This window comes from Pseudomonas piscis (assembly GCF_009380155.1).
GTDB classification, from domain to species: Bacteria; Pseudomonadota; Gammaproteobacteria; order Pseudomonadales; family Pseudomonadaceae; genus Aquipseudomonas; species Aquipseudomonas piscis.
Map to the genome: position 1 here is coordinate 1 of NZ_WHUV01000002.1, position 55,642 is coordinate 55,642.

52 protein-coding genes and 3 pseudogenes (1 of these 55 cut by a window edge) are annotated in these 55,642 nt (G+C 63.1%); 32 read left to right on the top strand and 23 right to left on the bottom strand.

The window, feature by feature from the left end:
* Positions 1 to 330 precede the first annotated feature (330 nt).
* Positions 331 to 455 (top strand): annotated as a pseudogene (locus GDH07_RS32835) (integrase); the annotation flags it as partial.
* Between the two features lie 235 nt (positions 456 to 690).
* Positions 691 to 1,002 (top strand): annotated as a pseudogene (locus GDH07_RS32505) (DUF3363 domain-containing protein); the annotation flags it as partial.
* Here the strand turns inward: GDH07_RS32505 and GDH07_RS09880 are convergent.
* The gene (locus GDH07_RS09880) at positions 962 to 1,861 is read right to left on the bottom strand and encodes a LysR family transcriptional regulator (protein WP_152897390.1); all 900 of its coding nucleotides are present in this window, start codon (positions 1,859 to 1,861) and stop codon (positions 962 to 964) included. The pseudogene GDH07_RS32505 and the gene GDH07_RS09880 overlap by 41 nt on opposite strands.
* 173 nt (positions 1,862 to 2,034) lie before the next feature.
* On the opposite strand from GDH07_RS09880, the gene GDH07_RS09885 reads away from it, so the two are divergent.
* Positions 2,035 to 3,567, top strand: coding sequence for an MFS transporter (locus GDH07_RS09885; RefSeq protein ID WP_152897391.1), 1,533 nt, complete (start codon positions 2,035 to 2,037; stop codon positions 3,565 to 3,567).
* 5 nt (positions 3,568 to 3,572) lie between these two features.
* A pseudogene (locus GDH07_RS09890) lies at positions 3,573 to 3,692 on the top strand (LysR family transcriptional regulator); the annotation flags it as partial.
* A gap of 66 nt (positions 3,693 to 3,758) precedes the next feature.
* Here GDH07_RS09890 and GDH07_RS09895 read toward each other — a convergent pair.
* Positions 3,759 to 5,108 (bottom strand): MFS transporter, encoded by a 1,350-nt coding sequence (locus GDH07_RS09895; RefSeq protein ID WP_178124035.1) that lies wholly within the window; start codon positions 5,106 to 5,108, stop codon positions 3,759 to 3,761.
* 43 nt (positions 5,109 to 5,151) lie between these two features.
* The gene (locus GDH07_RS32270) at positions 5,152 to 5,343 is read right to left on the bottom strand and encodes a hypothetical protein (RefSeq protein WP_178124036.1); all 192 of its coding nucleotides are present in this window, start codon (positions 5,341 to 5,343) and stop codon (positions 5,152 to 5,154) included.
* Positions 5,344 to 5,833: 490 nt separating this feature from the next.
* Here GDH07_RS32270 and GDH07_RS09900 point away from each other — a divergent pair, with 490 nt between their 5' ends.
* The gene (locus GDH07_RS09900; protein WP_152897393.1) at positions 5,834 to 6,493 is read left to right on the top strand and encodes a carbonic anhydrase; all 660 of its coding nucleotides are present in this window, start codon (positions 5,834 to 5,836) and stop codon (positions 6,491 to 6,493) included.
* 135 nt (positions 6,494 to 6,628) lie between these two features.
* Here the strand turns inward: GDH07_RS09900 and GDH07_RS09905 are convergent, their stop codons facing one another.
* On the bottom strand, positions 6,629 to 7,081 hold the full coding sequence (locus GDH07_RS09905) for a hypothetical protein (RefSeq protein WP_152897394.1): 453 nt from the start codon (positions 7,079 to 7,081) through the stop codon (positions 6,629 to 6,631).
* Positions 7,082 to 7,614: 533 nt separating this feature from the next.
* On the opposite strand from GDH07_RS09905, the gene GDH07_RS09910 reads away from it, so the two are divergent.
* The 11 genes from GDH07_RS09910 to GDH07_RS09960 all read left to right on the top strand — a co-directional run bounded on the left by GDH07_RS09910 (position 7,615) and on the right by GDH07_RS09960 (position 20,293).
* Positions 7,615 to 8,187, top strand: coding sequence for a hypothetical protein (locus tag GDH07_RS09910; protein ID WP_152897395.1), 573 nt, complete (start codon positions 7,615 to 7,617; stop codon positions 8,185 to 8,187).
* A 636-nt stretch (positions 8,188 to 8,823) separates the two neighbouring features.
* Positions 8,824 to 9,636 (top strand): alpha/beta fold hydrolase, encoded by an 813-nt coding sequence (locus GDH07_RS09915; protein WP_152897396.1) that lies wholly within the window; start codon positions 8,824 to 8,826, stop codon positions 9,634 to 9,636.
* Positions 9,629 to 10,804, top strand: coding sequence for a PAS domain-containing sensor histidine kinase (locus GDH07_RS09920; protein ID WP_152897397.1), 1,176 nt, complete (start codon positions 9,629 to 9,631; stop codon positions 10,802 to 10,804). The genes GDH07_RS09915 and GDH07_RS09920 overlap by 8 nt, the downstream gene beginning before the upstream one ends.
* 620 nt (positions 10,805 to 11,424) lie before the next feature.
* Entirely contained in the window at positions 11,425 to 13,092 is a 1,668-nt protein-coding gene (locus tag GDH07_RS09925; protein WP_152897398.1) for a bifunctional 3-(3-hydroxy-phenyl)propionate/3-hydroxycinnamic acid hydroxylase, read from the top strand.
* Position 13,093: 1 nt separating this feature from the next.
* The gene (gene mhpB, locus GDH07_RS09930; protein WP_152897399.1) at positions 13,094 to 14,038 is read left to right on the top strand and encodes a 3-carboxyethylcatechol 2,3-dioxygenase; all 945 of its coding nucleotides are present in this window, start codon (positions 13,094 to 13,096) and stop codon (positions 14,036 to 14,038) included.
* A gap of 19 nt (positions 14,039 to 14,057) precedes the next feature.
* Entirely contained in the window at positions 14,058 to 14,921 is an 864-nt protein-coding gene (locus GDH07_RS09935; protein ID WP_053130886.1) for an alpha/beta fold hydrolase, read from the top strand.
* Positions 14,922 to 14,936: 15 nt separating this feature from the next.
* Positions 14,937 to 15,731, top strand: a complete 795-nt coding sequence (gene mhpD, locus GDH07_RS09940; RefSeq protein WP_152897400.1) for a 2-keto-4-pentenoate hydratase — start codon at positions 14,937 to 14,939, stop codon at positions 15,729 to 15,731.
* Positions 15,732 to 15,742: 11 nt separating this feature from the next.
* Complete coding sequence (locus GDH07_RS09945) at positions 15,743 to 16,675, top strand: acetaldehyde dehydrogenase (acetylating) (RefSeq protein WP_053130880.1); 933 nt, start codon at positions 15,743 to 15,745, stop codon at positions 16,673 to 16,675.
* Positions 16,672 to 17,682, top strand: a complete 1,011-nt coding sequence (mhpE, locus tag GDH07_RS09950) for a 4-hydroxy-2-oxovalerate aldolase (protein ID WP_152897401.1) — start codon at positions 16,672 to 16,674, stop codon at positions 17,680 to 17,682. The genes GDH07_RS09945 and mhpE overlap by 4 nt, the downstream gene beginning before the upstream one ends.
* Positions 17,683 to 17,761: 79 nt before the next feature.
* Entirely contained in the window at positions 17,762 to 18,943 is a 1,182-nt protein-coding gene (mhpT, locus tag GDH07_RS09955) for a 3-(3-hydroxy-phenyl)propionate transporter MhpT (protein ID WP_152897402.1), read from the top strand.
* A gap of 78 nt (positions 18,944 to 19,021) precedes the next feature.
* On the top strand, positions 19,022 to 20,293 hold the full coding sequence (locus GDH07_RS09960; RefSeq protein ID WP_152897403.1) for an OprD family porin: 1,272 nt from the start codon (positions 19,022 to 19,024) through the stop codon (positions 20,291 to 20,293).
* Positions 20,294 to 20,410: 117 nt separating this feature from the next.
* Here GDH07_RS09960 and GDH07_RS09965 read toward each other — a convergent pair whose 3' ends face one another.
* Complete coding sequence (locus tag GDH07_RS09965; protein WP_343038212.1) at positions 20,411 to 21,205, bottom strand: DNA-binding transcriptional regulator; 795 nt, start codon at positions 21,203 to 21,205, stop codon at positions 20,411 to 20,413.
* 251 nt (positions 21,206 to 21,456) lie between these two features.
* On the opposite strand from GDH07_RS09965, the gene GDH07_RS09970 reads away from it, so the two are divergent.
* Complete coding sequence (locus GDH07_RS09970) at positions 21,457 to 22,503, top strand: amidohydrolase family protein (protein WP_218584732.1); 1,047 nt, start codon at positions 21,457 to 21,459, stop codon at positions 22,501 to 22,503.
* Positions 22,504 to 22,569: 66 nt separating this feature from the next.
* Here GDH07_RS09970 and dmpG read toward each other — a convergent pair whose 3' ends face one another.
* The 9 genes from dmpG to GDH07_RS10015 all read right to left on the bottom strand — a co-directional run bounded on the left by dmpG (position 22,570) and on the right by GDH07_RS10015 (position 33,257).
* The gene (gene dmpG / locus GDH07_RS09975; protein ID WP_152897404.1) at positions 22,570 to 23,604 is read right to left on the bottom strand and encodes a 4-hydroxy-2-oxovalerate aldolase; all 1,035 of its coding nucleotides are present in this window, start codon (positions 23,602 to 23,604) and stop codon (positions 22,570 to 22,572) included.
* Positions 23,605 to 23,615: 11 nt separating this feature from the next.
* Positions 23,616 to 24,557, bottom strand: a complete 942-nt coding sequence (locus tag GDH07_RS09980; RefSeq protein WP_152897405.1) for an acetaldehyde dehydrogenase (acetylating) — start codon at positions 24,555 to 24,557, stop codon at positions 23,616 to 23,618.
* Between the two features lie 22 nt (positions 24,558 to 24,579).
* A complete protein-coding gene (locus GDH07_RS09985) occupies positions 24,580 to 25,371 on the bottom strand; it encodes a 2-keto-4-pentenoate hydratase (RefSeq protein ID WP_152897406.1) in 792 nt (263 codons plus the stop codon).
* Entirely contained in the window at positions 25,368 to 27,107 is a 1,740-nt protein-coding gene (gene mhpA, locus GDH07_RS09990; protein ID WP_152897407.1) for a bifunctional 3-(3-hydroxy-phenyl)propionate/3-hydroxycinnamic acid hydroxylase MhpA, read from the bottom strand. Before mhpA ends, GDH07_RS09985 begins: the two co-directional genes overlap by 4 nt.
* Complete coding sequence (locus GDH07_RS09995) at positions 27,104 to 28,099, bottom strand: VOC family protein (RefSeq protein WP_152897408.1); 996 nt, start codon at positions 28,097 to 28,099, stop codon at positions 27,104 to 27,106. The genes mhpA and GDH07_RS09995 overlap by 4 nt, the downstream gene beginning before the upstream one ends.
* A 15-nt stretch (positions 28,100 to 28,114) precedes the next feature.
* Positions 28,115 to 28,984, bottom strand: a complete 870-nt coding sequence (locus GDH07_RS10000) for an alpha/beta fold hydrolase (protein WP_053130856.1) — start codon at positions 28,982 to 28,984, stop codon at positions 28,115 to 28,117.
* 184 nt (positions 28,985 to 29,168) lie between these two features.
* Positions 29,169 to 30,533, bottom strand: coding sequence for a DUF1329 domain-containing protein (locus GDH07_RS10005; RefSeq protein ID WP_152897409.1), 1,365 nt, complete (start codon positions 30,531 to 30,533; stop codon positions 29,169 to 29,171).
* Positions 30,534 to 30,547: 14 nt separating this feature from the next.
* Positions 30,548 to 32,404 (bottom strand): DUF1302 domain-containing protein, encoded by a 1,857-nt coding sequence (locus tag GDH07_RS10010; protein ID WP_152897410.1) that lies wholly within the window; start codon positions 32,402 to 32,404, stop codon positions 30,548 to 30,550.
* 244 nt (positions 32,405 to 32,648) lie between these two features.
* Positions 32,649 to 33,257, bottom strand: a complete 609-nt coding sequence (locus GDH07_RS10015; RefSeq protein ID WP_022639186.1) for a TetR/AcrR family transcriptional regulator — start codon at positions 33,255 to 33,257, stop codon at positions 32,649 to 32,651.
* Between the two features lie 294 nt (positions 33,258 to 33,551).
* Between GDH07_RS10015 and GDH07_RS10020 the strand changes: the two genes are divergently transcribed.
* Positions 33,552 to 34,622, top strand: coding sequence for an amidohydrolase family protein (locus GDH07_RS10020; RefSeq protein WP_152897412.1), 1,071 nt, complete (start codon positions 33,552 to 33,554; stop codon positions 34,620 to 34,622).
* 100 nt (positions 34,623 to 34,722) lie between these two features.
* Positions 34,723 to 35,853 carry an amidohydrolase family protein gene (locus GDH07_RS10025; RefSeq protein WP_152897413.1) on the top strand — a complete coding sequence of 377 codons (1,131 nt, stop codon included), beginning with the start codon at positions 34,723 to 34,725 and terminating at the stop codon, positions 35,851 to 35,853.
* Between the two features lie 294 nt (positions 35,854 to 36,147).
* On the opposite strand, the gene GDH07_RS10030 is transcribed toward GDH07_RS10025, so the two are convergent.
* Both GDH07_RS10030 and GDH07_RS10035 read right to left on the bottom strand, forming a co-directional pair.
* The gene (locus tag GDH07_RS10030) at positions 36,148 to 37,026 is read right to left on the bottom strand and encodes a beta-1,6-N-acetylglucosaminyltransferase (protein ID WP_152897414.1); all 879 of its coding nucleotides are present in this window, start codon (positions 37,024 to 37,026) and stop codon (positions 36,148 to 36,150) included.
* Positions 37,027 to 37,311: 285 nt separating this feature from the next.
* Positions 37,312 to 38,322, bottom strand: coding sequence for an AraC family transcriptional regulator (locus tag GDH07_RS10035; protein WP_152897415.1), 1,011 nt, complete (start codon positions 38,320 to 38,322; stop codon positions 37,312 to 37,314).
* Positions 38,323 to 38,492: 170 nt separating this feature from the next.
* Here GDH07_RS10035 and GDH07_RS10040 point away from each other — a divergent pair, with 170 nt between their 5' ends.
* The 5 genes from GDH07_RS10040 to GDH07_RS10060 all read left to right on the top strand — a co-directional run bounded on the left by GDH07_RS10040 (position 38,493) and on the right by GDH07_RS10060 (position 43,480).
* Entirely contained in the window at positions 38,493 to 39,335 is an 843-nt protein-coding gene (locus GDH07_RS10040) for an SDR family NAD(P)-dependent oxidoreductase (protein WP_152897416.1), read from the top strand.
* Between the two features lie 137 nt (positions 39,336 to 39,472).
* Positions 39,473 to 40,417, top strand: a complete 945-nt coding sequence (locus GDH07_RS10045) for an alpha/beta hydrolase (protein ID WP_246195937.1) — start codon at positions 39,473 to 39,475, stop codon at positions 40,415 to 40,417.
* 47 nt (positions 40,418 to 40,464) lie between these two features.
* The gene (locus GDH07_RS10050; protein ID WP_152897417.1) at positions 40,465 to 41,304 is read left to right on the top strand and encodes an SDR family NAD(P)-dependent oxidoreductase; all 840 of its coding nucleotides are present in this window, start codon (positions 40,465 to 40,467) and stop codon (positions 41,302 to 41,304) included.
* A gap of 120 nt (positions 41,305 to 41,424) precedes the next feature.
* Complete coding sequence (locus tag GDH07_RS10055) at positions 41,425 to 42,291, top strand: SDR family NAD(P)-dependent oxidoreductase (RefSeq protein ID WP_152897418.1); 867 nt, start codon at positions 41,425 to 41,427, stop codon at positions 42,289 to 42,291.
* 82 nt (positions 42,292 to 42,373) lie between these two features.
* Complete coding sequence (locus GDH07_RS10060; RefSeq protein WP_152897419.1) at positions 42,374 to 43,480, top strand: YheT family hydrolase; 1,107 nt, start codon at positions 42,374 to 42,376, stop codon at positions 43,478 to 43,480.
* Positions 43,481 to 43,747: 267 nt separating this feature from the next.
* Here GDH07_RS10060 and GDH07_RS10070 read toward each other — a convergent pair whose 3' ends face one another.
* Positions 43,748 to 44,662 carry a LysR family transcriptional regulator gene (locus tag GDH07_RS10070; RefSeq protein WP_152897420.1) on the bottom strand — a complete coding sequence of 305 codons (915 nt, stop codon included), beginning with the start codon at positions 44,660 to 44,662 and terminating at the stop codon, positions 43,748 to 43,750.
* Positions 44,663 to 44,799: 137 nt separating this feature from the next.
* Between GDH07_RS10070 and GDH07_RS10075 the strand changes: the two genes are divergently transcribed.
* Both GDH07_RS10075 and GDH07_RS10080 read left to right on the top strand, forming a co-directional pair.
* On the top strand, positions 44,800 to 45,744 hold the full coding sequence (locus GDH07_RS10075; protein WP_152897421.1) for an alpha/beta hydrolase: 945 nt from the start codon (positions 44,800 to 44,802) through the stop codon (positions 45,742 to 45,744).
* Positions 45,745 to 45,974: 230 nt separating this feature from the next.
* A complete protein-coding gene (locus GDH07_RS10080; RefSeq protein WP_152897422.1) occupies positions 45,975 to 46,682 on the top strand; it encodes a haloacid dehalogenase type II in 708 nt (235 codons plus the stop codon).
* A gap of 17 nt (positions 46,683 to 46,699) precedes the next feature.
* Here GDH07_RS10080 and GDH07_RS10085 read toward each other — a convergent pair whose 3' ends face one another.
* The 3 genes from GDH07_RS10085 to GDH07_RS10095 form a co-directional block, all read right to left on the bottom strand.
* Positions 46,700 to 47,257, bottom strand: a complete 558-nt coding sequence (locus GDH07_RS10085; RefSeq protein WP_178124037.1) for a hypothetical protein — start codon at positions 47,255 to 47,257, stop codon at positions 46,700 to 46,702.
* Positions 47,258 to 47,402: 145 nt separating this feature from the next.
* Positions 47,403 to 47,612: a hypothetical protein gene (locus GDH07_RS10090; RefSeq protein ID WP_152897423.1), complete on the bottom strand. Its 210-nt coding sequence runs from the start codon at positions 47,610 to 47,612 to the stop codon at positions 47,403 to 47,405.
* Positions 47,613 to 47,688: 76 nt separating this feature from the next.
* Positions 47,689 to 47,991 (bottom strand): DUF4156 domain-containing protein, encoded by a 303-nt coding sequence (locus GDH07_RS10095; protein ID WP_178124038.1) that lies wholly within the window; start codon positions 47,989 to 47,991, stop codon positions 47,689 to 47,691.
* 164 nt (positions 47,992 to 48,155) lie between these two features.
* On the opposite strand from GDH07_RS10095, the gene GDH07_RS10100 reads away from it, so the two are divergent.
* The 5 genes from GDH07_RS10100 (at position 48,156) to GDH07_RS10120 (ending at position 52,396) form a co-directional block, all read left to right on the top strand.
* Positions 48,156 to 48,521 carry a hypothetical protein gene (locus tag GDH07_RS10100; protein WP_178124039.1) on the top strand — a complete coding sequence of 122 codons (366 nt, stop codon included), beginning with the start codon at positions 48,156 to 48,158 and terminating at the stop codon, positions 48,519 to 48,521.
* Positions 48,522 to 48,524: 3 nt separating this feature from the next.
* The gene (locus GDH07_RS10105; RefSeq protein ID WP_152897424.1) at positions 48,525 to 50,024 is read left to right on the top strand and encodes a UbiD family decarboxylase; all 1,500 of its coding nucleotides are present in this window, start codon (positions 48,525 to 48,527) and stop codon (positions 50,022 to 50,024) included.
* 243 nt (positions 50,025 to 50,267) lie between these two features.
* A complete protein-coding gene (locus tag GDH07_RS10110) occupies positions 50,268 to 50,702 on the top strand; it encodes a hypothetical protein (RefSeq protein ID WP_022639166.1) in 435 nt (144 codons plus the stop codon).
* An 87-nt stretch (positions 50,703 to 50,789) separates the two neighbouring features.
* Complete coding sequence (locus GDH07_RS10115; protein WP_152897425.1) at positions 50,790 to 51,137, top strand: ribonuclease E inhibitor RraB; 348 nt, start codon at positions 50,790 to 50,792, stop codon at positions 51,135 to 51,137.
* Positions 51,138 to 51,229: 92 nt separating this feature from the next.
* The gene (locus tag GDH07_RS10120) at positions 51,230 to 52,396 is read left to right on the top strand and encodes an FAD-dependent oxidoreductase (protein WP_343038213.1); all 1,167 of its coding nucleotides are present in this window, start codon (positions 51,230 to 51,232) and stop codon (positions 52,394 to 52,396) included.
* A gap of 42 nt (positions 52,397 to 52,438) precedes the next feature.
* On the opposite strand, the gene GDH07_RS10125 is transcribed toward GDH07_RS10120, so the two are convergent.
* On the bottom strand, positions 52,439 to 52,819 hold the full coding sequence (locus GDH07_RS10125; protein ID WP_152897426.1) for a hypothetical protein: 381 nt from the start codon (positions 52,817 to 52,819) through the stop codon (positions 52,439 to 52,441).
* Positions 52,820 to 52,990: 171 nt separating this feature from the next.
* On the opposite strand from GDH07_RS10125, the gene GDH07_RS10130 reads away from it, so the two are divergent.
* Positions 52,991 to 53,443, top strand: a complete 453-nt coding sequence (locus GDH07_RS10130; protein WP_152897427.1) for an anti-virulence regulator CigR family protein — start codon at positions 52,991 to 52,993, stop codon at positions 53,441 to 53,443.
* A 13-nt stretch (positions 53,444 to 53,456) separates the two neighbouring features.
* Here the strand turns inward: GDH07_RS10130 and GDH07_RS10135 are convergent, their stop codons facing one another.
* Entirely contained in the window at positions 53,457 to 54,326 is an 870-nt protein-coding gene (locus tag GDH07_RS10135) for a proline iminopeptidase-family hydrolase (protein WP_152897428.1), read from the bottom strand.
* A 46-nt stretch (positions 54,327 to 54,372) separates the two neighbouring features.
* Positions 54,373 to 55,642 carry the 3' portion of an APC family permease gene (locus GDH07_RS10140; protein WP_022639159.1) on the bottom strand. It continues 98 nt past the right edge of the window, so 1,270 of the gene's 1,368 nt are visible here — the last part of the coding sequence; its start codon lies beyond the right edge, outside the window — the gene reads right to left on this strand; its stop codon occupies positions 54,373 to 54,375.

Sequence of the window (55,642 nt, forward strand, 5' to 3'; positions counted from 1 at the left end):
CGTGGTTTCTCTGGTGAGTGTTAGGTCTTCGCAAACTCAACGTTAGCCAAGAACCACGATGACCAACCTCTCTCGCCAGCAGAGCGCCTTCGGTTGGTTCAGTTACACCACTTCTAGGGACACGATCGAAGGATTCGGGAAAACGTCGTCTGGTCTGGGTCATGAACACTCCTTGCGGTGGACATTATCCACCTTAAGTCAGTGTCCACTCAGCCCGGGACAGACCAAGCAGGTTTATCAATAACCTAGGCGTGTTCACCATATGCCGGTGTTCTGCGAACCCTGGCCCGGCTTCCGTCGTGGGTCCTGTGTGGCTCTTGGCAACGGATCTTCCTGTGCAAGATCACCCCGGCGGGTCGCCGGGTGTTCATGCTCCAGTACCGCACTTGCGCTGCAAGTCCGCCCTGGGTCTGTTCGGAGAACTGACCGTCGAGCAAGAACGGCGGCATGTCCAAGCCCATGAGTGCAGAAGCCTAATGGCTGCTTTCGATGGTGTGGTGCCGGGAGGGCTGCCCGTAGGTCCTGCCTTCGCCGAGCGACTCGGCAAGGTTCTGACCTTTGGCGAGCACTATGGCGGCTGGTGTCGGGCGCTCAGCCGTGTGAGCCGGCAGTGCTCGACCCGGGTGGCTGTGGCCGGATGATCGTTGGGCGCGTGGTCACCAAGGGGCTGGCCGAGCGGCATGGCCAGCGCGCAATCCTGAGCTGGCGCAGGCTGCCAAGGACATTGCCATGGAAACTGGCTTGGAGCACCGCCTGCTGGCGGGCGGCTGCCGTGTGGCCGGCATCTACCAGCGCTCTGCCATGCTGGACAGTGGACGTTACGCGATGCTCGATGACGACATGGGATTGCGCCCGATGCCGTGGGAGCCAATGATCGAGCAGCGCCTGGTGCGGTAGCTCGGCGCCACGATGCACGGCACTGGCGTGTCCTGGGAGATTGGGCGGCAATGCGGACTTTCAATCATCTTAATGACCCCACCGGGAACAGATGTGCAGCCATGAAGTCAACGAACGCCCGTACTCTGGGCAACAGTTGCCGATTGGAAGGCCACAATATCCAGAAGGTACTGGATGAACCGGCCCAGTCGTCCAACACCGTCACAAGTTCGCCACGATCGAGGGCTGGCCTGACCGCGAAGTCCGGCAGATAGGCGATACCGTGGCCCTGGATGGCCATATGCCGCAGCGTCTCCAGGTGGTTGCTCGTCATGCTTGCCGCTGGGCGTATGTCGACGTCCTCGTCGCCGCGCCGCAAACGCCATTTCTCCAGCAGGCCGGTGCTTGGAACGCGATGCAGCAGGCAAGCGTGCCGGGCGATGTCCTCGGGTTGTTCGGGCCTGTGGTGCTGCTCGAAATAACATGGTGCGCCCACGCAGACAAAGCGGCTGATACCCAGGCGTTTGCTCATCAGTCGGGAGTCGCTCAACTCTCCAGTGCGCACCACCGCATCGAATCCTTCGTCCACGACATCCACCAAGCGATCGCTGAAATCCAGGTCGAGTTCGATCTGCGGATAGCGGCTGGCAAAAGCCGACAACACCGGCCACATCAGCCCGCTGACCAGTGGCAGACTTACCCGCAATCGGCCTTGTGGGGTCGCCGTCGTGCTGGCCAGCTCATGCTCGGCCGCAGCGATCTCGGCGAGGATGCGCCGACAGCGGTCGAGGAACAGCGTGCCTTCCGCTGTGAGGCTCACGCTGCGGGTACTGCGCTGAAACAGGCGCACGCCTAGCTTCTGCTCCAGTCGGGCCACGGCCTTGCTAACCGCTGACGCGGAGATACCCAACTGCCGTCCCGCTGTTGCGAAGCTGCGCAATTCGGCTACCTGCACAAAGATCGTCATGCCGCCGTGGCTATCCATTTCACCCTCCAATTACTGACTGATCTGTCATGTTTATCATGAATGCTGCGCTATTTTTCCATTACTAGTTCCTTAATATCATCAAGTATTCAACGAGGTCGTCACGGCATTGTCGCGACAACCATGAATCCGAGGGCGCCATGCATGGCCTCGATACCTTCAAGGGATACCCGATGAGTACTACCACCGTGTCCGAGTCGGACGCGAAATTCTGCCAAGCTCCGTTGATCGTCACCGGTTGCCTGACCGCCGCCGTCATTCCATTGAGCATCGCCGGCCCCGCTGTGGTCGTCCCCTCCATCAACCAGGCACTTGGCGGCAGCGCGGTCGAGCTGACCTGGATCATCAACGCCTACATCCTGACCTACGGCAGTGCGACGCTAGCCGCTGGCAGCCTGGCCGACACCTATGGGCGCAAGCGGGTTTGGCTGTCCGGCATGCTGTTGTTCGCGGTGATAACGGCGGCCATTCCCTTCATGCCGTCCGTGTTCTGGATCGACATCCTGCGACTCATTCAGGGCCTGGGCGCGGCAGCCGCCTTTGCGGGCGCGATGGCTGCGCTGACACAAGAGTTCGATGGACACGTCCGTACGCGCGCATTCAGCCTGATCGGTACGACTTTCGGCGCTGGAGCGGCATTCGGCCCATTCATGGCTGGACTGCTGATCGACACCCTGGGGTGGCAATGGGTGTTCTTTCTGCCGGCGCTGGTCGCCTTGCTGGCATCGGCACTCATCGCACCAGTTGCCCGCGAGACACGCGACCCCGACGCCACTGGGCTGGACTGGTCCGGCGCCATCAGCTTTACCACCGGCCTGGCCGTGTTGACCTACGGCATCATTCTTGCGCCCGAGCGAGGTTGGAGCCATACCTGGGTACTGGCTTGCCTGGCGAGCGCCCTCATGTTGCTGGCCGCCTTTGTCATCATCGAACGCCGGCAGGCCAGGCCCATGCTGGACCTGTCGTTGTTCACTAATGCCCGGTTCGTCGGAGTGCAAGTGCTGGCGGTTGCGCCGGCCTATGCGTACATCGTGCTGCTGGTCATGCTGCCACCCCGATTCATCGGGGTCGAAGGATACAGCGCACTGGCGGCCGGGCAGATGATGATTGCGCTGTCCGCGCCGCTACTGGTGGTGCCCTTCATTGCCGGCGTGCTGGCGCGTTGGATCAACGTCGGTGTGCTGTCTGGCATTGGCCTGGCCATTGCGGCAGCCGGGCTGGCCTGGTTGGGCTTGACGCTATCCGGTGGTGCGCAAAGCGCGCGTTTGCTGGCGATGCTGGTGATCGGCATTGGCATCGGCCTGCCCTGGGGGTTGATGGATGGTTTGGCCGTGAGCGTTGTTCCCAAGGAACGGGCGGGCATGGCCGCGGGAATCTTCAATGCGGTACGACTGGCTGGCGACGGGATGGCCATTGCCGCCGTGGGCGCCATGATGGCCGCCAACATTCTCTCTGGGCTGGTGGCTTCAGTGCCGAATGGCGCACCAGGGACAATGGCGAATGCGGACTTGGTCGAAGCATCGAACCGGTTGGCAATGAGTGATCTACACAATGCCCTGGTGCATTTGCCGGCGGCTGGACGGTCGCTGCTGTTGCAGGTATATGAAGGCGCATTCCGTTTTCAGCTTCTTGTCCTGGCCGGTGCCGCGGCAGCGACGGCGATCCTGGTGCTCGTGCTGTTGGGAAGGGTAAGACGACATGACTGATCGCGATGGAGTTCAGGCATCTACGTTGCTTCCAGGCCGTTGCTGAAGACCCACGCTTCGCCTGCGCTGCCGAACGGCGATACATCGAGCAATCGCCGCTGTCGCGCGCCATAAAAGAACTGGAAGTGGTCGGTCTCCTGCTCAGTTCTTGCCCCATGTAACCGCGCTGCATGCCAGCAAGGCCGCTAGATTCAGAGCGAGGGTTCCTGCAGGTCCGTTACACCTTCCTGAGCGGGAGCGCGAGGTGCTTGATCGCCAGAGGCGGGTGCTTTTCCTGGCGCGGGGACTAGTTCCCGGATGTGCCGGCTAAACAGGGTGAAGGCTCCAAGTCCTAGCAAGAGGGCACCGATGACGGAGATCATTAATCCCAGAGAGCCTGTCATGTCGTTGCCCCAGAGGATCGCTGCATTGGGATGTCGGCTGACGATAGGGGTCATGAGCGACGAAACCGCCGGAGCCGATAGCAGGACGGACACCGGGGTCATCAGGTACAGCGTGACCGAACGCAACGCGATGATCTTGCCTTGTATGTCCTGTGGCGTATGGGTATGCCAGATGGTCTGGTTGGAACTGGCCAGGAGTGCTACTGAGGCCCCGACCAAGGGTGTCAGTAACCAAAGATTCTCCCTGAGGGCCGCCAGCCCAATGGCGATGAAGCTGAAGCCGAGAACGAAGGTACTGGCGATCAGCAAGTACACGGGGTGAATACGTTTCTTGAGCCGGGTCATGGAGAGCCCCGAGAGCAGCATTCCGGCTCCGACCGCCGCGGATACCAGCCCTAACTCGAGGTTGGATCGCGCAGTCAGTACATAAGGCGTCAGGGCGACCATGAAGATCGAAAGCAGAGCGTTGATCAGCATGAAGGCGAGCAAAAGGGCCACCAGGGGCCGCTTGCTCGAGAGCCAAAGCAAGCTCTGCCTGATCTCTGCGATCAATGGGATGTTTTTTGTGAGGTGAAGCGGGGGGCTGAAAGTAACGCTGAACGTGTAGCAAAACAGCAGGGTTGCGCTGGCGACAAAGGTCAGTGCGTCGCTACCGAGCAGCAGGGGGAGCCCAAGATAATCGAAGCCGACTGCCCCCAATACTGGCCCTAATATGAGTGAGCTGCCACGGAAGATTTGCTGGACCGAGTTGATCTTCAGCAAAGCGTCCTTGGGCGTGATGTCAGGGATCAGAGAGGCCGAGGCGGTGTAGCGAAATTCGTTCGCGCAAGCAAGGCACAATGCCAGGGTAATGGCCTGGAAAGTTCCGAACAGACCGTATCGATACAGAGTGAGGGATAACAGCAGGCTGATACAAGAAAGGCCGTCGGCGGCGATCAGGATCCTTTTCTTATCGTAGCGATCACTGGCCAGCCCCGCGATGGGAGCAAACAGAAGGACAGTGAGTGGAGTGATGATCCCCAGCAAGGTCAGTGCCCCGTAGGAGCCTGTGACGTGGAATATCCAGGCAGCAATCCCGAAGGTAGTCAGGCTCGACCCCATACTGTTCATGCCAAGTATGCAGACGAACAGAACGGGGGATAGAGAGATACGAAGCATTGAGGAGTCGCCTCTGGAAGGCTGTTTTTTCAGATAAGCAGCGTCAGCCGGTGGTGAATTCATTACAGGCTGGGCAGCTTCGGTAGCAGATGTAGGCCTGGCGCTCCGTGTATCCATCCAGGAACACCTTGAAGCTTTCAAAGAGCGCTTCCCGGCTGCTATTGCCGGTTGGAAAGTGCAGGGGCGTCGAGGTCGTGCAGCCCACAACCAGGGCGAGTCTCTGAACGAGTTGCATAGAGCAGTTCCATCCATGTGATCGGTATGCGTGTGGATGCCCATCAACCATTGGTCTGCTGACCCACAAGCTGGTTGTGAAACTGCGCGAAGAAAAATATTAGAGCTGGGGATATACGATTTTTTTATATGTCTAGATTGGTTCTTGTCGTGGCGTCTAATCATTTCTTGTAGCTGCCCCACAATCGGGTTGGTGCTGGGCTGGACGGTTGCACCACTTGCAGTAAGGCGGCGGATCACGTGGGGCTGATGCGCATTGCCTGTTCCCCAAACGGCCTATTGATGGCGGTAGAGGTCCGCGGCATCTCGGGGTTGGGCACGGTTTGGATGAGATAGGCCGGTGGGCATCCGCAGCGATGTTTACCACTCGATGTCCATCGCTGATCAATACAGCCAGCACGCGCGACGTCTGCAATAATGACGAGCACTGCGGCGCGATGGCCTATCGAGTGCTTTGCGCCAACATCTGGTATTTGGGTTTGGAGAACTCCATGCGTGACATTATCGACGGCTTTCTGCGCTTTCAGCGCGAGGTTTATCCGCAACGCATCGAGCTTTTCAAGCAGCTCGCGACGACACAGAACCCCAAGGCGTTGTTCGTCACCTGCTCGGACAGTCGTGTTGTGCCCGAACTCCTGACGCAGCGTGAGCCGGGCGAGCTATTCGTTATTCGCAACGCCGGCAACATCGTGCCGTCCTATGGGCCCGAGCCGGGCGGCGTTTCGGCCACTGTCGAATATGCAGTCGCAGTACTTGGGGTGCAGGACATCGTGATCTGCGGCCACTCGGACTGTGGGGCGATGGGCGCGATTTCACGCTGCACGTGCCTGGATCATCTTCCGGCGGTCGCCAACTGGCTACGCCATTCGGATGCCGCAAAAGCGATCAACGCGGCCCATGAGTTCGACACGCCCCGCGCGAAGCTCGATGGCCTGGTGCGTGAGAACGTGATCGCACAACTGGCGAACCTGCGTACGCATCCATCCGTGGCTCTGGCGCTCGAGCAGGGGCGCATGAACTTGCACGGCTGGGTCTACGACATCGAAGCGGGGGGAATCGATGCGCTTGATGGCGCGACGCGCAAGTTCGTACCACTTGCCGATTCGCCGACCACCGTTGCGATCTCTGCTCGAAATGGCAAGCAGATGTAGCGCTGGCAAACAAGTCAAGGTGGCGGCGTTGCTTCCAGCGCCTGCTTGTCTTGAGGCGATGACGCCCGCGACGTGGAGTGATCTCTATTGGGCAAGTTCCGTAGCGAGCGATGCATCTGCGATGCCGCCACGGGATCAGCCTGCTGCCTTGGCGCACTCCCTGGCAGCAGCCTGGTAAGATGCGTGCTTTTTCGAGTACTGGTCGACGTCCTTGGAAATCATTCCTTGCCAGGAAGTGTTGGCGTCGACTGCGGCGGATTGGCATTTGGCCAAGGGGGCGTACAGCGTGCCAAAGCGGCCACTTTCGTCCATCAGTTTTCTCAGGGCATTGGCCTGGTCGCGAGCTTGTTTGCTGTCCATGGTGCCGGATAGCGCCAGCTTCTGACCGCGCTCTACCGCCTCGTTCAAGCGCTTGAGGAAATCGCGCGCTTGCTCGGACTGGGTCTTCTTTGTCGCTTCCTGGGCAGCGCCGGCCTGCTTTTCACGTTCTGTGGCTTCGGTGATGACCGGCCAGTCGTCGCCCAGGTCGAGAATGCGCAACTTCTGCTCGGCATGAACCATCGGGGCGGCCAGCAGGCAAAGCGTCAATCCAACAGTCCTTTTCATTCCTTCAACTCCTGTCGTGGCAAAGCGCCGGATTCTATGAAGTCTCACCCGCCAAGTCACTCGGGCAGACTTGTTGCACGACGCCAATCGTTCCAATTGTCACCGATGGGGTACACCGGCCGACTTCCTGTCACGAGGAATTGGCCGGGCAGGCGATGGGTACCGCACGGGCCGCTCGCCGCCGATCAGTCACCGTTGGCGCCTGGGCAGGGTTCATGGCGCGACGAACTTGCTCCGGCGCATGCTCGCCGATGTCGAAATCACCGGCGAAGAAACCAAGGAACTGATCTCTTTGGCCGAATGCCGGGGCTAGGTGAAGGGAGTTGTTTCAGCTAAGTGAGAAGCAGCGGGTCGCTGGGATGCAACCACGTCCCCGGTCCAATGGACCCCAGACCGCTCCCTCAAGCCCGGCAGGCTCGGTCTTTGGTGCTTGAAGCCGCATCTTGTAGGATGCGGTCCCCCGGGCATTAAGAGCCTGGGGGTTATGGATAAACACAGGCCGTGAAGTAGGGAATATGAAAAAGATTAAAAGGTCCGCAATTATTGGGTTGTGTCTTGCTGCTATTTCTGGAATTTCAGGGTGCAATGATCCCGGATACAAGGTTACTGGAGATAATAAAAAGGTACTCGACCAGTACTCGGCAAATCGAGAGGGAGCAATCGCATACTTGCTGAAGACCACAGTCTATGTCGGCGAAGTACGAGCGATGCAGGCATTGCCGGTCGGCCCGGCTTTATCCGCACAACATAAGAAGATGCTTGAGCTAGAGGCTGAGGGAGATGCGTTGGGCGACATGTTTTCGCCGCTATCCCACTGCAGTGGAGCGGGCTCTAAAGCCGAAGCATACTGGTCAGTGGTCGCAGGCAGCATTCGAACGCAAACGCCAGAGCAAGCCTTGGCAGCTTATGTCGAGGAGGCCAAGAATTGTCAGCAGCAAATCGACACTGGTCCGAAACCAACAACCTATATAGAAACTGATATCGATAAAAAGCCTCCCGTAGATGGCTGCCTGAGAATTATTTCTCTGGGCTCCGAAGAAAAGGTTCAACAGTGGAGCTGCTTGACTGAACTGCTCTCTAGGAAATAGCGCTTCTCTGATTGCCAGCAACCATGAAAAGTGCCCAAGTTCTTTGTGTTCGGGGCACTTTCCCGCGTTGATCCTCCGGTGCAATAGGCATGTATCACCGTATTAGACGGAGCGCTGTTCGCACTTCGGATGGGGCGAAACCCTAAGTTGATACTTGCAGAGTCTGGCTCCTGCCGTTTTGACATGTTGCACTGGGTGAGGGTGGGTGTTTCCGGGTCTGGAGGCATAAGCTGGCGGACCGTGCGTGTCCCGGGAAAAACATGGGTGATGCTGGAGCGGCATACGGCGCCCAGTGCTGGAGATGTGCGCAATGCACATGCCTGTGCGCTCGGGATTTGGGAGGACCGTTCGTGCATACGGCTGGATAAACTATCGACCCAGCACAGCCTGGCAAGCTCTTGGGTTACTCGGGGGAGCTAGACAAGCCATGCAAACCAATCAGCCAGCCGCGCGCGAAGCAGCCGTTTCGCGTATGTTGGCGGACTGGCCATGCCGCGCTGCTGAAGCGCAATGGCTACAGGCACGAAAAACCTGCGTCAAATGCAAGGTCGATTGCGTCAAATTGCTACTATTCTGAATTGGCAGCTCAACCTATGGCCGCTGCCAGGCATTTTGCTGCACAACAATGGGATAGGTATGACCCTGCAAAAACGCAACAACGTCCACATTGCTGGCGGCGGCAGTGAAACCTTGATCCTTTCCCATGGGTTCGGCTGCGACCAGTCGATGTGGAAATTCCTCCTGCCCCATTTCATCAAGCGTTTTCGGGTGATCACCTACGACCTGGTGGGCGCCGGCCAATCCGATGTCGGCAGCTATGACCAGGACAAATATGCGTCGCTCTGGGGCTACGCGGCAGATCTCAACGAGCTGATCGACGAATACGCCGAGGGCCCGGTGATCCTGGCTGGCCATTCGGTGGGGGCGATGATCGGCGTCTTGGCGGATCTCCAGCACCCTGGGCGGATCGCCGCCCATGCGATGATCGGTGCCTCGCCTTGCTACATCGATTCTGCGCCTTATATCGGCGGCTTCTCGCCAGACGAGATCCATTCATTGCTCGCTACCCTGGACGACAATTACCTGGGCTGGTCCAGCACCATGGCCCCGGTGCTGATGGGCGCCCCGGGGCAACCGGCGCTTGGCGAAGAGCTGGTCAACAGTTTTCGGCGTACCGATGCGCAGATTGCCAGGCAGTTGGCACGGATCATCTTTCTTTCCGATCATCGCCAGGATATCGCCGGCCTGCAGACTCCAGCGCTCATCGTGCAATGTTGCGATGACCCGGTGGTGCCGGTCGCCGTGGGTGAATACCTGCACCGCGTGCTCCCCAACAGCCAGCTGAGCGTGATCGACAACATTGGCCACTATCCTCAGTTGAGCGCCCCCAGTGCCTGTTCCGCAGTCATGGACGCCTTCTTCGCCCAACGTGAATCCGGCCATGGATGATCCGCTGCTGTTCTGTGTCGAGCCGTTGTTCGAGGAGGCACCCTGCGGGCTGGTGGTCATGGCGGAAGATGGCACCCTGTTGCGCTGTAACCAGACCCTTTGCAATTGGTTGGGGTATGACCAGGCCAGCCTGGATGCGCGTCCCTTCGAGCAACTGCTGACGGCCGGCAGTCGGTTGTTCCAGCGTACCCACTGGATCCCGTTGATGAAGATGCAGGGCTCGGTAGCCGAGGTGAAACTGGAGCTTGTGCATCGCGATGGGCATGTCATCTCGGTGTTTCTCAATGGAGTCAGGCGTGAAACCGCCGAGGGCGTTCGCTACCAACTCGCCTTGTTCGGTACGACCGAGCGAGATCGTTATGAGCGCGCGTTGCTGGCGGCGCGACAGCGCGCCGAAGAGCTGCTGGCCCAGAAGATCAGTGCCGAGACTGCGCTGCAGCAGGCCAAGGCGGAGCTCGCGGCAGCCTATGAGAGCAGCCAGCGCCGCGCGGCATTCGCTGAACTGATGGTCGCCATCGCCAGTCATGACCTGAAGACCCCGATGACGGCCATCAAGATGGCTACGCAGTTGCTGGAACAACATGCGCACACCGATAAGGCGCATCGCTTGCTGAGCAGCATCAGCCAGTCCGCCGAGCGTGCGCAGCGCATGATCGTCGATCTGCTCGACTTCGCCTCGGTGAGGATTGGCCAGGGCATCAGCATCCGCCGCCGTCCGGTCGACGTGGTGCAAACGGTGGAGCAATGCCTGAGTGAGTTGCGAGTGGCCTTCGGCAATGCCGATATACGCTACCTTTCGCGGGGCCGTGGAGAGTTCACACTGGACCAGGATCGCTTGCAGCAGATGATCGGCAACCTGGTGGCGAACAGCGTGGCCTATGGCGACCTGGGTTTCCCGATCACCCTGACCACCGATCTGTCGGAGCAGGGCGCGATCATCACCGTGCACAACCATGGGCCGGCGATAGCCGAGGACGTACTAGCGACCTTGTTCGAGCCTATGGTGCGCGCCACCGAGCAGCAAGACTCGCTGCGTTCGGTGGGGCTGGGCTTGTTCATCGTCCGGCAGATTGTCGAGGCCCATGATGGCAGCGTCTCGGTGACGTCGAGTGCGGTTTATGGCACCAGGTTCAGCATCCATCTGCCCGCAGGCGCCGGACCGGACTGAGCGCACTGACGGGAAGCTGCACAGCCAAGTGGCCGCATTCTCAAGAACCCCGTGGATCGATGCCTACGGGGTTTTTTATGGCCCGGGATCAGGGTAAGCGCATTCTTCTGCATGCGATCCGCAGATCATGGGGCGATGAGTCGTCCCTCCAGCGGCAGGCGTCACGCAGGCTTCTGTTCTATTCCAGTTGATGGCAATTGGTAGCCAGGTCGATGGGGCGGGGCAGCGGCAAAGAGGCGATGCACATGGCCTTGCCGCGCTCCTGCCCATCCAGGATCCCTTGGCCTGTGATTTCAATAGAAGATATAAAATCTTTATAAAACAATGATGTGCATCTAGTGCACGCTAAAGTGGTTTTTCATTGTAGGGCCGCCTGCGCCATTCCTATACTCGCCGCAACAACTACAAACGCCCTGACAGGGGAATACACCATGCTTCGTGCCTGCCCGCCGTTCCTACCCATTGCCTGCGCTTTCCCACTTCCAAGCGTAGCGCCGCTGCACTAGACCCCGTACCAGCCAAACGCCCGCTCACCCCCTTGCGCCCACTTGCGCGAGGACGGTCTCGGCTTGCCGCGAAATCTTCCGGGGCGGCCGTGGGCAGTGTCGAGGATTACAACAATGAACAAGTCGCATCCAGATCATATCCAGGCCGATTACACCGCAGACGTGGTGATTATCGGTGCCGGCCCGGTAGGGCTGGCCATCGCCAATTATCTCGGCCAGGCCGGGGTGCAGGTGCTGCAGATCGAGAAGCTCGACCAGCTGATCGACTACCCGCGCGCCATCGGTATCGACGACGAGTCGCTGCGCACCGTGCAAGCCATTGGCCTGGTCGAAGAGGTGCTGCCGCATACCACGCCCTGGCATGCCATGCGCTTTCTTACCCCCAAGGGCCGCTGCTTCGCCGATATCCAGCCGGCCACCGATGAGTTTGGCTGGTCGCGGCGCAACGCGTTCATCCAGCCGCAGGTCGATGCGGTATTGCATCGGGGGTTGGCACGATTTGCCAACGTAAGAACCTTGTTCTCCCGCGATGTGGTGCAGTTCCAGCAAGACGAGCAGGGCGTCAGCCTGTGCATGAACGGCCCCGATGGCCGTTCGGAAACCGTGCGTGGCCGCTACCTGGTGGCTTGCGACGGCGGCAACAGCCTGATCCGGCGAACGCTGGAGGTTTCCTTCGACGGCAAGACCGCACCCAACCAGTGGATCGTCATCGACATCGCCAACGATCCGCTCGGCACGCCCAACGTCTACCTGTGCTGCGACCCGGTGCGTCCCTATGTGTCGGCGGCGCTGCCCCACGGCGTACGCCGTTTTGAATTCATGGTCATGCCGGGCGAGACCGAGGAGGAGCTGGGCAAGCCCGAGAGCATGCGCAAGCTCTTGGCCAAGGTGCTGCCCGACCCGGACCGGGTCGAGCTGATCCGCAAGCGCGTCTACACCCACAACGCACGCCTGGCAGGCCGCTTCCGGGTCAAGCGAGCGCTTCTGGCCGGCGATGCCGCGCACATCATGCCGGTCTGGCAGGGCCAGGGGTACAACAGCGGCATGCGCGATGCCAGCAACCTTGGCTGGAAGCTGGCGCTGGTGGCCAAGGGCCTGGCCGGCGAAGCGCTGCTCGATACCTATGAGCAGGAGCGTCGTGACCATGCCAAGGCCATGATCGACCTGTCGGTGATGGCCGGTCATGTGCTGGCGCCGCCCAAACGCTGGCAAGGTGCCCTGCGCGACGGGATTTCCTGGGCGCTGAACTACCTGCCCGCGGTGAAGCGCTATTTCCTGGAAATGCGCTTCAAGCCCATGCCGCAGTACACCAAGGGCGCGCTGGTGAACGCTAAGGACAGCAGGACGACGCCGGTCGGGCGCATGTTCATTCAACCCAAAGTCGTTACCGAGTCGGGTGAGGTACGCCTGCTGGACGACGTGATCGGCAGCCATTTCGCCTTCATCGCCTGGGGCAGCAACCCGCTGTGGGGCTTGAGCGCCGACCAGGTCGAAGCCTGGCGGGCGCTGGGGGCCTGCTTCATCCAGGTGCTGCCGGACGTTCAGCTCAAGGCGGGGCGCGAAGTGCCGGACGGGGTCATTCGCCTGGGTGACTGCACCGGTCGCCTCAAGGAGTGGTTCGGGCGCTTCCCGGTGTCGATCACGCTGCTGCGTCCGGATCGTTTCGTCGCTGCCGTGGCCATCCCGCAAACCATCGGCCAGGCCAGCGAGGCCTTGCTGCGAGCACTGGCAGTCCCGCCCCTGGCCAAGCAGCAGGCGCCCCTGGCGTCCAAGGTGGCTTGAGATGAGCGCCTACCTGCACTGTTTATCCCATACCCCGCTGGTGGGTTATGTCGACCCGGAGCAAGCGGTCCTGGCCGAAGTGGACGAGGTGATCGGCAGCGCCCGTGCGCGCATCGCCGCCTTCGACCCGGAGCTGGTGTTCCTGTTCGCCCCGGACCACTACAACGGTTTCTTCTATGACGTCATGCCAGCCTTCTGCATCGGCATGGGCGCCGCGGCCATTGGCGACTTCCAGAGCCTGGCCGGCCCGCTGGACGTCCCCCGTGACATCGCCGAGGCCTGTGCTGGCGCGGTGCTGGAAGCCGGGCTGGACGTTGCCGTGTCTTACCGCATGCAGGTCGACCACGGCTTTGCCCAGCCGCTGGAGCTGCTGCTCGGCGGCCTGGCTACAAAACCGGTGATCCCGGTGTTCATCAACAGTGTGGCGGTGCCGCTGCCAGGTTTTGCCCGTGCCCGCCTGCTTGGCGAGGCCATTGGCCGCTTCGCCCGTGGCACCGGCAAGCGTGTGCTGTTTCTCGGTTCCGGCGGGTTGTCCCATCAACCGCCGGTGCCGGAACTGGCCCACGTCAATGAGCGCATGGCTGATCGCTTGCTGGGCAGCGGTCGCGATTTGCCAGCCTGCGAACGCCAGGCGCGCCAGCAGCGAGTGATCAGCGCCGCCGAAGGGTTCGTGCGCGACCCGCACAGCCTGCATCCGCTCAATCCCGGTTGGGATAACCACTTTCTCGACCTGCTGGAGCAGCGCCGCTACGGCGAGCTCGATGGCATGGCCAATGCCGAACTGTCGGCGCTGGCGGGCAAGTCGACCCACGAGGTGAAGACCTGGGTCGCGGCCTTCGCCGCGCTCGCGGCGTTCGGCGACTACCAGGCCAGCGAGCGTTACTACCGGCCGATCCCCGAGTGGATCGCCGGCTTCGGCTCGCTCAGCGCACATTCCCTTACCTGATCAACGGAGGACTTCCAGCATGAACAGCATTTCCCTCAATGAAGCCGCCAGCAGCCGCTTCGCCCGGATTCGCGAAGGCGAGCTCGATCTGCAAGTGCATTACAACGATCTTGGCGAGGGTGCCGAGACCGTGGTCATGCTCCACGGTTCCGGGCCTGGTGCCAGTGGCTGGGCCAACTTCAGCCGCAACCTCGAGCCGCTGCTGAGCGCCGGTTACCGGGTGGTGCTGATGGACTGCCCGGGCTGGAGCAAGAGCGACCCGGTCATCAACCACGGCTCGCGTTCAGACCTGAACGCCACTGCGCTCAAGGGGCTGCTCGACGTACTCGGTCTCGAACGCGTGCATATCCTCGGCAACTCCATGGGCGGCCATAGCGCGGTGGCCTTCACCCTGAGCTACCCCGAGCGTGTCGGCAAACTGGTGCTGATGGGCGGTGGTACCGGCGGCGCCAGCCCGTTCGTACCGATGCCCACCGAAGGGATCAAGCTGCTCAACGGCCTGTACCGCGAGCCGACCATCGACAACCTGAAGGCGATGATGAATGTCTTCGTCTACGACCCGAGCGACCTCACCGAGGAGCTGTTCCAGACCCGCCTGGACAACATGCTCAGCCGGCGTGACCACCTGGAGAACTTCGTTGCCAGCCTGGCCGCCAATCCCAGGCAGTTCCCCGACTTCGGCGCGCGCCTGGGCGAAATCAAGGCCAGGACCCTGGTGATCTGGGGCCGCAACGACCGTTTCGTGCCGATGGATGTCGGCCTGCGCTTGATCGCCGGTATCGCCAACTCCGAGTTGCACGTGTTCAACAACTGCGGCCACTGGGCGCAGTGGGAACACGCCGACAGCTTCAACCGCCTGGTGCTGGACTTCCTCCAGCACTGATTTGAGGTACACCCCATGACCATCGATTCGCAAACCCTGGAACGCCTGGCGGGCGAGTTGCGCCGCGCCCAGCAGCGGGGCGAGGCCATCGCGCCGTTGCGTGATGCCATCGGCGCGGAAAACGCCGAGGCGGCCTATGCCATCCAGCGCCTGAACGTCGCTCATGCTCTTGCCCAAGGGCGGCGCCTGGTGGGCCGCAAGATCGGCCTGACCAATGCCAAGGTGCAGGCCCAGCTGGGAGTCGACCAGCCGGACTTCGGCAGCCTGTTCGCCGACATGTGCCATGGCGACGGGCAAAGCGTGCCCTACGCCAGCGTCATGCAGCCCAAGATCGAGGCGGAGATCGCCCTGGTGCTGGCCCGTGATCTACCCAGCGCGCAGACCACCTTCGCCGATGTGGTCGCGGCCACAGGCCAGGTGCTGCCGGCGCTGGAAATCGTCGGCAGCCGGATCCAGGGCTGGAATATCCGCTTCGCCGATACCGTGGCCGACAACGCCTCCAGTGGCTGCTTCGTGCTTGGCGGCCCGGTCCGCCCGTTGCAGGACCTCGACCTGCGCGGCGCGGCCATGCGCATGACCCGCAACGGCGAGCTGGTGTCCAGCGGCAGCGGCGCCGAGTGCCTGGGCCACCCGCTCAATGCCGCGGTGTGGCTGGCCTGCACCATGGCGCGCCTGGGCGAGCCGCTACGTGCCGGCGACATCATCCTCACCGGCGCCTTGGGGCCGATGGTGAATGTGGCGCCGGGCGACCATTTCGAAGCCGAGATCGACGGCCTGGGCCGTGTCGGCGTGACCTTCAGCGGCGAGTGATGGAGACCTCCATGAGCCAGAAACGCAAAGTCGCCATCATCGGTTCCGGCAATATCGGTACCGACCTGATGATCAAGATCCTGCGCAACGCCAAGCACCTGGAAATGGCGGCGCTGGTCGGTATCGACCCGGCCTCCGATGGCCTGGCCCGCGCCCAGCGGATGGGTGTGGCCACGACCCACGAAGGGGTTCAGGGATTGGTCCGCCTGCCGGTGTTCAAGGATATCGATTTCGTCTTCGATGCCACCAGCGCCGGTGCCCACGTGAAGAACGACGCCTTCCTGCGCGAGCACAAGGCCAACCTGCGCATGATCGACCTGACCCCCGCGGCCATCGGCCCGTACTGCGTACCGGTGGTCAACCTGGAGCAGCACTTGCAGGCGACCAACGTCAACATGGTCACCTGCGGCGGCCAGGCCACCATCCCGATGGTCGCAGCGGTGTCGCGGGTCGCCAAGGTGCATTACGCCGAGATCATCGCCTCCATCGCCAGCAAGTCCGCAGGCCCCGGTACCCGCGCCAACATCGACGAGTTCACCGAGACCACCAGCAAGGCCATCGAGGTGATCGGCGGCGCAGCCAAGGGCAAGGCGATCATCATCATGAACCCTGCCGAGCCGCCGCTGATGATGCGCGACACGGTGTACGTGTTGAGCGATATCGCCGACCAACAGCGAGTGGCGGCGAGTATCGAAGCGATGGCCGCGGCAGTGCAGGCCTATGTGCCGGGCTACCGGCTCAAGCAGCAGGTGCAGTTCGAGCAGGTGCGCTACCTGAAGCTGCCGGGGCAGGGGATCTTCACCGGCCTGAAGACCTCGGTGTTCCTCGAAGTCGAAGGCGCTGCCCATTACCTGCCGGCCTATGCCGGCAATCTCGACATCATGACCTCCGCCGCGCTGGCCACGGCCGAGCGCATGGCGCAAGCAATGGAGGCCTCGGCATGAACGGCAAGAAACTCTATATCTCCGACGTGACCCTGCGCGATGGCATGCATGCCATCCGCCATCAATATTCCCTGGATGACGTGCGCGCCATCGCCAGGGCACTGGACCAGGCCAAGGTCGACTCGATCGAAGTCGCCCATGGCGATGGCCTGCAGGGCTCGAGCTTCAACTACGGTTTTGGTGCCCACACCGACCTGGAGTGGATCGAAGCCGCCGCCGACGTGGTCAGCCACGCCAGGATCGCCACGTTGCTATTGCCGGGCATCGGCACCATCCATGACTTGAAGAACGCCTACCACGCCGGTGCGCGCATCGTCCGCGTGGCCACCCACTGCACCGAGGCGGACGTCTCGCGCCAGCACATCGAGTATGCCCGTGAGCTGGGGATGGACACGGTAGGCTTCTTGATGATGAGCCACATGCAGACGCCCGAAGGGTTGGCGCAACAGGCCAAGCTGATGGAGGGTTATGGCGCCACCTGCATCTACGTGGTGGATTCCGGCGGGGCAATGAACATGCACGACATCCGCGCGCGCTTTCGTGCGGTCAAGGCCGTACTCGACCCGGCGACCGCCACCGGCATCCATGCCCACCACAACCTCAGCCTGGGAGTGGCCAACTCCATTGCCGCCGTGGAGGAGGGTTGCGACCGCATCGATGCCAGCCTCGCCGGCATGGGCGCGGGGGCTGGCAACGCTCCGCTGGAGGTGTTCATTGCCGCCGCCGACAAGCTGGGCTGGAACCACGGCACGGACCTCTACGCGCTGATGGATGCCGCCGACGACCTGGTGCGTCCGCTGCAGGACCGTCCGGTGCGCGTGGACCGTGAAACCTTGGCGCTGGGTTATGCCGGGGTGTACTCGAGCTTCCTGCGCCATGCCGAGGTCGCCGCCGCCCGCTACGGCATCAAGGCGGTGGACATACTCGTCGAGCTGGGCAAGCGCAGGATGGTGGGAGGTCAGGAAGACATGATCGTGGATGTGGCGCTGGATCTGCTCAAGCGCTGATGCCGGCGTCGAGGGCCGCTGTGCGGCCCAATCGCTCCAACGGATAACGACCCAACACAACAATAAAACGGGTGAGTTCATGACTTTTGCCAATAATCCGCCGCGCGTGGCCGTCACCATCGGCCTGTGCTTTCTCGTTGCCCTGCTCGAAGGCCTCGACCTGCAGGCCGCCGGTATCGCCGCCTCGGGCATGGCCAGTGCCTTTAGCCTGGACAAGCTGCAGATGGGCTGGGTGTTCAGCGCCGGGATCCTCGGCCTTTTGCCTGGAGCGCTGGTCGGTGGCTGGCTCGCCGATCGCTGCGGACGCAAGCGCATCCTGATCGGTTCGGTGGCGCTGTTCGGCCTGTTTTCCCTGGCCACCGCCCATGCCTGGAACCTGCCCAGCCTGTTGCTGGCGCGGCTGCTCACCGGCGCCGGGCTGGGGGCGGCGTTGCCCAACCTGATTGCCCTCACTAGCGAAGCCGCCGGGCAGCGCCTGCGCGGCAGCGCGGTCAGCCTGATGTACTGCGGCGTGCCCCTGGGCGCGGCGCTGGCCGCCGGCATCGGCATCGCCGGCTATAGCGGCGACTGGCAGCGCGTATTCCACGTCGGTGGCGCCGGGCCATTGCTGATCCTGCCGCTGCTCGCGCTCTACTTGCCCGAGTCCGGCCAGTTCCGAGCCACTGCCCAGGCCGAGCAGGGGGCCAATGTGCGTCAGGAGCTGTTCGGACAGAGCGCCACCTGGCTGCTGTGGTTGAGCTACTTCTTCACGCTGATGGTGGTGTACATCCTGATCAACTGGCTGCCGAGCCTGCTGGTCGGCCAAGGCTTCAGCAACCATGACGCCAGTTGGGTGATGTTCGCCCTGCAAATGGGGGCAGCCATTGGCACCTTGATCCTTGGCCAGGTGCTTGAGCGCCTGCCGGCGGGCGCCACCACAGCCCTGGTGTATGTGGGGATCCTCGCTGCCCTGGCGGGCCTGGGCCTGGCCAGCGCATTGCCGGCGATGCTCGTCGCCGGCTTCTTCGCCGGTTTCTTCGCCACTGGCGGGCAAGGCGTGCTGTATGCCCTGGCCCCGCATTTCTACAGCGTGCGCGTGCGCGCCACCGGCGTTGGCGCGGCGGTGGCGGTCGGCCGCCTAGGCGCCATGAGCGGCCCGCTGATCGCCGGCCAGATGCTGGCCCTGGGCGCCGGTTCGGGCGGAGTGCTGATGGCCTCGGCGCCAGGGGTGGTGATCGCCGCGCTGGCGCTGTTCCGCCTGATAGGCCGGCGCCCGGAATAACCCCCGCTACCCATCCTTGCTTGCACCTTGCTGCTTCGGCGGCAGGGCTTCCTATAACTACAAGAAAGTGAAGAAGTCATGCACAAGACCTTGAAAACCTGGCTGGCCCTGACTATCGGCCTGCTTGGCGCCGACCCCTGCCACGCCACCGGCTTCGTCGATGACAGCCATGCCGAGCTTGCGCTACGCAACTACTACTTCGATCGCAATTACCTGGGCCAGACACCACAGGCGGCAGCTCGTGAATGGGCCCAGGGTTTCATCCTCAACATCAACTCGGGGTTCAGCGACGGGCCGGTGGGTTTTGGCCTGGACGCCAAGGGCATGCTCGGCGTGAAGCTCGACTCGTCGCCCGACCGCGCTGGTACCGGCCTGTTGCCCTTCGACCGAGTCACCCATGAACCGGCCGATAGCTATAGTGAGCTGGGCCTGACGGGCAAGATGCGCATCTCGCGGACCGAGCTGCAAGGTGGGTCGATCAGCACCTTCCTGCCGATTGCCTTCGCCAGCCCGACCCGGTTGTTGCCGCAAACCTTCCGTGGCGCCTACCTACGCTCCAGTGATATCGAGCGCCTGACCCTGCATGCCGGCTGGCTCGATCGCATCAACCTGCGCGACTCCACCGATTACCAAAAGATGAGCGTCGCCGCGCCCAATGGGCGTTTCAACGGCGCGGCGACCTCCGACCGCTTCCTCTTTCTTGGGGGGGACTACGCCTGGTCCGAGGCGTTGACGCTGCGTTACTACCATGCCGAGCTGGATCAACTGTACCGCAAGGATTTCCTCGGCTTCGTCGATGAGCGCAGGCTGGGTTCCGGTCGCCTGAAGAGTGATTTTCGGCTGTTCGTCACGGGCGAAGACGGCACGGCCAAGGCGGGGCAGGTCGACAACCGCAATACGGCGCTGATGCTCACCTATGCCTGGGCCAGCCACAGTCTTGGCGTCGGCTACATGCGCCTGGATGGCGATACCGCGATGCCCTATCTGTACGGGACTGAGCCACTGGTCATCACCGAAGGCACATTGAGCTCGGAGTTCCTCAATCCTGGGGAACGCAGCTGGCAGGTCAAGTTCGACCAGGATTTCGCCCCGTTCGGTGTGCCAGGGCTCAAGGGCATGCTGCGTTATGTCCGTGGGGACAATATCGAATTGGCGCGTTTTGGCGGCGGCGGGCTGAGCGAAAGCGAGAAGGACGTGGAGGTGTCGTACGTGGTGCAACAGGGGACGTTCAAGAATGTGGCGCTACGCCTGCGCCATGCCTGGTATCGCAACGACTTCCTGGCCGGCGCCTCCCAGCGGGACGACAACGAATTGCGGATCAACCTGGATTACACGATCAAGCTCTGGTAACTCGACCGGCCGGTATCGGGCAAGGCCCCCGGCTCAAGGGGCCATGCCCAGGGAGCCAGGCGTGGGCGCGCTGCAGCGGGCATGTCGTGCAGCGGCGGGCAGGGCGCGGGCCCAAGGCTACTGGGGCTCCTCCAGTTTTTCCTGGATCAGCCTGGCGGTTTTCTGCAAGGCGCCCAGATGACGCCGTGCAGCCTGTTCGATGGTCATCGCTTTGGCCACGTACACCAGGTTCAGGCAGCCCAGCAAACGTTGTCCGGCGAGTATCGGCACGGCGATCGAAGCGATTTTTTCCTCGCGGTTCCAAGCCATGAAGTTCTCTCCGTATCCCTGGTGCCTGACCCTGCGCAGCACGTTCTCAAGTTGTGGGATATTGCGTGCCAGCTGGAACTCCTTGCCTTCACGTTCCGCCAGCAGGGTGAGTATCTGTTCACGTTCGGCATCCCCGCAGAACGCGAGGTAGGTCAAGCCTGTAGCGGTTTGCAAGAGCGGCAAGCGGCGACCGATCATCGAGCGGTGAAACGACAGGCGGCTGAAGCGATGGGTTGTCTCGCGCACCACCATTGCGTCCACATCCAGCGTGCAGATGTCGGTCGGCCATACCACCTCCTGCAGCAGCTCGGCCAGCAATGGCGCCGCGATGGCGCTGATCCACTGTTCATCGCGAAAGCCTTCGCTCAGTTCACGCACCTTGAGGGCCAGGCGGAAGCTGTCATCGGACTCGCTGCGGCGCACATAACCTTCGTCTTGCAGGGTCTCCAGCAGCCGCCGCACGGTGGTGCGGTGCAGGCCGGTGAGTTCGGCCAGCCGGGTCGGGCTGGCGCCGCCGTCGAGGCGGTTCAGGGCATTGAGCAAGGCCAGGCCACGGCTCAAGCCACGCACGGTCTTGTAGTCGGAACCTCGACCAGTATTCACGAAAAATCCTTATAAAATAATGATGTGCATCTGGTGCACAACAAGGCGGTTTTTCATTGTAGGGCAATCGAGGCCATTCCTATACTCGCCGCAACAGCTACCGGTGCCCCGCCAGGGGATTACAGCATGTGCTGTGCCTGGTGCTTCCATCCCTTGCCTGCGTCCTTGCTCTGCTAAGGCCTGGCAACGCTCCTCCAGCTCCCCGTAGCAGGCCGCACGCTGGTTCACCCTTCAGACAAAAGGCATTCACCATGAATCGAAGACAAGTCCTCCAAAGCATGGCTACCACCGCTACCGTCGCAGCGGTTTCTGGTTTGCCGGCAACCCGCGCCCGTGCCTCTCAAACCGCCGGGCCCACCGATGGCGCCGTTGCCAAGGACGCTCGGCGCATCGATACCCATCAGCATGTCGTTCCAGCGTTCTACGGCAAGTGGCTCGAATCCCGAGGTATCACCGCAGGGGGCTTGCCTATTCCAAGCTGGAGCGTCGAGGGCGCGCTGGACCTGATGGACAGCAATGGCATCGCTACCGGGATACTCTCGGTGTCCACTCCGGGCGTGCATCTTGGGAACGATGCAGAGGCGCGGGTGAAGGCCAGGGAGGTCAACGAGTTTTGTGCCGAGCTCGTCGACAAGCATCCCGGGCGCTTTGGTTTCTTCGCCACCTTGACGCTGCCGGATGTCGAGGGCGCTATCGAACAAGCCGAGTATGCCTTGGGCACATTGAAAGCCGACGGCGTCGTCCTGCTGGCAAACGTGCGCGGGACTTACCTTGGCGCGCCAGAGTGGGACCCGCTCATGGAGGCATTGAACCGTCACCGGGCCACGGTGTTCGTGCATCCCTCGGAGCTGCCTGCCGAACCGGTGGATGGCATTCCACCCTATGCCGCGGACTTCCTCCTGGATACCACTCGGGCGGCCCTGAACCTGGCCAAGCGCGGTTGCCTGGAGCGCTACCCCGAACTGAAGATCATCCTGTCCCATGGGGGCGGATTCCTTCCTTATGCCGCTGAGCGCATGGCTCGTGTCTGCTCCGACGATGGCAGCACCGAACGAGGAATCCAGCGTTTGCGCAAGTTCTACTTCGATACCGCGCTGTCCAGTAGCCCCTATGCGCTCCCGGCGCTGCTGGCGTTCGCCAAGCCTGAGAACATCACTTTCGGCAGCGACTGGCCCTATGCCAATAAAGAGCGTTCCAGCCACTTCACCAGCTTGCTGGATACTTTCGGCTTCACCGCTGCCCAGCGCTTGGCGGTCAATCGCCAAAACGCCTTGCGCCTGTTCCCCCGCCTGGCCTGACCCTTGGCTGTGCGGCCAGGGGCGCCCGATACCCGAGTGCTTGGGCACCGGGTATCGGGCGCTGTCTCAGGTGGGCAGCACTTCGAGCTTGAGCAGATCCAGGGCGACGTCGACGATCATGTCTTCCTGGCCTCCGACCATGCGCCGCTTGCCCAGCTCCACCAGGATGTCGAGGGTCTTGAGGCCGTATTTGCCAGCGGCCACTTCCGCATGGCGCAGGAAGCTTGAATACACGCCGGCATAACCGAGGCCGAGGGTTTCGCGGTCGACCCGCACCGGGCGATCCTGCAGGGGGCGGACGATGTCGTCGGCCGCGTCCATCAGGGTGTAGAGATCGGTGCCGTGATTCCAGCCCGCGCGCTCGGCTGCGGCGATGAAGACTTCCAGCGGCGCGTTGCCGGCGCCCGCGCCCATGCCGGCGAGGCTGGCGTCGATGCGATCGCAGCCTTCTTCCACTGCGACCATGGAGTTGGCCACCCCGAGGCTGAGGTTGTGATGGGCATGCATGCCGGTCTGGGTTTGTGGGTCCAGGACCGACTTGAATGCTCGCATGCGCTCGCGGATATCGTGCATGTTCATCGCGCCGCCGGAGTCGGCCATGTAGATGCACTGCGCGCCGTAGCTCTCCATCAGCTTGGCCTGTTGCGCCAACCCTTCGGGCGTCTGCATGTGGCTCATCATCAGAAAGCCCACGGCCTCCATGCCCAGCTCCCGGGCATATTCGATGTGCTGCCTGGACACGTCCGCCTCGGTGCAGTGGGTGGCCACGCGAACGATCCGCGCGCCAGCCTCATAGGCGTTCTTCAAGTCGTGGACGGTGCCGATGCCGGGCAGCAACAGCGTGGCGATCTTGGCGTGGCGGAGCTCGCCGGCCACGGCCTCGATGTATTCGAGATCGCCGTGGCGGCCGAAGCCATAGTTGAAGGACGAGCCCTGCAGGCCATCGCCATGGGCCACTTCGATGGAGTCCACCCGGGCCCGGTCCAGGGCCCGGGCAATGGCCCGCACCGAGTCCAGGGAATACTGGTGGCGTATCGCATGGCTGCCGTCGCGCAGGGTGACGTCGGAGATGTAGAGCTTCTTGCCTGGATCGAAAGTCATGTGCTCGCTCCTCAGCCGTTGAGCATCGATTGGGCCATGCGCTCGGCCGTGGCCAGCGCGGCGGAGGTCATGATGTCGAGGTTGCCGGCGTAGGCCGGCAGGTAGTGGGCAGCGCCTTCGACCTCGAGGAACACCGAGGTCTTGAGTCCGCTGAACTGGCCATGGCCGGGGATATTCAGCGGGGCGGATGGCGCGATGAGGTCGAACTGCACCCTCTGCTTGAGCCGGTAGCCGGGCACGTAGGCCCGCACGGCGGCGGCCATCTGCTCGATGCTGGCTTCGACTCGGGTTCGGTCGGCTTCCTCGGACAGCACGAACACCGTATCGCGCATCACCATCGGCGGCTCGGCGGGGTTCATGATGATGATCGCCTTGCCCTTGGCTGCGCCGCCGATCACCTCGATGGCCTTGCTGGTGGTCTCGGTGAACTCGTCGATATTGGCGCGGGTACCGGGGCCTGCGGACTTGCTGGCGATGGAAGCGATGATCTCGGCGTAATGCACCTTGGCGACCCGCGACACCGCTGCGACCATCGGGATGGTGGCCTGGCCGCCGCAGGTGACCATGTTGACGTTGGTCGCCTGCAAGTGCTGCTCCAGGTTGACCACCGGCACGCAGTACGGGCCGATGGCCGCTGGCGTCAGGTCGATCAGGCGGATGCCTGGCTTCAGTCCACGCAGGAAGCCGGCATTGCGCACATGGGTGCTGGCGCTGGTGGCATCGAAGACGAAATCGATCTCGTTGAACACCGGCAGGCGGCTCAGCCCCTCGATGCCCCCATGGGTCGTGGCGACTCCCAGCCGCTGGGCTCGGGCCAGGCCGTCGGAGGCCGGGTCGATGCCGACCATGGCGGCCATTTCCAGGTGTTGTGCGTTTCGCATCAGCTTGATCATCAGGTCGGTGCCGATATTGCCGGAACCGACGATGGCGACTTTGAGTTTCTTGGTAGTCATTCTGATTCTCCAGGCGTGCGGCTCAGTAGAAATGGCAGCTGACTTCGCCCAGGCGAGTCAGGCGCAGATGCAGGTGATCGCCCGGGACGACTGGGGTCATGGGGCCTAGCGCGCCCGAGAGCAGCACATCGCCGGCCAGCAATGGACGGCCGGACTCGGCCATGGTGCGAGCCAGCCACAGGCAGGCATCCAGCGGGTTGCCCAGGCAGGCGGCGCCGATGCCGATGGCGGCCTGGCTGCGATTCTTCTCCAGCAACATGCCTTCCAGGCGCAGGTCCAGCGCCGACAGCCGGGTGGCTTGCTTGCCCAGTACGTAGAGGGCGGATGAAGCGTTGTCCGCCACGGTGTCGGCCAAGGTGATCCGCCAGTCGACGATGGCGGAATCGACGATCTCGATGGCCGGCAGCAGGTATTCCACCGCATGCATCAGCTCGGCCAGCGTGGTGTCGGCATGGGGCAGGTCGCGCCCGAGGACGAAGGCGATTTCCCCTTCGGCCTTGGGCTGGATCAGACGACTGCAATCGATGCCCGCGCCGTCGCTGATCTCCATGTCGGCGAACAGCATGCCGAAGTCCGGTTGGTTCACGCCCAACTGTTGCTGTACCGCCGCGGAGGTCAGGCCGATCTTGCGCCCGACCAGTCGCCGGCCCTGGTCCAGGGCGCGCCGGGTGTTGATTTCCTGGACCGCGTAGGCATCGGCCAGGGTGGTGATGCCGAAGGTCGCCGAGATCTGCGGGCAGGGCTCGCGCCGTTGTCGGGCCTGGTTCAATGCTGCAGCCGCCTGGTCGAGGTCGTTCAAGGCGTCGTGGTTCATGCGCTTTTCCTCAGGGGGGCGACAAGAGGCTGTTCGTTGGCCAGGTTCGGCTGCCAGCCCAGCTGGTGCCGGAGTTCGGCCAGGACGCTGTCCAGTTGCGCGGCGGGTACCAGGGCGAAGACGAACTTGTCCGGGCGTATCACGGCCACCAGGTCGCGACCGCGTCCTGCACGCTTGAACCAGCGCACCAGCGCCTCATCGGGTTCCTCGACCTCGACCAGGCCGGCCGGACTGAAACGCTGCACGGCCATGCCCTGGGGGCGCCCACCGAAGGGGTAGAGCGTGACGTAGCGGGTATCCAGCGCCGCCAGCAGTTGCTCGGACTCGGCCGATAGCGCCACGCGCGGATTGTTCTCCAGGCCCAGCAGGGAGAAGCCTTCGCCCAGCACTTCGTCGAGATGTACGCGCTTGCCCTTGAAGGTGCGGACCTGCGGCTGGGGCATCAGCTTCCCGGCGACCCCGCGCCAACCATCCCTGGGCAACCCCAGGTAGGAGCCGGGCTTGTAGGTCGGGGTGGGCTTGAAGCCACCCTCGCGCAGCCACTTGCCCAGTACCGGCGTGACATTCAGGGCCCGGACCGCAAAGTTGCGCAGCGCCGTCTTGAATGGGTTGGACATGGACACGAAGTCCTTCATCCGCACCGAGATGTCGATCATCGCCTTGGCATGGTGGTAGCGCTCGGTGCCATAGGTGTCGAGCAGCTTGTCCGCAGCCTTGCCACGCAGTACCGCCTCTAGCTTCCACGCCAGGTTGTAGGCGTCGCGCACTCCGGAACTCATGCCTTGGCCCATGAACTGTGGAGTCATGTGCGCGGCATCGCCTGCCAGCAGTACGCGACCCTTGCGCCACTCGCGCGCGACCAGGGCGTTGAAGGTGTAGACCAGCTTGCGCTTGACCTCGAACTGGTCCGGGTTCACGTACCGGCTCAGCAGCTTGCGCACGGTGGCCGGGTCCTCCATGTACTCCTTGGTCTGGCCGGGCATCAGCATGAATTCGAAGCGATGGAAGCGCCCGGGCTGCGGGCAGCTGACGACCGGGGAGTCCGGGTCGCAGATGAAGTTGAAGTACGGGATGTGGCGCAGCGCATCTTCCCCTTCCTTCATTTCCAGATCGACCACCAGCCAGGGTTCGGGGAAGTTCTTGCCGTCCATGCCGATGCCCAGTTGCTCACGCACGGTGCTGCGCCCACCGTCCGCGCCCACCAGGTAGCGCGCCTTGAGGGTGATCGGCGCCAGGTCGATATCCAGGTCGACGCGGCTGCCGTCACCATCGCCGAAGCGGCAGTTCTGCGTGGCCTGGTGGGTGAGGGTGACCAGCGCGCCGTCCTGCTTGAAGTCCACCAGTTCGCGACCGCGTTCGACCCTTACCGTCGGATGATTGGCCAGCAGGTCGCTGAGCTTGGTTTCCAGCCAGGGCTGGTAGAGGAAGTTGATCACCGGCCAGCCGAAGCTGCGCTTGAGCTGCCAGTAGCGGCCGATCACTCGTCCATCGGGGAAGGTCCACTGGGCCGGGGTGTCGATCTGCATATCGCTGGCCAGGTCCTTGGCTACCCCCGCGGCTTGCATTACCCGCATGCATTCATCATCGGTGTAGACCGCGCGCGCATTGCCGTAGAACACCGGCTCACGCTCCAGCACCAGCACCGAGAGGCCGCGCTTGCCGAGCAAGTGGGCGAGGGTGGCTCCGGTCGGACCGAGGCCGGCGATGACGACGTCGAAGATTTCAGTAGTGTTCATGGCTGCTCCTGCAGCGGGGAATACTCGGCGTGGCGCAGCGAACGCAGGCCTTGGCCGAAGTTGCCCAGGTTGGTCTTGAGCTTGTTCCAGGTGCCTGGCTTCTGTGGCTTGTGGCCCCAGAGGCTGATGCCCTTGTAGGTGGTGACCTGCCAATCGGCCTCGTCGACTTCCAGGGCGTTCCAGCCCAGCTCCAGCTCGAAACCCGAAGGCGTGAGGACGTAGAACGACTGCTCGCGGTCGTTGGGGTGTTCGCCGATTTCATGGGCCATCTCGAAGCCCAGCTTGCGGCAACGCAGGAAGGCGTCGGTCAGGGCGGCGACCGAGGTGGTCAGAAGGTTCATGTGCTGGGCCTTGGTGCGGATCGGGTCGAGCGCCAGGCCCCGTACCTGGGCGATGGCGATCGAGTGATGGCGCGGGTTGACGCGAAAGAACTCGATGTCCAGCGTTACGCCAGCCAGATGCTCGACGACGCTGTCGCTCTGGCGGGCATCGAATATTTCCTGCCAGAAGCGGCGCATGTCCTTGCCGCGACGACTGGTGATCGCCAGGTGGCCCATGCCGGATTCACCGGTAATGAAACCCTCGCTGAGCATGCTCAGGGGTTCTTGTGTGGTCAGTGGCTCGACGAACAGCTCGATGGCCATGCGCTTGGGGCCAAGCACTCGCCAGAAGCGCGCCACACCGCGTTCTGCCGCCTGGGCCGCAGTGCTTTCGTGGATGGCGATACCGCGGGCCCTCAGGCGCTGCAGCACGATGTGCAGGGTGTCCTGGTCGTGCAACTGCCAGCCAATGGCGGCGAAGTCTTCCGCGGGGCCGTGCTTGACGATGATGCGGCGCTGGTGCTGGTCCATGCGAAACGCCAGGAGCTGGCTGTCCGCATGGGCAAGGTGCAGGCCGATGCCGCCTTGCAGCAGCGCCTGCCAGCGATCCAGCCGGCTCGACTCGATGACCGCATAACCCATGCTGCTGGCGCCGAAGATGTCCTGTTTCATAGGTATTCCTTGTCTTCAGGCCGGGTTGTGGCAGGCGAGGAAGCTGGCGGTGACGGCGTTGAATTCGCTGGCACGTTCCCACTGCACCCAGTGCCCGGTCTTGCTGAACAGGTACAGGTCGCAGTTGGGCATGCGCTTGCACAAGGTCTGGCCGCCGCTGGGACGATTGACCTTGTCCTCCGTGCCCCACAGCACCAGGGTCGGGACCTGGCAGCGGTCGAGCCGCGGATCGCGGGTCAGGTCCATGCGCACTGCGGCCTTCAGGCCTGTAGGGCGGCGCAGAGGGGGCGCGGCGACCACTTCAGGGTCGGTGCTGGCGCGATAGCGCTCGGCGATCATGGCGTCGGTCACCAGGCTGCTGTCGTAGACGAGGTCTTCGCGGATGAAGCGGGTGATCTTCTCCAGCGTCGGGCCCGCGCCGTTGTAGTAGTCGAGCAGGTGGTTCAGCCCTTTGGTGGGCAGGCTACGGGTGGTGTTGATGCCGCCCGGGCCCATCAACACCAGGGCCGAGACCCGGGTTGGTGCTTCCAGGGCCATGCGCAGCGCGCAGGAGCCGCCGAGGGAGTTGCCGGCCAGGTGCGCGGACTTGATCTGCAATGCGTCGAGCAGGCCGAGCATGCTCTGGGCCAGGTCGCCGAAGCAGTCGCTGCGGTCCAGGCCCTTGGTCGATTGCCCATAGCCCGGCATGTCTACCACCAGTACGCGAAACTGCTTGGCCAGTGCTTCGATGTTGCGCGAGTAATTGGACATTCCGGAGGCGCCCGCTCCGCCGCCGTGCAGCATCAGCAGGGGATGGCCCTGGCCCACCTCGCTGAGGAAGATTTGCCGTCGGCCAACCCTGACGTGGCGGGATGTAAGACCTGGAATGGCTGCGATGTCGTTCATGTGCTCTCCAGAAATACCTGATTGTTTTTGTCCTGTTGAATCTATATTTGCTCATTAATGAACACAAGTGTTCATTATGTGGTTGTGGTGATCTTGCGCAGGACGCGAGCATGGCGTCCTGCGCAAGCCGCGTGGTCATGCGGCGGGGATCTGGGGGCGTCCCCCTGGGCCTAGAAGGCTGGAATCACCGAATGCCTTCGTTGCGCAGGGCCGCCGGGGTGTACTCGGAGGACAGCGAGGAGAAGCCGAACTCGATCGGTTCCTTTTCCTCGTTGCGCATGCCGGAGACGATGTAGCGGCCATTGATCAGGTCGTACAGGACCTCGACGCCGAGCCAGGGCACCTGCACGTCGTACAACGGAGTCAGGTGGCCTTCGGCGGTGCGCCACAGCATGCCGTGGGAGTCGTAGTGATCGGCCAGGACGATCTGCCAGGAGTCCTCGTCAATGAAGAACACCCGCTTGGCGTAGATATGCCGCTCGCCCTGCTTGAGGGTGCCCTCGACCTGCCAGACGCGGTGCAACTCATAGCGGGTGTGGGCCGGGTTCAGGTGGCCGGCCTGGACGATGTCGCTGTACTTGAGCTTCGGCGAGTCCAGCTTGAAGCTGTTGTAGGGGATATAGATCTCGCGCTTGCCCACCAGCTTCCAGTCGTAGCGGTCGGGTGCGCCGTTGTACATGTCCAGGTTATCGGACACCCGCTGCCCCTCGGAAGCCGGGTAGGGGCCGTCGTAGGAAATTTGCGGCGCGCGCCGCACCCGCCGCTGTCCGGCGTTGTAGATCCAGGCCATGCGGGGGTCCTTCACCTGGTTCAGGGTCTCGTGCACCAGCACCACATCCCCGGCCTGGCGTGCTGGCGCGGTGATCAGCTGCTTGTAGTAGAACAGCACGTTGCCCGGATCGGCCGGATTGAAATCCTTGATCCGGTCGCGAAAGGTGAACTGTTGCTTGAAGTACACCGGCACGAAGGTGCCGCTGGCCAGGGGTGTGGCCTGCACGTGGGTGCGCTTGGCGCTGCCGCCGCGGTAGCGGGTGATGTGGTTCCACAGCACTTGCAGGCCATCCTGCGGGATCGGGAAGGGAATGGACGTGGCGAACTCGGACAGGCCGTTGCCGCCTTCGACCAGCCTGGTCTTGGTCGCATTGTCCTTGGCATCCCGGTAGACCGCATCAGGCAGGCTGGCCGTGCGATGGCTGGGGTAGACCGGTATCCGGTAGGTGGCATAGCGCTTGAGCATCGCCTGCTGGCCCGGGCTCAGCTTGTCCTGGTACTGGGCCATGTTCTGCGCGGTGATGGTGAACAGCGGCTGTTCATTGGCGAATGGGTCGCTGAGGAAGCCTTCGCGGCTGAGGGTTCCCGCGCTCTTGGGCAGGCCACCGGTCCAGGCCGGGATGCTGCCATCGGCGTTGCCCTGCATTTGCGCACCAGTGGGGGTCAGGCTGGAGCCCAGCTGTTGGGCCTGCTCGGGACTGACCGCCGCCAGGGCGGGGAGGGTGCTGAAACTGCAGGCAAGGGCGAGTGAGCAGGTAGAGAGTATTTTGTTATTCATCTTGGTAACTCCACTTAGAACGATACGGCGAAACTCAGGGCGGCATAGTCGCGATCGGTCATCGCGTTGTAGTTGCCGCCAAAGAAGTCGGTGTAGGTGAGGCTGGCGGTGTAGGTATTGAGGTAGACGGCGTCCAGGCCCAGGCTGATGGCCTTGGCGCCTTCGTTGAAGCCAGGCTCCGGCCCGTAGCCCTTGACGTCGTGGGACCAGGCCAGGCTGGGCTTGAGATCGACACCGTCGAACACGTTGCTGTATTCCCAGATCGCCCGCGCCCGATAGCCCCAGGAGGTGCTGGTGGTGTAGCCGTCATTCGTGCAGTACTGCGGGGTCTTGGTGTTGATCTGGCTGGTGCAGATGCTGTTGTCGGCCAGCTCGCCCATGCCGAAGGTGGGATTGCGCCCATAGCGCAGTCCGCTGCCCCCCATGCCGCTGACGTGGGTCACCCCGACCTCGCCGATCAGGGTCAGGCGGTCGGCCCCCATGACCTGGTCGAAGAAGTGCGTGGCGCTGACCTGGGCCTGGGTCAGCTCCTTGCGCTGGTAACCCTTGATCGAGCTGCTGTTGGCAATGGGTAGGTAACCCGAGGACAGCACCGGTGACGCGCTGGGGTCGCCGAAGGTGGCGGCGATGATGTCGGCCGAGTTGATCTGGATCGGCATGTTCGGCCGGTAGCTGAGCTCGCCGGAGAGAATGGTGCCGGTGGGCAAGCTGGTGCTGAAGCTCAGGCCGTACAGCTGGATATCTTCCGGGTAGTCGGCGAGGTACTGCGAGGTACCCAGCCTGTAGGCCTGGGCCGCCGCTTGGCCCAGGGGACTGCCAAGGAGCGCATTGCACACGGCCGGATTGCCGATGCCGAGGTTGGCGCAGATCGGGCCGGCGAAGCCCCGGTCGGCCATGTGCGGGCTGGTGACGCCGCTGATGTAGGCCATGCGGCTGTGGTAGTTCATGAAGTAGGCGGCGAACTCGCTGTTCAGCTCCGGGGCGAACCAGCGCAGTGCCGCGCCCCATTGCCCGTCGTTGCGCGGATCGTTGTCGTGCCCCCGTGGCACGCGGATGCCCTCACTGGTCAGGTCGATGCCCAAAGGCGACAACGCAGCCTGGGCCAGGGCGTTCTGATTCAGCGCGGGGCCGGCGGTCAGGCCGGTGCAACCGTCGGGCAGCGCATCGTTGACGGCGAAGAACGTGCCGCAGTTGTCGATCACGCTCTGGTCCCAGGCCAGCTGGTAGAACAGCTCGGTGCTCAGGTTGTCCGTGAGGTTCTGCGACAGGTAGAACATGTTGACCGGGATCAGGCCTTCCTTGATCTCGGAACCAGGGCGGCGCAACGCGGCGAAATCCACCGGGTTGATGCTGTTGATGCCGCCCTGGATGAAGGTGCTCTCGCCCCAGTTCACCACCTGCTTGCCCAGGCGCACGGTGCCCGGCAGGTCGCCGATGGTGTAGCTGTGATAGACGAAGGCATCGAGCAATTGCACGCCGCTGGACTGGGCGCCGGGCTTGCGCCCGTGGTCGTCGATATCCTTGAACGGGCGGCTCTCGTCCTTGAGCTCGAAGTCGTACCAGTACTTGCCGCGCAGGAACACGCCGGTATCGCCATGGCTGAGCTGCAGGTCGTGGATGCCCTTGAAGAGCTTGGAGAAGGTCTCGCCCTTCTTGAAGTTGCGCCGGCCGTCGTCGGTGATGCTGCTGCCCAAAAGGTCGGGGTCCGGGTTGCGCAACGCCCAGCTGGCGCCGACGGAGAGGGTGGAGTCCAGCTGGCCATCGATTTCGCCGATCGCAAAGCTCACGGCCTGGGCTTGGGCGCAACCCAGGGTTGCAAGGCTGATGACACTGGCGAGCCGGATTGCCCGCCTTAGGGGGTGCTTGAGCATCTTCACTACCTCTTGTTGTTCTTGTTTTGCGACGCAGGCTCTTTTTGCGGGACGAGCCGACCCGTACAGGTCATCGAGAGTTCGATGAAGTCCGTATTCTTCGGGGTGATGGATTTGCCCCCAGGGTACTGGCGGGCGGCTGATCAGCAGGTGCGGTCGGTTGGCCTGGCCTGTCCGTGCACTTTTTTTAAGGCAATAAGCTCCTCCTGCGCATCACGTGGTGCGCTTTGCAGAACCAGGTCGATCAGTCTTCCAGGGGGGGAAGCTCCGGAAGTGGTGCCGTGGCGAATTCCCGGGCGGCATCCGCCGGAACGCCCAGGGCACGCAGCACGAACTCGGCGGTATCGGCGCCGGCGTCGCGCCAGGTCTTGTGCCCTTGCAGGACGAGGCTGATGGCCAGCAGCACCGAGCCGGCGGCCACGCCAATGACCGACAAGAGCTGCTCCTGGCGGAAGCTGTAGCGCTGGCTGGCGAGCCCTTCGAGGATGTCCCTTACCGGTGGGCCATCCCACAAGGCCTGCAGCGAGGCATGGGAGGCTCCGTAGCGCACCAGGAAGCTGCCCCAGTGGCGTTCCTCGTGGGCCCGGCGGATGTAGAAGCGAATGCCATTGGACAGGCGTTGCGCCGGATCCAGCCCGGGGGCTGCGCTCCTGCCAACGCGTTCGTTCATCTCGGATGCGAGTTTGGTGGCGACCGTCTCGAACAGCGAGTCGATGGAGTCGAGGTTCTTGTACACCGTGTTGCGCGCCAACCCGGCCTTCTGGGCCAGTTCGCTGACGTTGATGTCAGCCAGTTCCTTCTGGGCGAACAGCTGCAGGGCGGCGTCATGGATACGCTTTTGGATGATGCTCACGGATTCAGGCCTTCGCAACGTTGAATGCTCGCTAGTGAACACTGCTGTTCACGTTAAATCAACTGACGCACCGCCTATTTTTTCCCCGTATGTCCTCTAAAAAACCGGATCAAGGAATTTACTCAATGTTTTTCAACGAGTTATCGATTTTTAGAGAGTGTGGTTGGCGAATGAAGTGCATCTCGCTGATGAATAATTCTTGATCTGTGTGAACAGTGGTGATCATCATTAAGCGGTTGTGTTAGTGGTGAGTCGCCATTCGACTCTAACTCCATGTTCGCCAAGGTAACCCTCATGGCTATCCAGCAAGGGCGCATAGACGTCCATCACCATGTCATTCCCCCTGCCTTCGTCGCCACCATGCAAGCCAAGGGTATCCAGAAGGTCGCCGGGGCCCTGCTGCCCAAGTGGACGCCGGAAAAGTCCATTGCCGTGATGGATGCCAACGGCATTCAAACGGCGATTGCCTCGCTCTCCGCTCCGGGCGTGCACTTCGGTGATGGCCCGGCCCAGGCCGTCGACCTGGCCAGGCGTTGCAATGAGTTCTGCGCGGGGATGATGGCCCGCTATCCGGGCCGGTTCGGCTTCTTCGCGGTGCTGCCCATGCCCTTCACGGCACACGCTTGCAGCGAAGCCATCTACGCCCTGGACGTGCTCAAGGCCGATGGGGTGGTGCTGCTGGGCAGTACCGACGGCCATTTCCTTGGCGACCCGCTGTTCGATGAGTTGATGAGCGAGCTGGATCGCCGCCGGGCGGTGGTCTTCGTGCATCCCAACCTGCATGCGACCAGCATCGACATCGCCCTGGACATGCCGGGCTTTCTCATCGAGTTTCTCTGTGACACCACCCGAGCCGCCGTCAACCTGATCCTCACCGGGACCCAGGAGAAGTATCCCCGTACCCGCTGGATCCTGGCCCATGCCGGCGGCTTCCTGCCGTTCGTGGCCGGGCGCTTGAGCGCGGTGGACCTCGGCGATCTGCAGCGCCATGTGCCCCAAGGCGTGCAGCACTATATCGAGCGCTTCTACTTCGATACCGCGCTGTCGCCGTCACGCTACTCCATGGTGGCCTTGAAGGAGCTGGTGGACCCTTCGCACATCCTGTTCGGCAGCGACTTTCCGTTTGCCCCGGCCCCGGCCTCGGCCCTGCAATGCCGCACCCTGGATAAGTCCGACGTATTTGCCGAACCGACCAAATACGGCATTGCCCGGGGCCATGCGCTCGAGCTGTTCCCGCAGTACCGCCGGCCTGATGAGGTGGTCACGGCCTCTGCGATCTTCAAGGACGAGTCCCTGGCGGAGCGGCTGCGGCGGGCAATGACCAGGCCGATGTCCGGCCTCGCCGAGTCCATGCGAGATCGTTGATTTCCAGGGTTTATCTATAAGCACATGAGGTGGTCATGAAAGGTCTTACGTTGGTCGTGGGTGCTGACGCGCTCGTGGGGGCAGGGAGTTGGCCTCGCACATGAACAACACATCGGAGAACAAACCGCTGGGGCGCCTCGACCCTGTTGCAGGCGAGGCGACCGGCACTGCCGTCGCACGGGGGGGCAGCATCGACATTCACCGTCATACCCGGTCTCCAGCTTTGCGCGGCGTTCTGGCCCGTCACAACACCCGGTCGCTGGCCGGGCAGGAGCTGCCCGATTGGTCGCCCGAGTCGTTCATGGCGTCCATGGAGGAGGAGGGCGTGCAGACGGCCATCACCTCTGAAGTACTGCCTGGCATCCAGCTGGCCGCAACTGAACTGGCCGCTTTTTCCCGCGGCAGCAACGAGTTCTCCCGTGCCCTGGCCCAGCGTTACAAGGGGCGGGTCGGGTTCTTCGCGCACCTGCCATTGCCCTACACCGAGCTGGCTTGCGCCGAGGCCATCCACGCGCTGGATATCCTGCGCGCCGATGGCGTGGTGCTGATGGCCAGCAACGAGGGGAAATTCCTCGGCGATCCGCTGTTCGAGGAGCTGATGCACGAACTGAACCAGCGCAGTGCGGTCGTCTTCGTCCACCCCAATGTGCCGGCCAAGGATGCTCTCGGCCTGGGCACGCCATTGAGCGTGGTCGAATACCCCTGCGATGTTACGCGAGCGGGGTTGAACCTGATCCTGTCGGGCACCATGGAGCGTTTCCCCAGGATCCGCTGGATCCTCGCCCATGTCGGAGGCTTCCTGCCCTATGTCGCCTGGCGGGTATCGCTGGCGAACACCATGATCGAGTACGGCGACACCGCCCCTCAGGGCGTTCTGACCTACCTGAGGCGCTTCTACCTGGATACCGCCACCTCGCTATCGCGTCCGGCCATGGCCACATTGCGCGAGCTGTTCGAGCCGGATCGGTTGCTGTTCGGCACCGACAGCCCCTTCGCCTCGGGCGCCCGTAGCCGCGCGCAGGTCCAGGAGCTGGTCGCCTCTGGCTTCTGGAGCGCCGGTGCGGCTGTCGGTGTCGAACGTGGCAACGCCCTGGGTTTGTTCCCCGGCTACAAACAGCCCAATGAGCGAGTTGGCCCGTTGCCCATCTTCGAGCAGGAATCGCTCCTTGCCGGCGCCAGGCGCCAGGTACTTGCGCCATTGCGCACGATTGCCCAGAAGCTGAGGGAGTGACCGAGCGCGCCCATGATCGTGATGGCGCCGCAGGTACTGGAGTCGACCGCGAGAACGGTCAAGCCGGAGCACGCCCGATGGAGTGAGGTATCCGGCTGGCGAGCCCCCTGATTCGCCGATAGGTTTCCTTGGCCTCGAGGGCTCGGTCGAGCAGGTGTCCATCCGACCCTGGTGGTGCGCCGCTGTGGAAATCAGCGGCGACAAGGAGGGCCAGGCGAAAGGTCGGGCCCAGAAAGGGAAAGCAACCCAGTCCTGCCAAGCAAGGGAATTAGCTGCAGTTTTTTTGCCAGATGATCACTTGATGAAAGACATCATGAATTCAGGATCCGCGTCCTTGGATATCTTGCGGGCAAAAAACATATTGCTATTTTTTATGTTGTCCGTATCCGAGCTATCGAGAACTCTTGGGTACTCTGGTCCGCGCAGCCAGTCAATATACCTGAGGGCGTTGCTTGGGAAGTCGCTGTTTGCGTAGGATTTGTTTTCTTCACTGGTCTTTAAAATGGTGTGAAAGAAAACTTCATCAGCACAGATGGATCTTTTGAATATGTCCGTGTACCAAGGGCTCTTGCTCAGGAACTCCAGTATGTATTCAACCGAATTGGCTGTCAGGCCAAACCAGTTGGTGCCCTTATACATGGGGGGAAGGTTTTTCAGATTCTTGGAGTAGCTCTTGTTTTTGAACAAGACATTCTTTGTGATCTTGTGAATCAGCCTTATGGACCTGGATGCGATGTCTTTTTTCCGGCTGAAAAAATGCTTGGTATAACGGTATTTCACCCTTTGGTGAGGGTCGACATACGTTGTCCTTTCATCCTGGTAGTGGATGAAGTTATATCCGCTGTTCTCTGAGAGAAAGGTATCTAATTGAGTTTCTGTTTTTATCGGAATGTCATCGCCAGAGAGTAGGAAAAAATAATCGTACTCGTATTCCTTTGAGTGTTTCATCAGGCTCAATGTTGATTTGATCTGGGAGAATCCTCCCCACTTAATGTTTGATCTGTCTTCGATCAGAATTACATTTTTCTTTCTCAGGAATTCAAAATCACTGATGTTCGCTTTTCTGTCGACGTGGATGAGAATGGTGTTTTCACCGGATAGTGAAAAATAGTTTACGGTGTGTATCAGGGGGTTTGTAACCTGGTGGCAGGTTATGGCGATAACTTTTTTCATTGTCTTCTAACTGGCGCTTTAGGTCTTGTGCGAGCCGTTGATATGTTTATTGGCACTGGCTGAAGAAGTTTTGCTTCGTGTCGAAGTTGCCGAGTTCAATTGGTGGGAATAATAACATTGCAGTGAAGTTCATGCCTATCAGCCAACAGCGATTGCTACAAATCCCTCCCAAGAGTTACTCCCGCGTCAGCAGGGCGGGCTCGATGGGCCAAGGGCCTGATGGATTAGCGTCCAATCCATTGCCATGGCACTGGAGTTGTGAGGTGCCTGGGGCCGGCATTCTTCCTAGGAGCGCTGGTTCTGCCGGGCTTCAAGCGGCGTTTGCCCACTCCACTCCTTGAATGCCCGGGTGAAGGCGCTGTGCTCCGAATACCCCAGGAGCATGGCGATATCGACGATCTGCAGGCGCGGGTCGCGCAGGTATGACAAGGCCAGTTCATGACGGACCAGGTTCAGTTCGCCGCGAAAAGTGGTGCCGGTCTCTTGCAGGCGCCGTTGCAGGGTCCGCGGGGAGAGACGAAGCCGGGCCCCGATTCGCTCGATGCTTGGTTCACCCTCGTGCAGCTCCCTGGAAATGGTCTTGCGTACCTGCTCCACCATCTCATCCTGCTGTGGCAGTTGTGCCAGGAGCCGGTCCGCATGCTGTTCCAGCAATGTGATCAGCGCCGGGTCAGGGCTTTTCAGCGGCATCGCCAGCACATCCGGGGCAAAGCGCATCACCGCTTGCGCCTGGGCAAAACGCACGGGGCAGCCAAAGAACTCTTCATAAGGGCCAGGGTCAGTGGGACCTTGATGATTGAAGTCGATCTGGATCGGATCGACCGCGCCAACGACCAGGTCGCGGCAGAACTGGACCATCGCCACGATTCCCGTTTCATTGACCAAGGGGCCGGGCTGGTACTCGCTGGTGTCCCAGACGATTTCCACCCAGCCCCGTCCTTCACGGCGATACATCGGCAGGACATCGAACACCAGGCGCAGATAACGCTCCAGGCGCGCCAGGGCCGCCTCGAGGGTGTTGCAGGCCAGGAGCACCGAACCGAGCACTCCAAAGTGTCGGGCGCTGATCGTCCGGCCCAGGTGGATGCCCAGCAGCGGATCGCCCAGCTGCCGCGCAGCCATGGCCAGCATATGTTCCCAGTGCTCGACGTCGACTCCTCCGGCGCCGTTCGGATCCGGCTGCGGCCAAGGTTCTTCGAGCACTGAAACCGGATCGTGTCCGTGGGCTTTCAGGTAGTCGTAAAGCAGTTGCACGTAGGTTTCTGGAACCACGCGCCGGTGCAGTGGCTGGCTCATGCGAGCTCTCGATTGTTGTTTGGCGCAAAGTGTCAAGCCGTGCGACGGGTAGCGTCAAGCCGTTCTTTGGGCAGTGGTCAAGAATGCCCATACACGCTGCTTCGAGCGCGATGCGCTGCTGAACAGAGTGCTTGCCCACCCCCTCCCCGAGACTTGCTGAAGGTGCTGCCATGAACAACTACGACCTCAAAGGCCGCGTGATCGCCATCACCGGCGCCACAGGAGGACTGGGTAGAGCCGCGGCCCAGGCGCTGCGGGGCAGGGGGGCCAAGCTGGCGTTGCTCGACCTGGATCTTGAGGTCCTGGATAAACAGGCCGCGACCTTGGGTAAGCCCGATGAGGTGGCGGGCTGGGTCGCTGACGTGCGCTCGCTGGATAGCCTGGAAACGGCCCTGGCGGCCGTTGCGCAGCACTTCGGGGGAGTCGACGTGGTGGTGGCGGCCGCCGGCGTGGCTACCCAGGAAAGCATGGAGTCCATGAGCCCGGAGGTTTTCGAGCGGACTATCGATATCAACCTCAACGGCGTGTGGCGGACCTTCCGCGCGGCGCTTCCCCATGTGAAGAAACGCCAGGGTTACTTGTTGGCCGTCTCGTCCATGGCTGCCTTCGTGCATTCGCCGCTGAACTCCCATTACTGCGCCAGCAAGGCTGGCGTCTGGGCCATGTGCGACAGCATTCGCCTGGAGTTGGCGCAGTTGCGGGTAGGGGTCGGGTCTCTTCACCCAACGTTCTTCATGACACCCATGATGGATGCCGCGCTTCAGGGGCCTTGCAGTGCGCTGGTCTGGAACAACCACCAGGGGCTCTGGAAATTCGTGGCGTTGGAGCAGGTGGTCGCGGCGCTGGTCGATTGCATCGAGCGCCGGCGCGACACGGACACCGTGCCGGGTAGCAACAGCCTGGTGGCCAAGGCCCCCGGACTGCTACGGCGGATTATCGAGCGCATTGGCTTCGACACTGACCGCGTCGCCAAGGCTGTTAGAGAGCAGGCCAATCCCCAGGAGGCAGGCTAACCCCCACGTGCCTGCTGCTTCGCAGCCCACTGTGTTGTTGGCGTGAACTGATAAGCGGCCCGGCGGATAGCGTCAAGCAGGGCCGGCTTACCTTGCCAACAATGCAATCACGCCAGCTATTCCAACGGAAGCGAACCATGAGCGATATCAGTGAATTCCCGGTCTCGACAACGCTGCACTTTTACTCCAATGCCACTCGCTGTGTAGCCGACTTCTATCAGCCGGCAGGTGCCGGGCCGTTCCCTGTGGTGGTGATGGCCCACGGGCTGGGCGGCACCCGGGGAATGCGTATTCCTGCTTTCGCTCAACGCTTCGTGGCGGCCGGGTACGCCTGCCTGGCCTTTGATTACCGGCACTTTGGCGACAGCGATGGCGAGCCTCGCCAATTGCTGGATATCAAGCGCCAGCTGGAGGACTGGCATGCAGCGCTTGCCCATGCTCGAAGCCTTGCGGAAGTGGACCCGGAGCGTGTGGCGATCTGGGGCACCTCCTTTGGTGGCGGGCATGTGCTGACGATCGCCGCCGAGGACCCGCAGGTGGCCGCGGTGATTTCCCAGTGTCCCTTCACCGATGGCCTGGCTTCCAGTCTCGTCACCCAGCCGCTGGTGTCCATCAAGCTCACCGCGCTGGCGGTGCTGGACCGCCTCGGCGCGATGCTCGGCGCCAGGCCGGTGATGGCCGCGCTCGCCGGCCAGCCGGGTGAGACGGCGTTCATGACTTCGCCCGATAGCTGGGGCGGGTACCACGGGCTGATCGCTCCCGGTGCCAGCAATCGCAACGAAATCGCCGCACGCTTCGCCCTGGACATCATCCGCTACTACCCCGGGCGCCGGACCCCTGGCATCCAAGCTCCCGTGCTGTTCAGCGTTTGCGACCCCGATAGCGTGGCTCCGGCCAAGGCGACCCTGCGACACGCCGGGCGCGCTCCGCGTCACGAGATCAAGCGTTATCCCTACGGCCACTTCGCCATCTACGTCGGCAAGCCGTTCGAGGAAGTGGTGGCCGACCAGGTCGACTTCCTCCTGCGCACGGTCCCGGTGGCGCCAAAGAACAATGAACCTGAGCGGCGCTCCCGTGGATAACGCGGCCTGTGTACTCCCTGCATCCAAGACTCGCTAGGAAAGCAACCATGACCCGTTACGTACTCAGAGATCGCGTCATCGCCATCACCGGCGCCACCGGCGGCCTTGGCAGGGCCGCTGCCATCGCGCTGCGCGGGAAGGGGGCCAAGCTGGTCTTGTTGGACCTGGACCGCGACAGCCTCAATGCCCTGGCAATCGACCTGGGCGGTCCCGGCGTTGCCGCTGGCTGGGTGGCCGACGCGCGTTCGCTGCAGAGCCTGGAGGCGGCGCTCAAGGATGCTGCAGGGCATTTTGGCGGCATCGATGTGGTGATCGCCGGGGCGGGCATCGGCTCTCCCGAATCGCTGGAGTCCATGGAACCTGCCGCCTTCGACCGGGTTGTCGATATCAACCTCAACGGCGTCTGGCGCACCTTCCGTGCCGCTCTGCCGTATGTCAAGGCGCGCCAGGGTTACCTGCTGGCCATCTCCTCGATGGCGGCGTTCGTGCATTCGCCCCTGAACGCGCACTACACCGCCAGCAAGGCTGGGGTCTGGGCCCTGTGCGACAGCATTCGTCTGGAGCTCAAGCCCCAGGGCGTCGGGGTGGGGAGTTTGCATCCGACGTTCTTCCAGACGCCGATGATGGAGGCGGTCATCGATCATCCGTGCAGCGCCCTGGTGTGGAACAGCCACCGGGGCATCTGGAAGTTCGTGGCGCTGGACCAGGTGGTTGCTTCCCTCGTCGACTGCATCGAGCGCCGGCGTGACCTGGTCACGGTGCCGAGCAGCAACGGCATGGTGGCCAAAACATGCGGTCTGCTGCGGCGCTTGATCGAGCGGATCGGCTTCGAGCCAAGCAAGGTGGCTGAAGCGGTACGACTCACGAACACCCGCAAGACGTCCTGAGCACCGCCGGCCGGCGCTGTCCCGTGGGTCATGACCTCGATGGCGGGGTACTGGCTGGCAGCCAGGTCGTAGGCAAGGCGGCGCGGCAGTTTCCCGACCCAACAACAAGAGACAGACAGCATGAACTACGACCTTCACGGCAAAGTTGTCCTGATCACCGGTGCGGCCGGCGGCATCGGCTCCGCCACCGCCCGGGAGCTGTATGTGCACGGCGCCAACCTGGTGCTGACCGATACCCGGCAGGAGGCGGTGGACCTGTTGGCCCAGGAGTTCGATGGCCAACGAGTGCTGGCCCTGGAGCTGGACGTGACCGACAGCGCGGCGTCCAGGCAGGTGGTACACCAGGCCGTGGAGCGCTTTGGCCATCTGGACGTGGCCTTCGCCAACGCCGGCATTTCCTGGAAGGGCACGCCGGCGACCTTGCGCACCTGCGATGAGGATGAGTTCCGGCGCATCGTCGAAGTGGACCTGTTCGGCGTGTGGCATACGGTGCGCGCGGCATTGCCGGAAGTCGTGCGCAACCGCGGGCAGATCTTGGTCACTTCGTCGACCTACGCCTATCTCAATGGCATGGCCAATGCGCCCTACGCCTTGTCCAAGGCGGCGGTGGAGTCGCTGACTCGCTCGCTGCGCGCCGAGTTGGGCAGTACCGGCGCCTCTGCCAGCGTGCTCTATCCGGGCTGGGTGAATACCGCCATCGCCAAGGTCGCCTTCGGTGGCAACGCCATCGCCACCAAGATGAACGAAATCGGGGTTCCGCCGTTCTTGAACCAACCGGTGGGGCCGGAAGTGATCGGCCGTGGCGTGGTGCGGGGATTGCGCAAGCGCCAGCCGCGCATCACCGCGCCTTTTCGCTGGGCGCCCATTTCGATCATGCGCGGCATCTTCAATGTGTTCACGGATTGGCACGTTGCGCGCGAACCTCGCCTGCAGCGCTTGCTGCTGCAACTGGAGGAAGAGGTGGTGCGCAATCGCCCCCAGAGCTGAAGCCAGGTATTGACGTGGGGCCGGGTCTTGGCCAGCGTAGCGACCTGAACCCGTGTTGCATATTTTGATCGAGGAACTCTGGATGTCGTTTTGGATCAGCGCCTGTGCCGTGCTGGCTGTCGGGCTGGGTGCGTACTATCTGTTCACGGCCGCACGCAGGCCACAGTTGATCTACCAGCCCAACCCGCAGAACCAGGCGCTGATTGCCCAAGTACCGCGTTTGAGCCGACGCTTCTGGGCCACGCCCTGGTTGTTCAACGGTCACCTGCAACTGCTTGGGCTGGGGTTGAAGAAGGTCCTGGCTGCGCGCCTGAGCTACGAGCATGTCGATACCTTGCACATGGCCGATGGCGGCACCACCGCGCTGCACTGGCTTGGCTGCGATCTGCCGGAGCAGGTCCCGACCCTGGTGGTGCTGCATACCATCACCGGCTCGCCACACAGCATGCGTGGCTTCGTCCGTGATCTTAGGCGGCTCACCGGCTGGCGCGTGGTGCTATGCGAGCGTCGCGGCCACGGCCAGTTGCCGCTGACCAGCCCGCGTTTCAACACCATGGGCGATACCGCCGATCTGCGTGAACAATTGCGGCTGATCGCCGAGCGCTACCCGCAATCGGCGCTGTACGCCGCCGGCATTTCCGCCGGCACCGGCTTGCTGATCCGCTACCTGGGCGAGCAGGGCGCCGATACGCCGTTGCGGGGCGCCTTCGCCTATTGCCCGGGCTACGACATCCGCGTGGCCTTCGGCCGTGCACGTGCGCCCTATACCCGCTTGATGGCCAGGAAACTGGTGCGCCAGTTCGTGGCCCCCAATCGCCAGGCGCTGGCGCACTTGCCCAGCCTGGCGGCCCTGGAGGGTGCGCAGAGCCTGGATGAGTTCCACCGGCACCTGTACGAGTGTGCGGGTTATCCCACCCAGCAAGCCTTCCTCGAGGCCTGCAACCCGATGCTGGTGATGGAGACCGTGACCATCCCGCTGCTGGTGCTCAACGCCGAGGATGATCCGGTCTGCGTACTGGGTAACGTGCGCGATCATCAGAACGCCCTGTCACGCATGCCCAGGACGTTGTTGGCCGTTACCCGGCGAGGCAGCCACTGCGCTTATCTCGCAGGCTTTACGGCGCGTTCATGGGCACATCACCTGGCGGCCGATTTCCTGCGGGCGGTGCATGGGCAACCCAGCCCCTGATCAGCTCCCGCTTCGTTCAAATGTGCAGCGCCGGGCCTGTGGCCGCGCCATGTCGCGGCAACTTGGCCGGTATGGGCAAGCACGCAGCCGCACATGCCGATGACGATTCCCGAGCGCCGGAGCAAGTCCACCCCGATGCCGTGCGGGCCATCTTGAGTGGCGCCATGCGCATCAGCGTGAACCATTGGAAGTCCCACGCGCCTGGCGGCCCACAGCAGGGCTTTCAAGCGCATCAATGGTCAGCCGCCGGGAGCCATTCGGCACACCTCAGGTAGATAACGCTGCGGCCTGTGGTTTGTGGCGCAATGCCTCGAGCAGCAGGGTAAAGGCTGCCGACGGGTGACGGCGGCTGGGGTAGTACAGGTAATAGGGTTCGAATGTCTTGCGCCATTGCGGCAGCACTTCGACGAGCTGCCCGCTCTCCAGGGCATCACTGACGTAGGCCAGGGGCAGGTACGCCAGGCCCAGGCCGTGCAAGGCAGCCCCGCGCGCCGAGGCGATGCTGTTGCTGATGAACTGGCCCTCGACCCGGACCCGTTGCTCCTGGCCCGTCTTGGCGAACACCCAGGCGAAGTGCTCGCCATGGGTGGGCAGGCGCAGATTGATGCAGGCGTGGTCGGTCAGGTCGCGCGGCTGCTGCGGCGCTTGGCGCTGCGCGAGGTAGGCGGGCGAGCCCACCACGCTCATCGGGTGCGGTGCGCTGATGTTCACCGCAATCATGTCCTTGGCCACCAACCCGCCCCGGCGTACACCGGCATCGTAGCGGCCACTGATGATATCGGTCAGGCCGTAGTCGACGGTGAGTTCGACGTTGATATCCGGGTATTGCGGCAGGAAGTGCCTGAGCGCCGGTTGCAGCACGCTGTGCACCGCGTATTCATCGGCACTGATGCGGATGGTGCCCGAGGGCTTGTCCCGCAGCTCGGTGACTTTCTCCAGCCCCGCGTGGATCTGGCCCACCGCCGGCCCGATGAGCAGCAGCAAGCGTTCGCCGGCCGGCGTCACCGAGACGCTGCGGGTGGTGCGGGCGAACAGTGGCAAGCCGAGGCTTTCCTCCAGCCCGCGGATGACCTGGCTCAGGGCCGATTGCGAAATGCCCAGCCGCGCGGCTGCGCGGGTGAAGCTGGCTTCTTCCGCTACCGCGAGGAAAGCTTCCAGGTCTCGAAGTCGATGCCCTTGCATTTATCAAGCCTGCTTATGACTGAATGCTGATTCTGAAGGATTATCAATAGACCGCTCAAGGCCTAACCTGCATGGCACACGGCAACTGCCGAAGCAGGCATAACCCCGATTGTCATCATCAATGCAAGGATCCGGTCATGAGCCACACGATTGAAACCGTCCAGTTCCGCAACCCAGGCATGGCCTGGCACATCGCCGCGGACCTGCACTTCCCACCCCAGTTCGACAGCGACAAGCAGTATCCGGCCATCATCAGCGCGCACCCCATCGGCAGTTGCAAGGAGCAGACCTCCGGCAATGTGTATGGCGCTGCTCTGGCCAAGGCGGGGTTCGTGGTGATCGCGTTCGACGCCAGCTACCAGGGCGCCAGCGGTGGCGAGCCGCGTTTGGTCGAGGACCCGGGGCAGCGCGTGGAAGACTTTCGCCAGGTGGTCGATTACCTGGTGACGCAGCCCTATGTCGATGCCGATCGCATCGGCGTGCTGGGCATTTGCGGTGGGGGCGGCTATGCCATCAGCGCGATCAAGTCCGAACGGCGGATCAGGGCGGTGGCGAGCATCACCGGGGTCAACTTCGGGCGCCTGAGCCGTGAGGGTTTTGGCGGCTACGATCCAATCGCTACGCTGGAAGCCATCGCGGCGCAGCGCACCGCCGAGGCCCGGGGTGGCCAAGGGCGGGTGGACGATGTGCTGCCGCCATCGGTGGAAGCGGCCAAGCAAGTCGGAATCAACGACATCGATGTTCTCGAAGCCACCGATTACTACAAGACTGCACGGGGCCGTGCCGAGCATGGTCCCACCAGCTTCCTGTTTTCGCGTCGTGCGGCGGCGGTGGACTGGGATGCCTTCCACCTCGCCGAAGTGCTGTTGACCCAACCTTTGCTGCTGGTGATCGGCGACAGGCCCGGAGGCTTCGGGGCCTATCGTGACGGCCAGGAGCTCTATGGCCGCGCGGCCTCCAGAGACAAGGAGCTGCTGGTCTTGCCCAATACCTCGCACTACGAGCTGTACGACCAGCCTGAAGCGACGGCAAGGGCGCTGGCCAGGGTAGTGCCGTTCTTCCGGGCACACCTGGCAGCTTGAGGGCGGTGCGCCTCACGCTGGAAACCAGCAGGTTCCTTGTGGGTGAAGGGCTGTGGGCACGCTATGTCACAAGCACCGTTGCTATGCTTGCTGCGCCCCGGCTGGAGCGTGCTGCGGCCGGTCAAGGCCGCAACCGCCGCAGGGGCGTGCGTGTCGTCCGGCCTTGGAGCCACAAGTGCCCTGCGGCCGGGGCGTGGGAGGTTCGATCGCTCGCATGGAGGGAATAGGTGATGAGTTCGCCGCAAGCCTTGATTTTCGACGTCCAGGGAACCGTCTGCGATTTTCGCTCGAGCGTGGCCGAACAGGCCCGGCAGGTGGCAGGCGACCGCGGGGCGCACATTGACTGGGGGCGTTTCGTCGATGCCTGGCGGCGCAAGTACCGGCCGGCGCTGGATGGGATCCTTGCCGGTGCGCGGCCCTGGAGTTCGGTGGATCGCCTCTACCGGCAAGCCCTGGATGAGGTGATCGAGGCCCATGGGCTGCAATTCCTGACGCTTGATGAGCGCGAGCGGATCAATGTTGCCTGGCAGGTCATCGCGCCCTGGCCCGATGCGGTTGCCGGACTGCGGCGACTGAAGCCGCGTTTCACTTTGGTGACCCTGTCCAATGCCGACGTCAGCGCGGTCATCAACATTTCCCGCAGTGGCGGCTTGCCCTGGGATGCCATTTTCGCCGCCGAGATGGCCGGCACCTTCAAGCCCGACCCACGCACCTACCAGATGGCCCTGCGCTACCTGGGCATCGGCGCCGGAAATGCGATGATGGTCGCCTGCCACAAGTACGATCTGCTGGCCGCCGGCGCCCTGGGGCTCAAGACCGCGTTCGTGGCCAGGCCCCTGGAGTTCGGTCCTGATGGCGATGTCGATACGGCGTTCGACGCAAGGTTCGACATCAACGCCCGGGACTTCCTGGATCTTGCCGATCAGCTCGGGTGCTGAATACGCCCCGTCGTCTTTCACGGTACAGGGTCGAGCATCGTATCCAGGTCAGGGTTCATCGTGCTGTCGGACGGATTGTCTTGCGGCTCCAGGAACATCGCCTGGACGGCCTGGACCATCTGCGCCTTGGACATCTTGCCGAGCGGCAGCATCCGGTTGTGGTCGCGGTTGCCCGGGGCGCAAACGAACGCGTAGCTGCGCTGGAGCCAATAGGCGGACTGTTGCGGATCGATCCAGCCACGGCTGGTGGTCGCGTCCTTGAAGGCGTAGTCGAGGCGCCGCATGTTCCTGGCGCTGTCCAGGCGCAGCTTGTGTTCCTGGCACTTGTACTGGATCTCGTAGGCCGTCAGCACCGGCATGGTCGGGTCTTCGAAGATCTGCATGATCATGGCCGACTGCACCCCTTCAGGGGTGGGCAGGATACCGGCGGCATCGGCAATGAACACCTCGTGGCGATAGCGCTCCTGCTTGCCGTGGACTATCCAGTAATCGCCCGCGGTACCGGCCATGGCGTTGGCGCACAACAGGCTGAGCGCCAGCAGCGAACGCCCGGCGCACGGCAGAGAGTTCGCCATGGGTGGTCCTTCCTTGGTGGTTCTGGTCACGCCCGCATCGGGGCGGCGGGGCGGGACTATAGGCGGGCCAGGGCAAAGGGGTCGACTAGCGCTGATGTGCTAATGGCGCTCTGCTTTCATGGATCTGGCGGGGAAACAGGCCTGGTCAATGGACGGTGACGGCCCTGCGGCTTTCACCGATGCGGATGCGATCCAGTGCGCGGTTCAGGGCGTCCAGGGCATTGATCAGCGCCTGGGCCTCGGCTTCCCGGCCTTCTCCCCAAAGGCGTTCGGCCATCTTGTTGAGGGCCTGGATCGAGCGTTCGATATCGGCGGCGGTGGCGGTGTTGGCCCCTGCGGGTGCTTTCCTGGACATTGGCTGAAATCTCTGGGGGTCGTGATCACGACCAGGGGAACGAGTGCAAAAGGGCCGGTGAAGGTGCAGGCGATGTTCAGTCGCGCGGCGCATCACGGCGGCATTGCAGGGCCGCTGCCTGGAGTCTGGAATCGTCGCCGACATCGATGACGCTCACGCTGTCGCCGCCCAACTCGGCCGTCCGGTTGAAGGCCATGTTCAATGCATCGCCATTGGACGAGCCCTTGACAGTGAAGCCTTTGATTACCTTGCAGGCCTGGGCCGAGGCCGCAGTGACCAGGTTCACCTGGCGCCCGCCATCGGTCAATTGCGTAGTGCATGCACAGAGCAGGGTCGCCATGACGAGGCCCGGGAGGGCGGTAATGAGGTGGCGCATCATCGATAGTTCCTATGGGCTGGGCTGTGGCTTTATCTCATTAAACGCCGCCGATGCCTACATCGGCCGTCAGGTGCAAAGGGTCAGGACAGTGCCGCGCCGCGCGATGGTGAATGGCGATCGGTTACCCTTGCCAGCCAATCATTGGTTCTTTCAAGGGTATCGGTATGGGGCGCTTCCAGATCTTCAGTCATGGGCAGCTCATTGGCTGGTCCGACCTCGAACAGGGTGACCCGCCCATGGGCGTGGCTTTCGGGCTCTTCGTCCCGGGGCCTGGTTATGCCGCGATCCAGGAACAGGTCCGGGCTTGCGCCGGGAATGACCAGGGAGCGTTCAAACTGACGGTGCAAGGTGCTGGCCCCCAGCAGATTCGCGCGGCCGGCCTGTGCATTCTCGACTACTCGGCCGATGCCGGGATCGACGCCATGGAAGTGCATGTGCTGGGCATCGAGTCGCCCACCTATGACGAGCTCTTCCCCAAGCATGTCCTGGCCTACGAGCGCCAGTTCGCCCCATCCACCACAGGGAGTTGAAACATGAGCCTGCATGACTGCGCCGTGGACTTTCGGCAATTCATCGAGGAACTCAGGAACAGAGGGGATCTGGTCGACGTCACTGTCGAAGTCGACAGCGACATGGAAATGGCTGCGATCACCCGGCGGGTATACGAAGAGCGCTTGCCCGCGCCGCTGTTCCATAACGTTGCCGGCAATGCCCTGGGCGCGCGGGTGCTGGGCGCCCCAGCCGGCATGAGCGGCAAGCCGGGCGCCGAGTACGGGCGCCTGGCCCTGCACCTGGGGCTGGCGCAGGCCAGCACCGCACAAGACATCGTCGCCGCCATCCGCGCGGCGATGAAAGCCCGGCCCGTGGCCCCTCGCCATGTGCCCACGGGGCCGGTGCAGCAGAACATCTGGCGCGGTGACGAGGTGGACCTGACCCGCTTCGCCGTGCCCTTGCTCCATGAGCAGGATGGTGGCCGCTACTTGGGCACCTATGGTTTCCATGTGGTCCAGTCGCCGGACCGCTCCTGGGACAGCTGGGGCATCGGGCGCCTGATGCTGCTCGACAAGAACCGGCTCACTGGTCCGGCGATCCCCACGCAGCACATCGGCATGATCCGCCAGATGTGGACGCAGCAGGGCAAGGCCACTCCGTGGGCCATGGCCCTGGGCGCACCACCGGCGGCCGTGGCGGTGGCCGGCATGCCGCTGCCGGCCGGGGTGAGCGAGTCCGGGTATGTGGGGGCGCTGATGGGCCAGGGTCTCGACCTGGTCCAGACCCAGACCAATGGCCTGTGGGTGCCGGCCCAGGCGGAAATCATCCTCGAGGGCGAGATCAGCCTCAGCGAGACGGCGCTGGAGGGCCCCATGGGCGAGTACCACGGCTACCAGCATCATGTGGGGCACCAACAGCCGGTGTTCCATGTCCATGCCGTGACCTTCCGCGACCGACCGATCCTGCCGATCTGCGTGGCCGGGTTGCCGCCAGAGGAAAACCACACCATCTGGGGCACCATGATCTCGGCGCAGTTGCTGGAGCTACTGCAACAGGCCGGGCTTCCCGTGGACATGGTGTGGTGCTCGTACGAGGCGGCGAGTTGCTGGGCGGTGATCTCGGTGGACACCGTCGCCCTGGCGGCCCTGGACACTACGGCCAGGGCCTTCGCCGACCTGATCGCCCGGACGGTGTTCGACACCCACCCCGGCTACCTGATCCCCAAGCTGATCCTGGTGGGCAACGATATCGATATCACCGATATCGATCAGGTGGTGTGGGCGCTGGCCACGCGCTCGCATCCGGCCCATGACCATTTCAGCTATCCGCAGCAGCGCGAGTTTCCCATGGTGCCTTACCTGAATGAGGCCGACAGGGCCCGGGGCAGCGGTGGCAAGGCAGTGATCAATTGCCTGTTTCCCGAGCAGTTCCGCGGGCAGATGCGGGCCGGCACCGCCTCGTTCAAGCATTCGTTCCCGCCAGCGCTACAGGATCAGGTCCAGCAGCGCTGGGCGCAGTACGGCTACCTTGCCCGGGACTGAAGCGCTTGTGGTGATCCATTGCGGGGTCGGCAGCCGGTGCCAATGCAGGGTTGCTTGCCTGGCAGGTCCCGGGCGGGTGCAGATATCGTTGCAGAATTTGTTGCCGGAGCCGATCAAGGAGGGGTAGCGTCTGGCTCGGCCCGCCCAAAGCCTTGTGCCAGAGCTGGCGCCACATAGATGACGGCACCCAGCGCAATGCATCGCGGGGTGCTTGCGAACAGGATTTCGACCTACAGGTAAATCATGAATCATCGAGAAAAACTGCTGGAGCGACTCGAGGCGCTGGACGCGCTGGATGAGGAGCATCTTCCGTTGGTAACCCTGGACGAGTATTTCCAGGGTAACGACCAGGAGCAGTCCATCGCCCCTAATCAATGGGAGTTCGGACGGCCTTCCATCGCTCGGATCCACGCGCATTTCAAGGCGTTGGAGCAGCGTCCCGACGTCCAGGGCGTGTATGTGGGCCTGCATCAGGAGTGGGGCGAGGCGCTGGAGTCCGATGACTGGCCGGCGGCGGAGAACATCCATATCTATTCCAGTGCGCCACTGGCGGTGGCCGAGCAGTGGATCGAAGGCCTGGAAGCCGATGGCATCGGCGAGGGCTGGCCCTATGGCAAGCACGCTGGCGCGCCAGAGCCCCGGGCCGGCTACCACGTCTACACCGTCTATTGGGATTGATTTCACAACTCACAGTGAAGCAACCCGTCTTGCATATAGCCAACCACTACAGGTTGGCAGTCGTTCAACCCAGGTACAGAGTCAGTAATGGAAACTAATAAAGCCTCGATCGATGCCACGTATTCGCAGATGCAGCAGGATGGCTGGGATACCTCGAGCCCATTGCAGTGGGGGTTCTTCTTCATCGCCAAGGCCGAGGAAGACCTGATGGGGATCTATTCCGAGCTCGTCGATCACGACTATGTCGTCCAGAACGTGCATCAGGACGATGAAGGCGACTGGACGCTGTTCGTCAGCAAGACCGAGGTCCTGGCCGCGGACAAGCTCGCGCGCCGTTGCAGCGCGTTCAATGAACTGGCCGAGGCCTATGGCGCGTTCTTCGATGGCTGGGATGTGGAGCGGCTCCAGGCCGATGAGGCCGAACAGGTGCACTGAGCGAGGCGCCGGGCGCCGCATCGGCATGGCGAGAGTGGCGCCCGGGCGACACTGGCCGGGGTAATCGATGATCCATTCAGAAGGAGCCCCTGGTGGCCGGACGCGATGCAACAAGCCTGACTTCGGCGTCGATCGCCATCGTCGGCGCAGGGCTGGCAGGATTGCTCCTGGCCCGGGTGCTGCACATCCATGGTGTGGTGGCGACGGTCTATGAAGCGGAACCTTCGGCCGGCGCCCGTATCCAGGGTGGGCTGCTGGATATCCATGAATACAACGGCCAGCTGGCGCTCAGGGCTGCGGGCCTCTACGACGCCTTTTTGCGCCTGGTCCGGCCTGGCGAGGATGCCAAGCGCATCTGCGATAGCACGGGCAATGTGCTGCTGGAGCGCCCTGGTGCTGGACAGGCTACTCGGCCGGAGGTCGATCGCGGCGAGTTGCGCCAACTCCTGCTGGACTCGTTGCCCGAAGGGTGCGTGCGCTGGCAGCACAAGCTGGTCCAAGCGACGGCGATCGGTGACGGGTGCCACCGGTTGCAATTCGCCAATGGCGCCTCGGTTGTGGCCGACCTGCTGGTGGGCGCCGACGGTGCCTGGTCCAGGGTCCGGCCGCTGGTGTGCGCGACCAAGCCTCGGTACACCGGCATTTCCTTCGTCGAGACAGTCCTTTTCAAGGGGGACGAGCAGCACCCGGCGACCGCCGGGATCATCGGCCAGGGGACCCTGATGGCGGTGATGCCGGGCAAGGGCATCTTCGCCCACCGACATGCCGACGGCACCCTGCAGGCCTATGTGGCCCTGCAAGTACCGGCGGACTGGTTCAGTCCCGGGGAGCTGGCCGCGCCCACCACGGCGCTGCCGCGGATCGCCAGGGAATACGCTGGGTGGGCGCCCGCGCTCAGGGCATTGATCACCGCTTGCCAGACGGTGCCGGTCATCCGCCTGATCCACGCGTTGCCCGTCGACCACCGCTGGCAACGGACACCCGGGGTTACGCTGATGGGCGATGCCGCGCACCCGATGTCGCCGTTCGCCGGCGAGGGGGCCAACCTGGCCCTGTACGACGCTGCCGAGCTGGCCAGGGCGTTGTTGGAGTCCGCTGGTGATGTGGAGGCGGCGCTGGCCAGTTATGAGGCCGAACTCTTTGTTCGCAGCAACGAGGCCGCCGTCAGGACCGGGGCGAACCTGGAGCTGTTCTTCGATGCCGACGCGCCCGGCAGCCTGGTGGAGCTGTTCCGCCGCTTCGAGGCCGCCGCAGGTTAGCTCCTGCCATTCGAACCCATCGGGATGGACCCGCGAACCGGCTCAGGGCTCGGGCTTGAAGACCAGCTTGAGCGGCGACTGCTGGTGATTCCACGCCGGGGGGCCGTACTCGGGATCGAAGCTGGGCAGCCAGGCCCGCAGTTCGGTATCGGAGAGCCATTGCAGTTGCAGTTGGTCTGCCGACTCCTGCCCGCCGAACTGGGCCAGGGCGCTGATGAAGGTATTGCACTTCTCCGACTTCCCGGCTTCCAGCACCGAGACCTGCAGGCTCTGGCCCCAGGTGATGCTGCCTCTTTCGGGGCACTGGCGGATTTCGACGTGATACGTGCCGCCGGGCGATGGCAGGTCGGAGAGCAACTGGTCGGGACCGCACCCGGCCAGTAGCGCAGGCAGTAGAAGCAGCAGGGCAGTGGTGGTCTTCATCGTCTGTCTCTTGAGTGTCAGGAACCTTGGACGATACGCCGCCCAGCCCCTGGATTCGGTCCATGAGGCGGCCATTGTAGGAGAGTGCGACCGCCCAGGTGAACTGGCAGGTTGCCGCCAGCGGGGAGTGGCTATAGTTCATGACGCCCCTTGCAAGACAGGAAATCCAGCATGAACATTCCACGAGCCCTGGTTGTCGCCCTGGCCTGCGCCGCCCTGGCTGTCGGCCCCACTGGTGCTGGCGCCGATCCCGGTAACGGTCATGGCAAAGGCCATGACCAGGGCTCGGCCGAGCATGGCCAGGGGCACGGCAATTCGGGGGGTGGGGGCAAACAGGGCAATTGGCAAGGTGGTCCGTCCATCGACCGTGGCGATGTCCTGGGGATCTTGAGCGGCCATCGTGATTACTGGCGGCCCGGTCCGGCGTTGCCGCCCGGTATCCAGAAGAACCTGGCGCGGGGCAAGCCGTTGCCTCCCGGCATCGCCAGGAAGCTCGACGGCCGCCTGCTCGGCCAGCTGCCGCGCTACGACGGCTATGAGTGGCGGCAGGCCGGCACCGACCTGATCCTGGTGACCGTCGCCACCGGGCTCATCTACGAAGTGCTCAGCGGCGTCCTCGACTGATCGGCCTGGTCGTTCAGGCCGGGGCATCATGGCGTGCGAGGACTTCTTCGAGCCAGCCGAAGAACTGCCCTGGCTGTTCGATATGGGCCAGGTGGGACGCATCGGGCACTACATGGCCGCTGCCTTGCTTGAGGTGGCGCACGTAGCGACGCATGGAGTCCGGAGTGCACTCATCATGTTCGCCCACCACGAAATAGGCGGGACAGAGGATTCGCGGCAGCAGGGGGACCAGGTCCAGCTGCGCCAGGGCCCCGTCGCCGAAGAAATCCGCGACTCCCCACATATGCCGAAATAGCTGCGGGTTGTGCAGGCTGTCCGACTCGGCGATGAACGCTGGTTCCTCGTCGAGCCTGAGCATGTGCCTGCGGTTGAACACCTGCAGTGCCGCTGCGAATTGCGGATGCCGGCTGTCGCCCGCCAGCAGCACCTCGCGCCAGGGGCTGGGCAGTCGCTGCAGATGCTGGTGGTTGTCGGCGTTCCAGTCGGCGCCATTGATCAACGGCCCGGCCAGTACCAGGCTGGCCAGGCGCTGGTCCCGGGTGCTGGCGTAGGCCGTGGCGATGGAGCCGCCCCAGGAACTGCCCAGCAAATGGAAGCGCTCCAGGGCATGGAACTCGATGACGGCCGCCAGTTCGGCGCAGGCTCGCTCCAGGGTCCAGTGGGCCGGGTCATGGGGGCGGGCCGAGTAACCGCTGTCGAGTTGGTCGTAGTAGATCAGCGTACGGTCCTTGAGGTGCTCGCTGAAGTTCGACAGGTAAAGATGGTTGGAGCCAGGCCCGCCGTGCACCAGCACCAGGGGCGGGTGTTGGTCCGCGCCGTGCTTGATGGCGGTCCAGATCTGCCCGCCTGGTGCGGGGATGTGTTGTTGCTGATCGAAGTACATGCCTTGCTGCCTTGGTCTGGTGTAGGGGAGGCGCTGGCGCCTGGTGTCATTGGTTGAGCGGGAGGCTGCCCAGGCGGCCTTGGCGATGCAGGATGAGCGCCAGCACGAGGCCGATGCACAGCCAGGCGCCTCCCAGCCAGCGGGCGTTGTCGTTCATGCTGGCCAGGGCGGCGACCAGGATCAGGATGCCGGCCAGTGGCGATACCACGTGCTTGAACCAGTGCCGCTCGGGGTGTTTGCGAAAGCGCTGGAACAGGCTGAGGTGCAAGGTGATGTAGGCGAACAGCGCACCGAAGGTGACCAGGGTCACCAGCAGTTCCACCTGGTTGGCCGCCACCAGGCCGACCACGCTGGAGACGATGGCGACGAACAGCAAGGCCCTCACCGGGTTGCCCCGCCGGTCCAGGCGCGCCAGCCAGGCCGGGAAGCGCCCATCGCGGGCCATGCTGAAGATCAGCCGCGAGGTGGTCATCTGCGAGACGATGGCGTTGGCGACCCCGGAGACGGTGCCGGCCACCACGATCATGATCGGCTGGAACCAGGCGCCGACGATATCGCGGCTCAGGGTATAGAAGGCGGTTTCGGCCTGCTCCGTGTCGTATTGGGTGCCGGCGGGAACGAACAGGTTGACCAGGTACACCTGGGCGAAGAACAGCAGGGACACCAGCAACAGCAGCATCAGCGTGGCCCGGGAGATGGTCCGGCCACCGCCGTTGGCCTCTTCGTTGAGGGCCGAGATCGCGTCGAAGCCGACGAAGCTCAATGCCGCGACCGGGATGGCGGAAAGTATCGCCAGCAGCTCGAAGCGTTGCCCGTCCCAGATCGGCGCGAGCAAGCCGATGGCGTGGCTGTGCTGGAGCACGCCCCACAGGGAATAGACGAAGAACACGCCCAGGGTCACCAGTTGCACCAGCAGGAACAGCTTGTTGACCCGGATGGTCAGCTTCAGGCCGATGATGTTCAGCAATGCCGGCAACCAGATGAACGCGAGGATCCAGAAGCCCCGCGAGCTTTCCGGGAACTGCAGGACCATGCCGATGGCGGTGAGGATCGACAGCAGGGCGGGCAGCAGGAAGTAGTCCAGCAGGATCAGCCAGCCGGTGACGAAACCGGTGAAGGCGTTGGTGCTGAGGCTGACGTAGCGATACACCGAACCGCTGACATTCACCGACTTGGCCATTTCGCTGTAGCTGATGGCGCTGAAGGTCATGGCCAGGGCGGCGACGGCGTAGACCAGGGCCGCCATGCCGCCGGACATGCCGTAGACGATGCCGAATACTGCCGTGGGAGCCAGGGGGCAGAAGTACAGCAGGCCA

What these genes read in the sequence shown, in the direction of transcription:
- GDH07_RS10100 (WP_178124039.1), top strand. Translation starts at nt 48,156, where the DNA reads ATGGGGCGCTTCCAGATCTTCAGTCATGGGCAGCTCATTGGCTGGTCC.
- mhpE (WP_152897401.1), top strand. Translation starts at nt 16,672, where the DNA reads ATGAACGGCAAGAAACTCTATATCTCCGACGTGACCCTGCGCGATGGC.
- mhpT (WP_152897402.1), top strand. Translation starts at nt 17,762, where the DNA reads ATGACTTTTGCCAATAATCCGCCGCGCGTGGCCGTCACCATCGGCCTG.
- GDH07_RS10025 (WP_152897413.1), top strand. Translation starts at nt 34,723, where the DNA reads ATGAACAACACATCGGAGAACAAACCGCTGGGGCGCCTCGACCCTGTT.
- GDH07_RS10010 (WP_152897410.1), bottom strand. Translation starts at nt 32,404, where the DNA reads ATGCTCAAGCACCCCCTAAGGCGGGCAATCCGGCTCGCCAGTGTCATC.
- GDH07_RS10130 (WP_152897427.1), top strand. Translation starts at nt 52,991, where the DNA reads ATGAACATTCCACGAGCCCTGGTTGTCGCCCTGGCCTGCGCCGCCCTG.
- GDH07_RS09885 (WP_152897391.1), top strand. Translation starts at nt 2,035, where the DNA reads ATGAGTACTACCACCGTGTCCGAGTCGGACGCGAAATTCTGCCAAGCT.
- GDH07_RS10075 (WP_152897421.1), top strand. Translation starts at nt 44,800, where the DNA reads ATGAGCCACACGATTGAAACCGTCCAGTTCCGCAACCCAGGCATGGCC.
- GDH07_RS10020 (WP_152897412.1), top strand. Translation starts at nt 33,552, where the DNA reads ATGGCTATCCAGCAAGGGCGCATAGACGTCCATCACCATGTCATTCCC.
- GDH07_RS09895 (WP_178124035.1), bottom strand. Translation starts at nt 5,108, where the DNA reads ATGCTTCGTATCTCTCTATCCCCCGTTCTGTTCGTCTGCATACTTGGC.
- GDH07_RS10085 (WP_178124037.1), bottom strand. Translation starts at nt 47,257, where the DNA reads ATGGCGAACTCTCTGCCGTGCGCCGGGCGTTCGCTGCTGGCGCTCAGC.
- dmpG (WP_152897404.1), bottom strand. Translation starts at nt 23,604, where the DNA reads ATGACTTTCGATCCAGGCAAGAAGCTCTACATCTCCGACGTCACCCTG.
- GDH07_RS09980 (WP_152897405.1), bottom strand. Translation starts at nt 24,557, where the DNA reads ATGACTACCAAGAAACTCAAAGTCGCCATCGTCGGTTCCGGCAATATC.
- GDH07_RS09915 (WP_152897396.1), top strand. Translation starts at nt 8,824, where the DNA reads ATGACCCTGCAAAAACGCAACAACGTCCACATTGCTGGCGGCGGCAGT.
- GDH07_RS09925 (WP_152897398.1), top strand. Translation starts at nt 11,425, where the DNA reads ATGAACAAGTCGCATCCAGATCATATCCAGGCCGATTACACCGCAGAC.
- GDH07_RS09900 (WP_152897393.1), top strand. Translation starts at nt 5,834, where the DNA reads ATGCGTGACATTATCGACGGCTTTCTGCGCTTTCAGCGCGAGGTTTAT.
- GDH07_RS10050 (WP_152897417.1), top strand. Translation starts at nt 40,465, where the DNA reads ATGACCCGTTACGTACTCAGAGATCGCGTCATCGCCATCACCGGCGCC.
- GDH07_RS09960 (WP_152897403.1), top strand. Translation starts at nt 19,022, where the DNA reads ATGCACAAGACCTTGAAAACCTGGCTGGCCCTGACTATCGGCCTGCTT.
- GDH07_RS10115 (WP_152897425.1), top strand. Translation starts at nt 50,790, where the DNA reads ATGGAAACTAATAAAGCCTCGATCGATGCCACGTATTCGCAGATGCAG.
- GDH07_RS10040 (WP_152897416.1), top strand. Translation starts at nt 38,493, where the DNA reads ATGAACAACTACGACCTCAAAGGCCGCGTGATCGCCATCACCGGCGCC.
- GDH07_RS10135 (WP_152897428.1), bottom strand. Translation starts at nt 54,326, where the DNA reads ATGTACTTCGATCAGCAACAACACATCCCCGCACCAGGCGGGCAGATC.
- GDH07_RS10090 (WP_152897423.1), bottom strand. Translation starts at nt 47,612, where the DNA reads ATGTCCAGGAAAGCACCCGCAGGGGCCAACACCGCCACCGCCGCCGAT.
- GDH07_RS09995 (WP_152897408.1), bottom strand. Translation starts at nt 28,099, where the DNA reads ATGAAACAGGACATCTTCGGCGCCAGCAGCATGGGTTATGCGGTCATC.
- GDH07_RS10045 (WP_246195937.1), top strand. Translation starts at nt 39,473, where the DNA reads ATGAGCGATATCAGTGAATTCCCGGTCTCGACAACGCTGCACTTTTAC.
- GDH07_RS10095 (WP_178124038.1), bottom strand. Translation starts at nt 47,991, where the DNA reads ATGATGCGCCACCTCATTACCGCCCTCCCGGGCCTCGTCATGGCGACC.
- GDH07_RS10030 (WP_152897414.1), bottom strand. Translation starts at nt 37,026, where the DNA reads ATGAAAAAAGTTATCGCCATAACCTGCCACCAGGTTACAAACCCCCTG.
- GDH07_RS10005 (WP_152897409.1), bottom strand. Translation starts at nt 30,533, where the DNA reads ATGAATAACAAAATACTCTCTACCTGCTCACTCGCCCTTGCCTGCAGT.
- GDH07_RS09945 (WP_053130880.1), top strand. Translation starts at nt 15,743, where the DNA reads ATGAGCCAGAAACGCAAAGTCGCCATCATCGGTTCCGGCAATATCGGT.
- GDH07_RS09935 (WP_053130886.1), top strand. Translation starts at nt 14,058, where the DNA reads ATGAACAGCATTTCCCTCAATGAAGCCGCCAGCAGCCGCTTCGCCCGG.
- GDH07_RS10105 (WP_152897424.1), top strand. Translation starts at nt 48,525, where the DNA reads ATGAGCCTGCATGACTGCGCCGTGGACTTTCGGCAATTCATCGAGGAA.
- mhpB (WP_152897399.1), top strand. Translation starts at nt 13,094, where the DNA reads ATGAGCGCCTACCTGCACTGTTTATCCCATACCCCGCTGGTGGGTTAT.
- GDH07_RS10070 (WP_152897420.1), bottom strand. Translation starts at nt 44,662, where the DNA reads ATGCAAGGGCATCGACTTCGAGACCTGGAAGCTTTCCTCGCGGTAGCG.
- GDH07_RS09910 (WP_152897395.1), top strand. Translation starts at nt 7,615, where the DNA reads ATGAAAAAGATTAAAAGGTCCGCAATTATTGGGTTGTGTCTTGCTGCT.
- GDH07_RS09970 (WP_218584732.1), top strand. Translation starts at nt 21,457, where the DNA reads ATGAATCGAAGACAAGTCCTCCAAAGCATGGCTACCACCGCTACCGTC.
- GDH07_RS10000 (WP_053130856.1), bottom strand. Translation starts at nt 28,984, where the DNA reads ATGAACGACATCGCAGCCATTCCAGGTCTTACATCCCGCCACGTCAGG.
- mhpD (WP_152897400.1), top strand. Translation starts at nt 14,937, where the DNA reads ATGACCATCGATTCGCAAACCCTGGAACGCCTGGCGGGCGAGTTGCGC.
- mhpA (WP_152897407.1), bottom strand. Translation starts at nt 27,107, where the DNA reads ATGAACACTACTGAAATCTTCGACGTCGTCATCGCCGGCCTCGGTCCG.
- GDH07_RS09880 (WP_152897390.1), bottom strand. Translation starts at nt 1,861, where the DNA reads ATGGATAGCCACGGCGGCATGACGATCTTTGTGCAGGTAGCCGAATTG.
- GDH07_RS10060 (WP_152897419.1), top strand. Translation starts at nt 42,374, where the DNA reads ATGTCGTTTTGGATCAGCGCCTGTGCCGTGCTGGCTGTCGGGCTGGGT.
- GDH07_RS10035 (WP_152897415.1), bottom strand. Translation starts at nt 38,322, where the DNA reads ATGAGCCAGCCACTGCACCGGCGCGTGGTTCCAGAAACCTACGTGCAA.
- GDH07_RS10080 (WP_152897422.1), top strand. Translation starts at nt 45,975, where the DNA reads ATGAGTTCGCCGCAAGCCTTGATTTTCGACGTCCAGGGAACCGTCTGC.
- GDH07_RS09920 (WP_152897397.1), top strand. Translation starts at nt 9,629, where the DNA reads ATGGATGATCCGCTGCTGTTCTGTGTCGAGCCGTTGTTCGAGGAGGCA.
- GDH07_RS09985 (WP_152897406.1), bottom strand. Translation starts at nt 25,371, where the DNA reads ATGAACCACGACGCCTTGAACGACCTCGACCAGGCGGCTGCAGCATTG.
- GDH07_RS10110 (WP_022639166.1), top strand. Translation starts at nt 50,268, where the DNA reads ATGAATCATCGAGAAAAACTGCTGGAGCGACTCGAGGCGCTGGACGCG.
- GDH07_RS32270 (WP_178124036.1), bottom strand. Translation starts at nt 5,343, where the DNA reads ATGCAACTCGTTCAGAGACTCGCCCTGGTTGTGGGCTGCACGACCTCG.
- GDH07_RS10125 (WP_152897426.1), bottom strand. Translation starts at nt 52,819, where the DNA reads ATGAAGACCACCACTGCCCTGCTGCTTCTACTGCCTGCGCTACTGGCC.
- GDH07_RS10055 (WP_152897418.1), top strand. Translation starts at nt 41,425, where the DNA reads ATGAACTACGACCTTCACGGCAAAGTTGTCCTGATCACCGGTGCGGCC.